At 69.3% G+C, this 55,499-nt stretch carries 54 protein-coding genes, 1 pseudogene and 1 riboswitch (1 of these 56 running past the window's edge); of the genes and pseudogenes, 37 read left to right on the plus strand and 18 right to left on the minus strand.

Annotated features, from left to right (window positions below; genetic code table 11):
* Together BUE42_RS33930 and fur are read right to left on the minus strand one after the other, a co-directional pair.
* Positions 1-251: helix-turn-helix domain-containing protein (locus BUE42_RS33930; RefSeq protein WP_369823003.1), on the minus strand; the 251-nt coding region annotated here is incomplete at its 3' end.
* A 455-nt stretch (positions 252-706) separates the two neighbouring features.
* A complete protein-coding gene (gene fur / locus BUE42_RS25570) occupies positions 707-1,132 on the minus strand; it encodes a ferric iron uptake transcriptional regulator (protein ID WP_073468120.1) in 426 nt (141 codons plus the stop codon).
* Positions 1,133-1,250: 118 nt separating this feature from the next.
* Between fur and BUE42_RS25575 the strand changes: the two genes are divergently transcribed.
* From BUE42_RS25575 to BUE42_RS25590, 4 genes are read left to right on the plus strand one after another with little or no spacing between them, the layout of a single operon-like run.
* The gene (locus BUE42_RS25575) at positions 1,251-1,787 is read left to right on the plus strand and encodes an outer membrane protein assembly factor BamE (protein WP_073468121.1); all 537 of its coding nucleotides are present in this window, start codon (positions 1,251-1,253) and stop codon (positions 1,785-1,787) included.
* Positions 1,784-2,599 carry a 4-hydroxy-tetrahydrodipicolinate reductase gene (gene dapB / locus BUE42_RS25580; RefSeq protein ID WP_073468122.1) on the plus strand — a complete coding sequence of 272 codons (816 nt, stop codon included), beginning with the start codon at positions 1,784-1,786 and terminating at the stop codon, positions 2,597-2,599. The genes BUE42_RS25575 and dapB overlap by 4 nt, the downstream gene beginning before the upstream one ends.
* Positions 2,600-2,623: 24 nt before the next feature.
* Positions 2,624-3,298, plus strand: coding sequence for a MotA/TolQ/ExbB proton channel family protein (locus BUE42_RS25585; protein WP_073468123.1), 675 nt, complete (start codon positions 2,624-2,626; stop codon positions 3,296-3,298).
* 13 nt (positions 3,299-3,311) lie between these two features.
* Positions 3,312-3,752, plus strand: coding sequence for an ExbD/TolR family protein (locus tag BUE42_RS25590; RefSeq protein WP_073468124.1), 441 nt, complete (start codon positions 3,312-3,314; stop codon positions 3,750-3,752).
* Here BUE42_RS25590 and BUE42_RS25595 read toward each other — a convergent pair.
* The 5 genes from BUE42_RS25595 to thiC are packed head-to-tail and all read right to left on the minus strand — an operon-like array spanning position 3,734 to position 9,116.
* Positions 3,734-5,146: a bifunctional hydroxymethylpyrimidine kinase/phosphomethylpyrimidine kinase gene (locus tag BUE42_RS25595; protein ID WP_073468125.1), complete on the minus strand. Its 1,413-nt coding sequence runs from the start codon at positions 5,144-5,146 to the stop codon at positions 3,734-3,736. The genes BUE42_RS25590 and BUE42_RS25595 overlap by 19 nt on opposite strands.
* A 13-nt stretch (positions 5,147-5,159) precedes the next feature.
* Entirely contained in the window at positions 5,160-5,951 is a 792-nt protein-coding gene (locus BUE42_RS25600; protein WP_073468126.1) for a thiazole synthase, read from the minus strand.
* Entirely contained in the window at positions 5,948-6,151 is a 204-nt protein-coding gene (gene thiS, locus BUE42_RS25605) for a sulfur carrier protein ThiS (RefSeq protein ID WP_073468127.1), read from the minus strand. Before thiS ends, BUE42_RS25600 begins: the two co-directional genes overlap by 4 nt.
* A complete protein-coding gene (locus BUE42_RS25610) occupies positions 6,151-7,212 on the minus strand; it encodes an FAD-dependent oxidoreductase (RefSeq protein WP_073468128.1) in 1,062 nt (353 codons plus the stop codon). The genes thiS and BUE42_RS25610 overlap by 1 nt, the downstream gene beginning before the upstream one ends.
* 11 nt (positions 7,213-7,223) lie before the next feature.
* Positions 7,224-9,116 (minus strand): phosphomethylpyrimidine synthase ThiC, encoded by a 1,893-nt coding sequence (gene thiC / locus BUE42_RS25615; RefSeq protein ID WP_073468129.1) that lies wholly within the window; start codon positions 9,114-9,116, stop codon positions 7,224-7,226.
* A gap of 60 nt (positions 9,117-9,176) precedes the next feature.
* Positions 9,177-9,289: riboswitch (TPP riboswitch) on the minus strand.
* Positions 9,290-9,444: 155 nt separating this feature from the next.
* On the opposite strand from thiC, the gene BUE42_RS25620 reads away from it, so the two are divergent.
* From BUE42_RS25620 to BUE42_RS25655, 8 genes are all read left to right on the plus strand, one after another.
* Positions 9,445-10,089 (plus strand): hypothetical protein, encoded by a 645-nt coding sequence (locus BUE42_RS25620; protein WP_143171760.1) that lies wholly within the window; start codon positions 9,445-9,447, stop codon positions 10,087-10,089.
* Positions 10,086-10,760 (plus strand): ABC transporter ATP-binding protein, encoded by a 675-nt coding sequence (locus tag BUE42_RS25625; RefSeq protein WP_073468131.1) that lies wholly within the window; start codon positions 10,086-10,088, stop codon positions 10,758-10,760. The genes BUE42_RS25620 and BUE42_RS25625 overlap by 4 nt, the downstream gene beginning before the upstream one ends.
* Entirely contained in the window at positions 10,757-11,965 is a 1,209-nt protein-coding gene (locus BUE42_RS25630) for an ABC transporter permease (RefSeq protein ID WP_073468132.1), read from the plus strand. The genes BUE42_RS25625 and BUE42_RS25630 overlap by 4 nt, the downstream gene beginning before the upstream one ends.
* Before the next feature lie 11 nt (positions 11,966-11,976).
* Complete coding sequence (locus tag BUE42_RS25635) at positions 11,977-12,708, plus strand: outer membrane lipoprotein-sorting protein (RefSeq protein ID WP_073468133.1); 732 nt, start codon at positions 11,977-11,979, stop codon at positions 12,706-12,708.
* 1 nt (position 12,709) lies between these two features.
* Positions 12,710-13,687, plus strand: a complete 978-nt coding sequence (locus tag BUE42_RS25640; RefSeq protein ID WP_073468134.1) for a hypothetical protein — start codon at positions 12,710-12,712, stop codon at positions 13,685-13,687.
* A 165-nt stretch (positions 13,688-13,852) separates the two neighbouring features.
* Positions 13,853-15,451: a chitinase gene (locus BUE42_RS33935; protein ID WP_073468135.1), complete on the plus strand. Its 1,599-nt coding sequence runs from the start codon at positions 13,853-13,855 to the stop codon at positions 15,449-15,451.
* A 93-nt stretch (positions 15,452-15,544) separates the two neighbouring features.
* On the plus strand, positions 15,545-16,639 hold the full coding sequence (locus BUE42_RS25650) for a phospholipase A (protein ID WP_073468136.1): 1,095 nt from the start codon (positions 15,545-15,547) through the stop codon (positions 16,637-16,639).
* Between the two features lie 28 nt (positions 16,640-16,667).
* A complete protein-coding gene (locus BUE42_RS25655) occupies positions 16,668-16,997 on the plus strand; it encodes a low molecular weight protein tyrosine phosphatase family protein (protein WP_073468137.1) in 330 nt (109 codons plus the stop codon).
* A gap of 25 nt (positions 16,998-17,022) precedes the next feature.
* Here BUE42_RS25655 and BUE42_RS25660 read toward each other — a convergent pair whose 3' ends face one another.
* The 3 genes from BUE42_RS25660 to BUE42_RS25670 all read right to left on the minus strand — a co-directional run bounded on the left by BUE42_RS25660 (position 17,023) and on the right by BUE42_RS25670 (position 22,648).
* A complete protein-coding gene (locus BUE42_RS25660) occupies positions 17,023-17,280 on the minus strand; it encodes a hypothetical protein (protein WP_047594895.1) in 258 nt (85 codons plus the stop codon).
* 8 nt (positions 17,281-17,288) lie between these two features.
* Entirely contained in the window at positions 17,289-18,791 is a 1,503-nt protein-coding gene (locus BUE42_RS25665) for a S8 family serine peptidase (protein ID WP_073468138.1), read from the minus strand.
* Between the two features lie 293 nt (positions 18,792-19,084).
* A complete protein-coding gene (locus tag BUE42_RS25670; RefSeq protein ID WP_073468139.1) occupies positions 19,085-22,648 on the minus strand; it encodes an indolepyruvate ferredoxin oxidoreductase family protein in 3,564 nt (1,187 codons plus the stop codon).
* 189 nt (positions 22,649-22,837) lie between these two features.
* On the opposite strand from BUE42_RS25670, the gene BUE42_RS25675 reads away from it, so the two are divergent.
* The 12 genes from BUE42_RS25675 (at position 22,838) to BUE42_RS25730 (ending at position 36,162) form a co-directional block, all read left to right on the plus strand.
* Entirely contained in the window at positions 22,838-23,392 is a 555-nt protein-coding gene (locus BUE42_RS25675) for an Lrp/AsnC family transcriptional regulator (protein ID WP_083614570.1), read from the plus strand.
* The gene (locus BUE42_RS25680; RefSeq protein ID WP_073468140.1) at positions 23,389-24,318 is read left to right on the plus strand and encodes a LysR substrate-binding domain-containing protein; all 930 of its coding nucleotides are present in this window, start codon (positions 23,389-23,391) and stop codon (positions 24,316-24,318) included. Before BUE42_RS25675 ends, BUE42_RS25680 begins: the two co-directional genes overlap by 4 nt.
* Positions 24,319-24,581: 263 nt before the next feature.
* Positions 24,582-26,681, plus strand: coding sequence for a bifunctional rhamnulose-1-phosphate aldolase/short-chain dehydrogenase (locus tag BUE42_RS25685; protein ID WP_073468141.1), 2,100 nt, complete (start codon positions 24,582-24,584; stop codon positions 26,679-26,681).
* Positions 26,682-26,698: 17 nt separating this feature from the next.
* The gene (gene rhaI, locus BUE42_RS25690; RefSeq protein WP_073468142.1) at positions 26,699-27,991 is read left to right on the plus strand and encodes an L-rhamnose catabolism isomerase; all 1,293 of its coding nucleotides are present in this window, start codon (positions 26,699-26,701) and stop codon (positions 27,989-27,991) included.
* 52 nt (positions 27,992-28,043) lie between these two features.
* Positions 28,044-29,036, plus strand: a complete 993-nt coding sequence (rhaS, locus tag BUE42_RS25695) for a rhamnose ABC transporter substrate-binding protein (RefSeq protein WP_235002607.1) — start codon at positions 28,044-28,046, stop codon at positions 29,034-29,036.
* 8 nt (positions 29,037-29,044) lie between these two features.
* Positions 29,045-30,580: a sugar ABC transporter ATP-binding protein gene (locus BUE42_RS25700; RefSeq protein WP_073468143.1), complete on the plus strand. Its 1,536-nt coding sequence runs from the start codon at positions 29,045-29,047 to the stop codon at positions 30,578-30,580.
* On the plus strand, positions 30,577-31,560 hold the full coding sequence (locus BUE42_RS25705) for an ABC transporter permease (protein WP_073468144.1): 984 nt from the start codon (positions 30,577-30,579) through the stop codon (positions 31,558-31,560). The genes BUE42_RS25700 and BUE42_RS25705 overlap by 4 nt, the downstream gene beginning before the upstream one ends.
* Positions 31,557-32,522 carry an ABC transporter permease gene (locus tag BUE42_RS25710; protein ID WP_073468145.1) on the plus strand — a complete coding sequence of 322 codons (966 nt, stop codon included), beginning with the start codon at positions 31,557-31,559 and terminating at the stop codon, positions 32,520-32,522. The genes BUE42_RS25705 and BUE42_RS25710 overlap by 4 nt, the downstream gene beginning before the upstream one ends.
* Positions 32,522-32,836: an L-rhamnose mutarotase gene (locus tag BUE42_RS25715; RefSeq protein ID WP_200799030.1), complete on the plus strand. Its 315-nt coding sequence runs from the start codon at positions 32,522-32,524 to the stop codon at positions 32,834-32,836. Before BUE42_RS25710 ends, BUE42_RS25715 begins: the two co-directional genes overlap by 1 nt.
* A gap of 3 nt (positions 32,837-32,839) precedes the next feature.
* On the plus strand, positions 32,840-34,126 hold the full coding sequence (locus tag BUE42_RS25720; protein ID WP_073468146.1) for an FGGY-family carbohydrate kinase: 1,287 nt from the start codon (positions 32,840-32,842) through the stop codon (positions 34,124-34,126).
* A 51-nt stretch (positions 34,127-34,177) separates the two neighbouring features.
* Complete coding sequence (locus tag BUE42_RS25725) at positions 34,178-35,284, plus strand: GGDEF domain-containing protein (RefSeq protein ID WP_073468147.1); 1,107 nt, start codon at positions 34,178-34,180, stop codon at positions 35,282-35,284.
* A gap of 8 nt (positions 35,285-35,292) precedes the next feature.
* Complete coding sequence (locus BUE42_RS25730) at positions 35,293-36,162, plus strand: EamA family transporter (protein WP_369823005.1); 870 nt, start codon at positions 35,293-35,295, stop codon at positions 36,160-36,162.
* A 144-nt stretch (positions 36,163-36,306) separates the two neighbouring features.
* On the opposite strand, the gene BUE42_RS25735 is transcribed toward BUE42_RS25730, so the two are convergent.
* From BUE42_RS25735 to BUE42_RS25755, 5 genes are all read right to left on the minus strand, one after another.
* Entirely contained in the window at positions 36,307-37,029 is a 723-nt protein-coding gene (locus BUE42_RS25735) for a DUF3800 domain-containing protein (RefSeq protein ID WP_235002609.1), read from the minus strand.
* 189 nt (positions 37,030-37,218) lie between these two features.
* Positions 37,219-38,421 (minus strand): 3-oxoadipyl-CoA thiolase, encoded by a 1,203-nt coding sequence (gene pcaF / locus BUE42_RS25740; protein WP_073468149.1) that lies wholly within the window; start codon positions 38,419-38,421, stop codon positions 37,219-37,221.
* A 9-nt stretch (positions 38,422-38,430) separates the two neighbouring features.
* Positions 38,431-39,066 (minus strand): 3-oxoacid CoA-transferase subunit B, encoded by a 636-nt coding sequence (locus BUE42_RS25745; protein WP_073468196.1) that lies wholly within the window; start codon positions 39,064-39,066, stop codon positions 38,431-38,433.
* A gap of 5 nt (positions 39,067-39,071) precedes the next feature.
* Positions 39,072-39,773 (minus strand): 3-oxoacid CoA-transferase subunit A, encoded by a 702-nt coding sequence (locus BUE42_RS25750; RefSeq protein ID WP_073468150.1) that lies wholly within the window; start codon positions 39,771-39,773, stop codon positions 39,072-39,074.
* Positions 39,774-39,968: 195 nt separating this feature from the next.
* Positions 39,969-41,087 (minus strand): saccharopine dehydrogenase family protein, encoded by a 1,119-nt coding sequence (locus tag BUE42_RS25755; RefSeq protein ID WP_073468151.1) that lies wholly within the window; start codon positions 41,085-41,087, stop codon positions 39,969-39,971.
* 120 nt (positions 41,088-41,207) lie between these two features.
* Here BUE42_RS25755 and BUE42_RS25760 point away from each other — a divergent pair, with 120 nt between their 5' ends.
* From BUE42_RS25760 to BUE42_RS25795, 8 genes are all read left to right on the plus strand, one after another.
* Complete coding sequence (locus BUE42_RS25760; protein ID WP_073468152.1) at positions 41,208-41,648, plus strand: Lrp/AsnC family transcriptional regulator; 441 nt, start codon at positions 41,208-41,210, stop codon at positions 41,646-41,648.
* A gap of 167 nt (positions 41,649-41,815) precedes the next feature.
* Entirely contained in the window at positions 41,816-43,117 is a 1,302-nt protein-coding gene (locus BUE42_RS25765; RefSeq protein WP_073468153.1) for an HD-GYP domain-containing protein, read from the plus strand.
* A complete protein-coding gene (locus tag BUE42_RS25770) occupies positions 43,114-45,186 on the plus strand; it encodes a putative bifunctional diguanylate cyclase/phosphodiesterase (RefSeq protein WP_073468154.1) in 2,073 nt (690 codons plus the stop codon). The genes BUE42_RS25765 and BUE42_RS25770 overlap by 4 nt, the downstream gene beginning before the upstream one ends.
* Before the next feature lie 126 nt (positions 45,187-45,312).
* Positions 45,313-46,566 carry an SAM-dependent methyltransferase gene (locus tag BUE42_RS25775; protein WP_073468155.1) on the plus strand — a complete coding sequence of 418 codons (1,254 nt, stop codon included), beginning with the start codon at positions 45,313-45,315 and terminating at the stop codon, positions 46,564-46,566.
* Positions 46,563-46,886, plus strand: coding sequence for a DUF1840 domain-containing protein (locus BUE42_RS25780; RefSeq protein ID WP_073468156.1), 324 nt, complete (start codon positions 46,563-46,565; stop codon positions 46,884-46,886). The genes BUE42_RS25775 and BUE42_RS25780 overlap by 4 nt, the downstream gene beginning before the upstream one ends.
* Before the next feature lie 9 nt (positions 46,887-46,895).
* Positions 46,896-47,522, plus strand: coding sequence for a YbhB/YbcL family Raf kinase inhibitor-like protein (locus BUE42_RS25785; RefSeq protein WP_073468157.1), 627 nt, complete (start codon positions 46,896-46,898; stop codon positions 47,520-47,522).
* A gap of 4 nt (positions 47,523-47,526) precedes the next feature.
* Complete coding sequence (locus BUE42_RS25790; RefSeq protein WP_073468158.1) at positions 47,527-48,216, plus strand: histidine phosphatase family protein; 690 nt, start codon at positions 47,527-47,529, stop codon at positions 48,214-48,216.
* On the plus strand, positions 48,216-49,331 hold the full coding sequence (locus BUE42_RS25795; protein WP_073468159.1) for a DSD1 family PLP-dependent enzyme: 1,116 nt from the start codon (positions 48,216-48,218) through the stop codon (positions 49,329-49,331). The genes BUE42_RS25790 and BUE42_RS25795 overlap by 1 nt, the downstream gene beginning before the upstream one ends.
* 40 nt (positions 49,332-49,371) lie before the next feature.
* Here BUE42_RS25795 and BUE42_RS25800 read toward each other — a convergent pair whose 3' ends face one another.
* Both BUE42_RS25800 and BUE42_RS25805 read right to left on the minus strand, forming a co-directional pair.
* Positions 49,372-50,079: an SDR family oxidoreductase gene (locus BUE42_RS25800; protein ID WP_073468160.1), complete on the minus strand. Its 708-nt coding sequence runs from the start codon at positions 50,077-50,079 to the stop codon at positions 49,372-49,374.
* The gene (locus BUE42_RS25805) at positions 50,076-50,420 is read right to left on the minus strand and encodes a dihydroneopterin aldolase (RefSeq protein ID WP_083614573.1); all 345 of its coding nucleotides are present in this window, start codon (positions 50,418-50,420) and stop codon (positions 50,076-50,078) included. Before BUE42_RS25805 ends, BUE42_RS25800 begins: the two co-directional genes overlap by 4 nt.
* Before the next feature lie 151 nt (positions 50,421-50,571).
* Between BUE42_RS25805 and BUE42_RS25810 the strand changes: the two genes are divergently transcribed.
* Positions 50,572-50,976 carry a putative pterin-binding protein gene (locus BUE42_RS25810; protein WP_083614575.1) on the plus strand — a complete coding sequence of 135 codons (405 nt, stop codon included), beginning with the start codon at positions 50,572-50,574 and terminating at the stop codon, positions 50,974-50,976.
* A complete protein-coding gene (locus tag BUE42_RS25815; protein ID WP_073468163.1) occupies positions 50,973-52,319 on the plus strand; it encodes a sensor histidine kinase in 1,347 nt (448 codons plus the stop codon). Before BUE42_RS25810 ends, BUE42_RS25815 begins: the two co-directional genes overlap by 4 nt.
* A 3-nt stretch (positions 52,320-52,322) precedes the next feature.
* Here BUE42_RS25815 and BUE42_RS25820 read toward each other — a convergent pair whose 3' ends face one another.
* The gene (locus tag BUE42_RS25820) at positions 52,323-53,183 is read right to left on the minus strand and encodes a helix-turn-helix domain-containing protein (RefSeq protein WP_159445498.1); all 861 of its coding nucleotides are present in this window, start codon (positions 53,181-53,183) and stop codon (positions 52,323-52,325) included.
* A gap of 282 nt (positions 53,184-53,465) precedes the next feature.
* On the opposite strand from BUE42_RS25820, the gene BUE42_RS25825 reads away from it, so the two are divergent.
* From BUE42_RS25825 to BUE42_RS25835, 3 genes and pseudogenes are all read left to right on the plus strand, one after another.
* Positions 53,466-53,732, plus strand: coding sequence for a hypothetical protein (locus tag BUE42_RS25825; protein ID WP_073468165.1), 267 nt, complete (start codon positions 53,466-53,468; stop codon positions 53,730-53,732).
* A gap of 90 nt (positions 53,733-53,822) precedes the next feature.
* A pseudogene (locus BUE42_RS25830) lies at positions 53,823-54,866 on the plus strand (sterol desaturase family protein); the annotation flags it as partial.
* Positions 54,867-54,995: 129 nt separating this feature from the next.
* Positions 54,996-55,499, plus strand: the 5' portion of a protein-coding gene (locus BUE42_RS25835) for an acetoacetate decarboxylase family protein (RefSeq protein ID WP_073468166.1). Its footprint extends 285 nt past the window's final position; 504 of the gene's 789 nt are visible here — the first part of the coding sequence; the start codon lies at positions 54,996-54,998; its stop codon lies off the right edge, out of view.

Raw genomic sequence — 55,499 nt, forward strand, 5'->3', positions numbered from 1 at the left:
CGACCAAGGCGTCGCACTCGCCGTGCCCGCTGACCTGCGTCTACCGCGTCATAACCAGGCCGCTTCCGTGGGCGTCCCATCAGGGCCCGCCCGCTTGAAGTGCGATGGCCATTGCGCCGCAGTTCGCGGGTGATGGTGCTTGGAGCTCGCTCAAGCGTCCTGGCAATGGCTCGGGCGCTGCTGCCCTGCGTGCTCAGCGCCATGATCACACCTCGCTCTTCGGCGCTCAATTGTTCGTAGGTTCTTGTCATGCAACGGCTCTCAGGGGGCTGGAGTGTTGCACTTCACCTTTGAAACCGCCAACCAAAGCAAAGGCGCTTGAATACAACACCATACGGTTCGTTCTGGCCCGCTGCGGACAACACGGCCACGCCGCTGTGCATCGGCCCTTGATTGGGATTGTTGCCCTCCCACTCCACTCGACTCGCTCGCTTCGCGTCGCACCGGCCGCCACCGCCGCGTCATGTTGGCGATGCGCAGCGAGCTGGGTGGAGAAGAACGGCCAACAATCCCAATCAAGGTGGAGCTGCCGCCGAAGCAGCCGTGTTGTCCGCAGCGGGCTGAACGAACCGTATGGTGTTCGGGTTAAGGCGCCTTTGCTTTGGTTACTTTCATTTGGCAAGGCAAATGAAAGTGACTCGCCCGCCGGGGCGAGACCCGGCAGCAGCCTCACGCAGTGAACAAGCCCCCCGCAAGGGAGGGGAAGCTACTTTTTGTTCTCGCAGTTCTTCTTCGTGCAGACCGCATACAAGGCCAGCGCATGATCCTGCAGCTCGAACCCCCGCGTGTGCGCGATGTTCTTCTGCCGCTTCTCGATCTCGGCGTCGTAGAACTCCTCGACCTTGCCGCAGTCGAGGCACACCAGGTGGTCGTGGTGCTTGCCCTCGTTGAGCTCGAACACCGCCTTGCCCGATTCGAAATGGTTGCGCGACAGGATGCCGGCCTGCTCGAACTGCATCAGCACGCGGTACACCGTGGCCAGGCCGATGTCGGCCCCTTCGAGCAGCAGGGCTTTGTAGACGTCCTCGGCGGTCATGTGCCGTTGCGTGGTGTTCTGGAACACGTCGAGGATCTTGATGCGGGGCAGCGTGGCCTTCAGGCCACTGCTCTTGAGTTCGTCGGCATTGGACATGGCAGATCTCGGTGACGCTTCTCGGTGGCACTGCAGGGCAGGGCGGCCGAGGCCACCCGCTAGAATCGTCGAATCATATCGAGGTTGATGCCGCCTCCCGGCGCGCACGCACATCACCATGCGTTCTTTCCCGTTCCTGGCGCCGGTCGCCGGCGTCGCGTCGCTGGCCGGCCTGCTCACCGGCTGCAGCTCGCTGCAATCCTCCGACAACTTCCTGGGCGTGATCACGCCCTACCGCGTCGAGGTCGTGCAGGGCAACGTGCTGACCAAGGAGCAGGTGGCCCTCGTGAAACCCGGCCTGACCCGCGCCCAGGTGCGCGACGTGCTCGGCTCGCCGCTGCTGACCGACACCTTCCACGCCAACCGCTGGGACTACGTCTTCACCATCAAGCGCCAGGGCGCCGAGCCGCAGCAGCGCAGCGTCGTCGTGCTGTTCGACGGCGACAAGATGGCCAGCATCCAGGCGCCCGAGCTGCCGGGCGAACGCGATTTCGTCGAATCGATCGACACCTTCAAGACCTCGCGCAATGCGCCGCCGCTCGCGCTGACCGAAGAGCAGCTGAAGGCGCTGCCGGTGCCGCCGAAGCCGCCCGAGCCCGCCGCGTCGGCGCCCGAAGGCCCGATCCGCACCTACCCGCCGCTCGAGCGTTCATGAGCGCCGGCGCTTCCCCGTTGCGCATTGCAGTGGCAGGCGCCAGCGGTCGCATGGGCCGCATGCTGATCGAAGCGGTCTCGGCCGCCGATGACTGTGTGCTGGCGGGCGCGCTCGATCGCCCCGAGGCTCCGGCCCTCGGCCACGACGCCACCGCCTGGCTCGGCCGCAGCAGTGGCGTCGCGATCACCGACGCCCTGCGCGCCGGCCTCGCCAATGCCCAGGTGCTGATCGACTTCACCCGCCCCGAAGGCACGCTCGCCCACCTGGCGGTGTGCCGCGAACTCGGCGTCAAGGCCGTGATCGGCACCACCGGCTTCAGCGATGCACAGAAGGCCGAGATCGCCGAGCACGCGAAGCACATCGCGATCATGATGTCGCCGAACATGAGCGTCGGCGTCAACGTCGTGTTCAAGCTGCTCGACCTGGCCGCCCGCGCGCTGAACGAGGGCTACGACATCGAGGTCATCGAGGCCCACCACCGCCACAAGGTCGATGCGCCGAGCGGCACGGCGCTCGCGATGGGCGAGGTGGTCGCGAAGGCGCTGGGCCGCAACCTGAAGGATTGCGCGGTCTACGGCCGCGAAGGCGTCACCGGCGAACGCGATCCGTCGACGATCGGTTTCGCGACGGTGCGCGGCGGCGACATCGTCGGCGACCACACCGTGCTGTTCGCCGGCACCGGCGAGCGCATCGAGATCACCCACAAGAGCTCGAGCCGCGTCACCTACGCGCAGGGCAGCCTGCGGGCGGCCCGCTTCCTGGCGTCGCGATCGAGCGGGCTGTTCTCGATGAACGACGTGCTGGGCCTCTGAGCCCACGCACGCATCTCTGTCCGCATGACGAGCGTCGAGCACTTCTGGCAGCAGGGCGACCTGATCACGCGCAGCGTCGCGGCCTTGCTGCTGCTGATGTCGGTCAGCGCCTGGGTGCTGATCTTCTGGAAGGGCTGGCTGCTGCGCCGCGCGCGACTCGACATCGCCCGTGCCGTGCCGGCGTTCTGGTCCGCGCCCACGCTCGACGGCGGGCGCGAGCAACTGGCCGCGTTCGACCGTGAAGCCGTGCTGCGCCCGCTGCTCGATGCCGCGATCGCCACGCCGCCGGCCGGCACGCTCGAAGGTCTCGGCCGGCTCGAATCGCAGCTCACGCGGCGCTTGCGCGATGCGCTGCACGCGGTGCTCGCGCAGCTGCAGTTCGGCCAGGTGCTGCTGGCGTCGATCGGCAGCACGGCTCCCTTCATCGGGCTGTTCGGCACGGTCTGGGGCATCTACCACGCGCTGCTGAGCATCTCGGCGGGTGGCTCGATCACGATCGAGAAGGTGTCGGGGCCGGTCGGCGAAGCGCTGGTGATGACCGCGGCCGGCCTGGCGGTCGCGATCCCCGCGGTGCTGGCCTACAACGTGTTCGGCAAGCGCGCCGGCGCCTGCGAGGCCGAGCTCGAAGGCTTCGCGCACGACCTGCGCGAGATGATGATCGACCACAGCCGCGACGCTGCCGTCGCCGCGCAGGCCTGACCGGTTCGCGGCCATGGCCTTCGGTCGCCTCGAACGCACGGCCGGGCCGACGCCGATGAGCGACATCAACATGACGCCGCTGATCGACGTGATGCTGGTGCTGCTGGTGATCTTCATGATCACCGCGCCGCTGATGAGCAGCAGCCTGAAGCTCGACCTGCCGCGTGCCGAGGCCGCGACGCCGAGCGAGACGCCGGATTTCATCGCGGTCGCGGTGGATGCGCAGGGGCGGCTGTTCGTCGGCGACAAGCCGGTTGATGCCGCCGCCTTCGCTGATCAGGTCGCGCAGGCTGCGCAGAAGAACCCGACCACCGAGGTGCAGCTGCGGGCCGACCGCACGGTGCCATACGGCCGCGTCGCCGAGTTGATCGGCGTCGTGCAGAAGGCGGGGTTGAACCGCATCGGCTTCGTCGCCGAGGCGCCTGCCGCGCCGGCTCAGCCTGCAAGCAACTGACGGAACGCCGCAGCTGCGGCACGCGGGTCGCCGGCCTGCGTCAGCGCGCTGACGACAGCGATCGAATCGACACCGGTGGCCACCACCCGCGGTGCGCGTTCCAGGCTGATGCCGCCGATCGCGACCACCGGATACGCCGGCTTCAGCCACGAGGCCCACAGCGCCAGCCGCTGCAGCCCGACCGGTTCATAGGCCATCGCCTTCAGCGTCGTCGGGTGGACCGGCCCGATCGCGATGTACGACGGCCGCAGCGCATGCGCGCGGCACATCTCCAGCGGCGTGTGCGAGCTGACGCCCAGGCGCAGGCCTGCTGACTGGATCGCGCCGAGATCGGCCGTGGCGATGTCTTCCTGGCCGAGGTGCACGCCGTACGCGCCCAGCTCCAGCGCCTCGCGCCAGTGGTCGTTGATGAAGAGCTGCGCGCCGGGCACCTCGCGCGCCGCTTGCACCGCCGCGCGCAACTGCGCGTGCAACTCGGCGGGTGGCAGGCCACCGGCCTTCAGGCGCAGTTGCAGCGTGCGCACGCCCATCGCCAGCGCGCGTGCTATCCAGTCGGCATCGGGCAGCACCGCGTAGAAGCCGAGCGGGCCGCTGACGGGCGCGAAGGGCGAAGCCGGCGCGGCGACGTCATCGGCCCAGCGGAACGCAGGCAGGTGCGTGCTGTCGACCACGGCGGCCGCGTTCATGTTCGGCCGACCCGGACCCACATCGCGCGCTTGCGCCAGCCCGGCCGTCACGTGCAGCTTCGCGACGCAGGCGGCATCGAACACGCCCCAGCCCTGCGCGAGCGCGCCAGCCAGCGCGGCCGAGAACACGCAGCCGCTGCCATGCGCCGAGCCGGCGAGGCGCGGCGTCGACAGCCATGCGCGCCGGGCACCATCGATCACCTCGTCGATGCTGCGGTCGCCGTCCGCGTGCCCACCCTTCAGCACGACCGCGGCGGGTCCGTCGAGCAGCCCGAGCCGCTGCGCCTCCGGCAGGTTCGGCGTGATCACATCGACCTCGCGCGCGAGCGCACGCAGCGCCTCGAGCCACGCACGTTCGTCCGCATCGTGGCTGCTGCGGCCGTTCGACGCGCCGAGCACCGGGTCGAGCACGACCGGGCAGCGCCGCGCCGCGACGAACTCATGCACCTCACGCAGCACTTCCAGCGAGCCCAGCATGCCCAGCTTGACGGCTGCTGGCTCGCCATCGCGCAGCAACGCCTGCAGCGCGTCGCGCACCAGTGCGGCCGGTGCCGGCTGCAGGGCGCTCAGGCCGCGGCTGTCCTGTACCGTCAGGGCCGTCACGACGCTGCTGCCGGGCAGCCCCATCGCCTGCCAGGTCGCGAGATCGGCGGTGATGCCGGCACCGTGCACCGGGTCGTGCCCGGCGATCGTCAACAAGGGTCGCATCTCGTGGCCTCCTTCAAGCCTGATGCCAGAACGGCATCCCCAGCGTCGGCGTCGACGCCTGCGCGGTCTGCCGCTCGCCCATCGGCGTCGCCTCAAACGCGAGCCGCCCCGCGTCGACCGCCTGCGCGAACGCGCGCGCCATGCGCACCGGGTCGCCCGCCTGCGCGACCGCGGTGTTCAACAGCACCGCATCGAAGCCCATCTCCATCACCTGCGCCGCGTGCGACGGCCGGCCGAGGCCGGCATCGACGATCAGCACCGCATCGGGCAGCCGCGCGCGCAGCGTCTGCAGCGCATACGGGTTCTGCGGGCCGCGGCCGGTGCCGATCGGCGCGGCCCACGGCATCACCGCGGCGCAGCCGGCCTCGTGCAGGCGCTGCGCGAGCACCAGGTCGTCGGTGGTGTACGCGAGCACCTGGAAGCCCTCGCGCACCAGCACGCGCGCCGCCTCCAGCGTGCCGAACGGATCCGGCTGCAGCGTGTAGTCGTCGCCGATGACCTCGAGCTTGATCCACGGCGTGTCGAACAGCTCGCGCGCCATCTGCGCGAGCGTGATCGCCTCCTGCGCGTCGTGGCAGCCGGCGGTGTTCGGCAGCACGTGGCAACCGAGTGCGCGCACCCGCTGCCAGAACGCGTTGCCGCCGCCGTGCTCCGGTTGCAGCCGGCGCAGGCCGACCGTCAGCACCTGCGTGCCGCTGGCCTGCACCGCGTCGGCCAGCACCTGCGGCGACGGGTAGTGCGCGGTGCCGAGCAGCAGGCGGCTGGTGAGCGGTGTGCCTGCCAATGTCCAGTGGGTCATGCTCATCCTCCCGTGACCGGGGCGATCACGTCGATGCGGTCGCCCGGCTGCAGCGCGTGCAGCGGCCACTGCGCCCGCGGCACGAACTGCCGGTTGATCGCGCACGCCATCGCGGCCTGCGCCTCGTAGCCTTGTTGCCGCAGCAGCTCGGCCAGCGTCGCTGCGGGCGTCTGCAGCAGGCGGCCATTCATCGACACCTCGGTCATCACGTCGTCTCCTGAAGCAGTTGGTCGACCAGCGCCGGCGCGCACAGGTAGCCGTGCCGGTACAGCCCGTTGAGTTGCCACACGCCGCCATGCCGGCGCAGCTGCGGCCGGTGGTCGTCGAGCGCCGGCCGCAGCGCCGCGTCGATGCGCAGCACCCGCGCCTCGGCGAAGGCCGGGTGCAGGCTGTACAGCGCGCTGCCCAGCTCCAGCACCGAGCGCAGGCTGGGCGGGCCGGCGTCTTCCGATTCGAGCTCGGTTGCGCCGACGACGAAGCGCTGCTTCGGCCGCGGCGCCACGTAGAGCTGGTAGCGCGGGTGCATCAGCCGCACCGGGCGCTGCAGCGCGATGCCTTCGCACTCGACCCGCAGGATCTCGCCGCGCACACCGCGCAGGCCCGGCCAGTCGGCGCGCCCCCCGAGGCCGCGCGTGTCGATCACCAGCGGCGCGCGGAACTCGCCCTGCGCGGTGCGCAGCCCGTCGGCATGCAGCTGCTGCACCGGCTCGTCCTCATGCCAGTGCACGCGGAAGCGATCGAGCGCACGCGCCAGCGCCACCAGCAGTTCGTCGTTGGCGAGCTGTCCCTCGCCGGCCAGCAGCAGCCCGCGGGCGAAGCGGCCGGCGAGCGCTGGCTCGTGCTCGGCGACGCCGGCCGAATCGAGCACGTGGATCGCAGCCTGCTCGGCGGGCGCCAGCTTGTGCCGCAGCACGCGCTCGAAATGGTCGAGGCTGCCGCCATCGGCCGCATGCGCCAGCACCAGCGTGCCGGCGCGGCGGAAGTACACCGGCCGGCCGCTGTCGGCCTGCAGCGCGAGCAGCCAGTCGGGCCACAGCGCCATCGCCTGCTGCGCGAGCGCATGCACCTGCGCATCAGCCACCGCCAGCTCGGCCAGCGGCGACAGCATCGCGGCCGCCACCGCGCTGGCCGAGCGCGCATCGTCGCGGCGCGCCGCATCGAACAGCCGCACCCGCCGGCCGGCACGCGCATAGCGCCACGCGCACAGCCGGCCGGCCAGGCCCGCGCCGGCGATCAGCACATCGCTGTCGCTGTTGTCCACGCGCATGGTTCGCGGGCTCAGAGGTAGAGCTCGCCGCCGTGCGCGCGGAACTCCTCGGCCTTGCCGTCCATCGCCTGCCGGATCTCGATCACCGGCTTGGACGCGGCGTCGCGCTGCGCGAAGGCCCGCACCTCCTGGCTGATCTTCATCGAGCAGAACTTCGGCCCGCACATCGAGCAGAAGTGCGCGACCTTCGCGTTCTCCTTCGGCAGCGTCTCGTCGTGGTACGCCATCGCGGTGTCGGGATCGATCGCGAGGCGGAACTGGTCTTCCCAGCGGAACTCGAAGCGTGCCTTCGACACCGCGTTGTCCCACATCTGCGCGCCGGCAAAGCCCTTCGCCAGGTCGGCCGCATGCGCGGCGATCTTGTAGGCGATCAAGCCCTGCTTCACATCGTCGCGGTTCGGCAGGCCGAGGTGCTCCTTCGGCGTCACGTAGCAGAGCATCGCGGTGCCGTACCAGCCGATGTTGGCCGCACCCATCGCCGACGCGATGTGGTCGTAGCCGGGCGAGATGTCGGTGATCAGCGGCCCAAGCGTGTAGAAAGGCGCTTCGGCGCAGGCGGCGAGCTGCTTGTCGACGTTCTCCTGCACCAGCTGCAGCGGCACGTGGCCGGGGCCTTCGATCATCACCTGCACGTCGTGCTGCCAGGCCACCTGGGTCAGCTCGCCCAGCGTGGTCAGCTCGGCGAACTGGGCCTCGTCGTTGGCATCGGCGATCGAGCCGGGGCGCAGGCCGTCGCCGAGCGAGAAGCAGACGTCGTACGCCTTCATGATTTCGCAGATCTCGTCGAAGCGTTCGTACAGGAAGCTCTCGCGGTGGTGCGACAGGCACCACTTGGCCATGATCGAGCCGCCGCGCGAGACGATGCCGGTCAGGCGGTTCGCGGTGAGCGGCACGTGCGCGAGTCGCACGCCGGCATGGACGGTGAAGTAGTCGACGCCCTGCTCGGCCTGCTCGATCAGCGTGTCGCGGAACAACTCCCAGGTGAGGTCTTCGGCGCGGCCGTTCACCTTCTCGAGCGCCTGGTAGATCGGCACCGTGCCGATGGGCACCGGCGAGTTGCGCAGGATCCACTCGCGGGTCTCGTGGATGTTCTCGCCGGTCGACAGGTCCATCACCGTGTCGGCGCCCCAGCGGATCGCCCACACCAGCTTGTCGACCTCTTCCTCGATGCCCGAGGTCACCGCCGAGTTGCCGATGTTGGCATTGACCTTCACCAGGAAATTGCGGCCGATCACCATCGGCTCGCTCTCGGGGTGGTTGATGTTGCAGGGGATCACCGCGCGGCCGCGCGCCACCTCGCTGCGCACGAACTCGGGCGTGATGTCGTGCACCAGCGCCGCGCCGAACGGGTGGCCGCGTTGCGGCAGGCGCTCGGTCGCGAGGCGCTCGCGCAGCTGGGCCTTCACCAGGTTCTCGCGCAGTGCGATGAACTCCATCTCGGGCGTGACGATGCCGCGGCGCGCGTAGTGCATCTGCGAGACGTTGGCGCCGGGCTTCGCGCGGCGCGGCAGCGGCGGGCTGGCCATGCGCAGCGCGGCGAGCGCCGGGTCGTCGAGCCGGGTGCGGCCGTAGGCGCTGCTGATGTGCGGCAGCGCGTCGGAATCGGCGCGGTCGGCGATCCACGCATGGCGCAACGGCGGCAGGCCGCGCGTGATGTCGATCGTGGCCTGCGGATCGGTATAGGGGCCCGAGGGGTCGTAGACGCGCAGGGGAGGATTGGGCTCGCGCAGCGGCTCGCCGTGTGGCTGCTGCACCAGCGTGTCGGAGAGCGTGATCTCGCGGAACGGCACGCGCAGGTCGGGGCGGCTGCCGTCAAGGTAGACCTTGCGCGAGCCGGCGAACGGCGTGCGGGTGATGCGGCGTGAGAGCTCGTCGGTGTCGACGGAGGATGCTTGCTTGGCCATGCGGTCTCCAGAGGTGGTGTGCCTGCCTGGGAGACCGTGCCCCGCGTGAGCGGATGGGACCGGTGGCCGAGTGCTGTTTCCTACGCGGGGATGACCCCGATCAGGTTCAACGGGTTAGGCAGTGAAGCCCTCTCAGCCTTGGATTCGCATCCTCGGCACCCCGACAAGCGGGTGGATTCTAGGGCACGAAGCGGCGTGTCGGGGCGGCTGCCGTTCGCGCCGCGGCTTCGACATCTGGCGCCAAGCGCCGCCGCTTCGTCGCAGCGCGGCTGCGCGGGGGCAGCAGCCCTCCGAGGATGCGGGCCATCGCCACCTTCCGGAGACTTCGATGAACGGTCCGCTCCTTTCACGTACGCTGGCTTTCGCCGTGCTCACGCTCGCGCTGTCCACCAGCCAGGCCGCGCCCGATGCGCAGTTCCGCCCCGCGTTCCAGCTCTTCAACCAGGCCTCGGCCGGCGACAAGGCGGCCGTCGATGCCGCGGCCGACGCCTTCGACACGCTGCTGCAGGCTGAGCCCACGAACCCGGTTCTGATGGCCTACGCCGGCGCCAGCACGGCCATGAAAGCGCGCACGACCATCCTGCCGTGGAAGAAGATGGGCTTCGCCGAAGACGGCCTGGCGATGCTCGACAAGGCACTCGCGCTGCTGACGCCGGCCCACGACGCGATCGGCCAGCACGGCACGCCCGCCAGCCTGGAGACGCGCTTCGTCGCTGCCAGCACCTTCCTCGCGGTGCCGGAGTTCATGCACCGCGGCGCCCGTGGCAACACGCTGCTGGCCGAGGTGCTGGCCAGCCCGCTGCTGGCGCAATCGCCGCTGCCGTTCCAGTCCGCGGTGTGGATGTGCGCCGGTGCGCAGGCCGCGAAGGAGAACCGCGTGGCCGATGCGCGCCGCTTCTTCGAGCAGGTCGTGCAGCGTGGTGCGCCGCAAGCCGAGCAGGCGCGCGTGGCGTTGCAAGGCCTGCCGTCGTGAGCACGAAGGCGGTCGAGCTGCGCGGCGTGTTCAAGACCTACCACCTCGGTCCGCACGTGATCCCGGCGCTGCAGGGCGTGGACCTCGCGGTCGCGCGCGGCGAGCTGCTCGCGCTGACCGGCCCGTCGGGCAGCGGCAAGAGCACGATCCTGAACCTGTGCGGACTGATCGACAGCGCCGATGCCGGCGAGATCGCGATCGACGGTCAACCCGTCGCCGGCCTGGACGAGGTGCAGCGCACGCTGCTGCGCCGCGATGCACTCGGCTTCGTGTTCCAGAGCTTCAACCTCGTGCCGGTGATGACGGTGGCCGAGAACGTCGACTACCCGCTGTTCCTCGCCGGTGTGCCGGCGGCCGAGCGGCGTGACCGTGTGGCCGCGCAACTGCTCGCGGTCGGCCTGCAGGACCATGCCGCGCATCGGCCCGATGCGCTGTCGGGCGGGCAGCGCCAGCGCGTCGCGATCGCGCGGGCGCTCGTCAAGCGCCCGAAGCTCGTGATCGCCGACGAGCCGACCGCGAGCCTCGACTCCGCCACCGCCGACCAGGTGCTCGCGCTGATGCGCGAACGCGGCCATGCCGAAGGCGCCGCCTTCGTGATCGCGACGCACGATGCGCGGCTCACGCGCCGCTGCGATCGCACCGTGGCGCTGCGCGACGGGAGGATCGAATGAAGTGGCTGTACTTCGCGTGGCTCAACACGCTGCGCAACCGGCGCCGCTCGCTCGTCACCGTCGGCATCGCGGCGCTCGGTACTGCCGCCATCCTGCTGGCCGGCGGCTTCGCGCTGTCGACCTACCACGCGCTGGCGCAGGCCGCGGCGCGCAGCACCGGGCACCTGGTGATCGGCCAGCCGGCGCAGTTCACGAGCGATGAAGACACCCCACTGCAGCACGGCCTCGACAACGTCGCCGCGCTGCGCAGGCAGCTGCTCGCCGACCGCGCGGTGCGCCAGGTGCTGCCGCGGGTCGAGTTCAGCGGCCTGATCAGCAACGGCGACAAGTCGACCGTGATGATGGCCAACGGCGTCGACCCCGACGGCGAGTTCTCGGTGAAGGGCCCGTTCCTCACGATGACGGCCGGCGACGTGCTGGCCGGCGCCGACCGCGCCGAGGTGATGCTCGGCGACGGCCTCGCGCGCAGCCTGAAGGCCGCCCCCGGCAGCAGCCTGACGCTGCTCGCCAGCACCACCGACGGCGCGCTGAATGCGCTGGACGTGCGCGTGAAGGGCGTGTTCTCGACCGGCGTGCCGGAGATCGACAAGCGCCTCGTCTACACCGACCTCGCGACGGCGCAGAAGCTGCTGAACACCACGCGGGTGTCGACGCTCGGCGTGTTCCTCGACCGCATGGAATCGACCGCGCCGGCACGCGAGCGCGTGGCTGCGTCGTTCCCGTCGCTGACGGTGCAGACCTGGCTCGACCAGGCCTTCTTCTACCGCTCGGTGCGCGACCTCTACAACCGCATCTTCGGCGCGCTCGGGCTGATCATCGGCGTGATCGTGATCTTCGTCGTCGCGAACGCGATGGCGATGGCCATCATCGAGCGCACGCGCGAGATCGGCACGCTGCGCGCACTCGGCACGCTGCCGTCGCAGTTGCTGCGCACGCTGGCGCTCGAGGGCATGCTGCTCGGCGGCGCCGGCGCGCTGCTCGGTGCGGGGCTGGCCGGTGCGGTCTCGCTGCTGCTGTATGTGGTGCCGGTGCAGATGCCGCCGCCGCCCGGCCGCTCCAGCGGCTACCCGCTGACCATCGAGGTCGACCCGCTGATGTTCGCCGCCACCGTGCTCGCGATGCTGCTGCTCGCGATGGCCGCGGCCGCGCTGGTCGCCCGCAAGACCGTCCACACGCCGGTGGTGGATGCGCTCGCCCACACCTGAAGGAATCCCCGATGAAACGCCTTCTCGCGATCGCGCTCGGCCTGCTCGCCGCGTCGGTTCACGCGCAAGACATCTCCTCGCTGCTGAAGGCCGCCGACCGCTTCCGCATGGGCAGCGACAACCTGCAGGTCGACACGCTGATCAGCGTCTTCAACACCGACGGTTCACCCGACAAGGAGCGCCGCTACACCGTCTTCGCGCAGGCCGGCCATCGCTCGCTGGTGCTGATGCAGAGCCCGGCCGAGAAGGGCCAGAAGGTGCTGATGCTGGGCGACGACTTCTGGCTGCTGATGCCCGGCAGCCAGCGGCCGCTGCGCATCACGCCGATGCAGAAGCTGCTGGGCGATGCGTCGACCGGCGACATCGCGACGCTGAGCTGGGCCGACGACTACGGCGGCCGCGTCGTCGGCGAGGAACGCTGCGGCGAGGTGCCGTGCCTGCACCTGAGCCTGGCGGCCGGCCGCAAGGGCGTCACCTACCAGCGCATCGAGCTGTGGCTGGGCGTGAAGCTGCACGAGCCGATCAAGGCCGAGCTGTACGTGCAGTCGGACAAGCTCGCGAAGCAGGCGGCGTTCGTGCTCGACAAGCCGGCCGCGCCGACGCAGGTGGCCGAGATGGTGCTGCGCGACCAGCTCAGCAACCACAAGGAGACGCGGGTGCGGTACCTCTCGCGTTTGCCGCGCAACGTACCCGACGCCTGGTTGAACCCGATGTTCCTCGCCCGCAACCCGACCCTGGATTGAAATGCGCCGCTTCCTGGGGATCGCGGCGCTCTGCGCGCTCGCGGGCAGCGCCGTGGCCGACGACGAGTTCAGCGGGCAGGTGCGTGCGCGCCGCGAGCAGGTGGAGGGCGCCGCACCGCCGAGCGCCACCACGCTCGACACCGAACTGCGCGGTCATTGGAAGGCGCTCAGCGGCAACGTCGTCTTCACGCAGCAGCGGCTGGACGGCGGGGCGTGGCACGACGATGCCGCCGTCAACGAGCTGTATGCGTCGGCCGAGGCGCTGGGCTGGCAGTGGAGCGGCGGCCGCAAGATCGTCGCGTGGGATGTCGGCTACGGCTTCCGTCCCAACGACGTGGTGCAGCAGGAGCAGCGCCGCATCTTGCTGCCGACCACGCCGCAGGGCCGCGGCATGGTGCAGGCCGAACACTTCGATGCCGACACCGCGTGGACGCTGGTCTGGGTCAACCCGCGCAGCGAGGCGCTCGCGGGCGGCGATGAAGAAGCCGTCGCTGCGCGCGTGTACCGGCGCGTTGGAGCGGCCGACTGGCACGGCTTCGCACGTGTCGGCGAGCACTCGCGCGGCAGCCTGGGCGCGGCCACCTCCTGGGTTGCGGCCGACAGCGTCGAGCTGCATGCCTCGGTGCGACGGGCCTGGCAGCAGCACGTCACGCAGGCGCTGGCTGGCGCCACCTGGACCGGCGAGAGCAAGCTCAGCCTGACGGCCGAGACCTGGTTCGACGGTCTCGCCGCGGCGCGCCAGCCCCGCAGAAATGTGTATCTGCGTGCAGCTTGGGAGCACGAAGGCTGGCAACCTGTGGTCGACTTGCTGCTGGTGCCGGCCGACCGTGGCCGCATCACCACCGCGGCGCTCGGCTGGCAGGGCGACCGCTGGCGATTCGATGCCGGCATGCGTTGGTACGGCGGGCCGCAGACGGCCGCCATCGCACACCTGCCGACCCGGCGGATCGCCTTTTTTGCGGCCACCTGGCCGTTTTGAAGGGCGTTGAACGGACTCACCGGGCGGGGATCTCCGCGCTTCACACCGCTCGTTACTGGTATTACGATGGTATTGCCTGGTAGCGTATTGGTTCCATGCGCCAATCGGGCAACGCCGTCCCGCCGAGCAGGTGGGGTTCATCGACTTGCCGAGGGGAGATCCACCATGTTCAACGCACCGCACAAGCTGCGCCTGCTCGCCGCGCTGGCGACGTCCGTCGCCGCCGTGTCCGCCTATGCCGCCTACCCGGCCTGGAAGGTCGACACCTTCTACGCTGCCGGCACCGTCGTGTCGTACAACGGGCACGACTACCGGGCGCTGGTCAGCCAGACCGACTACGCGAGCACCGGCTGGAACCCGACCACCGCGAGCCTGTGGACCGACCTGGGCGTGAGCAGCGGCACGCCGCCGCCGGCCCCCGCGCCGTCGCCGGCCCCGTCGCCTGCGCCAGCGCCCGCACCGTCTCCCTCGCCGTCCCCCAGCCCGGCCCCGGCACCGGCCGGTTGCAGCCCGCTGTGGCTCGCGGCCACGCAGTACAACGGCGGTGCGCTGGTCAGCGTGAACGGCACCAACTACAAGGCCAACTGGTGGACGCAGGGCCAGAACCCGGCATCCAACAACGGCCCGGTCGGCAGCGGCCAGCCGTGGACCGCGACCACCAACTGCAATGGCGCCCCCGCGCCTGCACCCGCCCCGGCGCCGGCGCCCGCACCGGCCCCCGCTCCCGCGCCTGCGCCTGCGCCGGCCCCTGCGCCCGCACCGGCTCCGGCTCCCGCGCCGGCCCCTGCACCGGCGCCCGCGCCGTCGAGCGACATCGCCAAGCACGCACTGGTCGGCTACTGGCACAACTTCACCAACCCGGCCGGCAACACCTACCCGCTGAGCCAGATCCCGGATGCGTGGGACGTGATCGTCGTCGCATTCGCCGACAACGCCGGTGGCGGCAACGTCAGCTTCACGGTCGACTCCAACGCCGGCAGCGATGCGCAGTTCATCGCCGACGTGCGGGCGCTGAAGGCCAAGGGCAAGAAGGTGGTGCTGTCGCTGGGCGGGCAGAACGGCTCGGTCAGCGTCGGCTCGCAGGCCGAGGCCACGAACTTCACGAACAGCCTGTACGCGATCATCCAGAAGTACGGCTTCGACGGCATCGACCTCGACCTGGAGAACGGCGTCGCGCAAGGCGCGCCGATCCAGCAGTACCTGGTCAGCTCGGTGAAGGCGCTGAAGGCCAAGGTCGGCTCGAAGTTCTACCTGTCGATGGCGCCGGAGTGGCCGTACGTGCAAGGCGGCTTCATCTCGTACGGCAGCATCTGGGGCGCCTACCTGCCGATCATCGACGGGCTGCGCAACGACCTGTCGATCATCCACGTGCAGTACTACAACAATGGCGGCCTCTACACGCCGTACCAGGGCAACCCGTATCCGGAAGGCTCGGTCGACATGCTGGTGGCCGGCAGCAAGATGCTGATCGAGGGCTTCGGGCTGTCGAACGGCTCGGCGGGCAACTTCGCCGGGCTGCGTCCGGACCAGGTCGCGTTCGGCGTGCCGTCGGGCCCGCGCTCGGCGAACTCCGGCTTCGTCACGTCGGCCACCGTCAACAACGCGGTGGATTGCATGGTGAAGCTCACCGGTTGCGGCAGCGTGCGCCCGAACCAGGCCTATCCGACCTTCCGCGGCGTGATGACCTGGTCGATCAACTGGGACCGCTTCGACGGCTACAACTTCTCGGCACCGGTCGGTTCGCACCTGAGGTCGCTGCCATAAGGCCAGCGAGGTTTGCGTGATACCCGAGCGGCGGGACGCCCATCCGGCGACCGCTGCTCGGGGATTCACCTGATGGCCCTACCATCCGGGCGCATGCGACTGACCACGCCGATCTCTTCGACGCTCCGCCAAGCCGCGGCCCTCACCAGCCTGATCGTTCCGATGTCGACTGCGTTCGCGCAGTCGGACGGCTTGGCCGCGTGCGCCGAGATCGGCGCGCCGGCCGATCGCCTGGCCTGCTACGACAAGCTCGCGGGTCGGGCTGTCGATGCGCCGGTCCCCGCCGGCCGCGAGGGTGCCAGCGATTCACTGCTGGCGCCGAAGTCCCAGCTGTTGCCGCCGGCCAAGCAGCCGATTGCCGGCAGCGGCAGCCTGGTCTCGCGCTACTGGGAGCTCGACCCCGAGGACAAGCGCGGCACCTTCAACTTCGTCGGCTACCGGCCCAACTACATCCTGCCGGTGCACCTGACGAGCCGCATCAACCGCGAGCCGAAGTCACCGAACCAGGCTGGCGTGCCGCTGCCCGACTACAAGCGCATCGAGGCGAAGTTCCAGCTGTCGCTGCGCACCAAGGCGCTGCAGGACGTCGGCTTCGAGGGCGGCGACGTGTGGCTGGGTTTCACGCAGCAGGCGCTGTGGCAGATCTGGAACGGCAAGGATTCGAAGCCGTTCCGCAACAGCGACTACGAGCCCGAGGTGCTGTACGTGGTGCCGACGCCGAAGGCCTGGCGCGGGTTGCCGTTCGGCTGGCAGTGGCGCTATGCGCAGCTGGGCATCGCGCACCAGTCGAACGGGCAGTCGGACCCGCTGTCGCGCAGCTGGAACCGGGCCTATGTCGGCGTCGGCTTCGAGCGCGAGAACCTGTCGCTGAGCACGCGGCTGATCCACCGTTTCAGCGAGAACGGCGACACCGACAACAACCCGGACCTGATCGACTACCGCGGCCGCAGCGAGACGCAGCTGAACTGGGCGAGCGGCACGTCGACTGCGTCGCTGCTGTACCGCAGCACGCTGCAGGGCGTGAAGTACGGTGCGCTGCAGCTCGAGTGGACGCACCCGGTGTTCAGCGACCAGCCGAACGGCCTGCGCTGGTACCTGCAGGCCTTCCGCGGCTACGGCGAGACGCTGACGGACTACAACTTCCGGCAGACGAGCTTCGGCGCAGGGGTGACGTTCCTGCAGTTCTGAGCCGAGGTTCCGAGCCAAGGTACCGACGATGCAACGCGTGCTCTTCCTCTGCAGCCAGAACCGCCTGCGCAGCCCGACGGCCGAGCAGGTGTTCGCGTCATGGCCGGACGTCGAATGCACCTCGGCCGGGCTCGACAGCTCGGCGCTGACGCCGCTGGACAGCGATACCGTGCAGTGGGCGCAGGTGATCTTCGTGATGGAGCGTTCGCACCGCAACAAGCTGTCCCGCAAGTTCAAGCCCTGGCTGAACGGCAAGCGGGTGATCGTGCTGGGCATTCCCGACGAATACGCCTTCATGGAGCCGGCGCTCGTCGACTTGCTGACGACGAAGGTGGGCCCGTACTTGCGGGTGCGGTGAAACGGGGGGAGCGAGGAGGAGGGTGTCAGCCCTTGGCGGCGGCCCGCTTGGCACGCTGCAAGGGCGTGTGCTCGGGGATGCGGGCTGTCTTGCGGTCTTGCGCGTAGTGCCAGCCCGGCAGGGCCTTGGCCACCTGCGCCGCCTTGGTGGGGGGCGCTTCGACGAGCATCGAGCCGGCAGCGCCGCCGACGACGATGCCGCCCAAGGCACGCACCGACTTCTTCGCCGCCGTGAGCGCCTTGGCGTCCACGTCGCTGGAGTTGAAGAAGACGAAGCGCGCCATGGCCTCGATTATCGCGCCAAGCCCTTGCCTTGCATACGGGCGGGGAATCCGAGGTCCTGGGCGTGCGCCGTGGCCAATCTCACGATGGCGGCCGAACGCCGGGCGTCGCGCGGCATGGCCAGCACGGCGCTTGCGGCCAGGCGGCGCGCCAGCACACCGGTGGCGATCGGCGTGGCCATCGAGGTGCCCGACATCACCCCCCAGCGGTTGCCGAACAGCGTCGACACGATGGCGACGCCCGGCGCGGTGAGCCCCAGCTTGCGGCCGCGGTTGGAGAACTGCGCGACGAACGGCACGTGCTTGCCGATCGGCTTGCCGCGCGGCTCCCCCAGCGTCCACTCCAGGTAGGCGCCAGCCGGCCACGCGTTGTCGAGGCCGATCGCCGAGACCGCGATCACCTTCGGGTAGCGCGCCGGGTAGTCGACCTCGTCGGCACCGTCGTTGCCTGCGGCCGCCACGCAGACGCAGCCGCGCGCCCACGCGAACTCCACCGCGTCGCGCACCGCCTCGTCCGCCAGGCTGTCGCCCAGGCTCAGGTTGACGAGGTCGCAGCCGTCGACGGCCGCCTGCTTGATGGCCGCCTGGATCGCGAAGGTCGAGGCGAACGGGTCGCCCGCCTCGAACACGCGGTACGCGTGCAGCGACACCGCGCTGGCCTCGCCGCGCCGCCAGCCACCGGCCGTCGCGGCGATCACGCCGGCCACGTGGCTGCCGTGGCCATCGGCGTCGCGCAGCAGGCGCGTCGCTTCCTTGGCCGTGGTGTTGCGCCCGCCGGAGAGCTTCAGGTGATCGTGCGGCCCGATGCCGGTGTCGACCACGCCGACCGAGACGCCCTTGCCGGAAGCGGCAGCGGGTTTGCCGTAGATCAATCCGCGCGCATCGGGCGTGCGTGAGGACAGCGCCGGCACGGCGATCTCGAGACCGCCGCGCAGCAGTTCCACATTCGACAACCGCACCGGCCAGCCACTGTGCAGCGGTGCCACCTCGACGGCATCCAGGCGCTTCGTGCCGCGGCCCAGGCGGAAGCTGACGCGCCCGCGGCTGTCGGTCATCGCCTCCAGGCCGGTGCCTTTCTCTTCGTCGAGCAGGATCGTCACCAGCGCGTGCGCGAGCCGCTGGCGCGCCGTGCCGTCCACGACGACCGTGACGGTCCAGGCCTGGTCGCGGCCGGCCGCGATGCGCGGTGCCTTCAGGTGCTCGCTGAGCTTGTGCCACGGCCGGGCCGGGCGCTCCAGGCGGTACCACTGCTCCTCGGCCAGCGTCGCACCGTCCGGCGCGCTCGCGCGCATCTCGTCGATGCTGCGGCGGCCGATGTCCAGCAGCACGGCGCCGTCGGCGGGCGAACTGGTGACGAGCTTCAGCGTCGACGGCGTCATCCGCGGGACGGTGGGGCGCTTCTCGGCGGCCGCGGCCTGCAGCCTGCGCATCGTGGCCGCGGGGGCCGGTGCGTTCTTGCCGGCACGCGCCGGCGGAATGACGATGAGGCGACGCGGTCGCCGGGTCGGATCCATCTTGTTCTTGCTCCCTTGGGTGCGGCAACGCCGGCCGACGTGGATGTCGGCCGGTCGTGCTGCCCGCCCCAAAGTGTCGCGCAGCCTGGCTCAAGCCGCTTCCGCGCCCCACCCACGCGCCACTGCGCCACTGCGCCACTGCGCCACTGCGCCACTGCGGCGCGGGCGACCGTGGCTGGATTCCGTGAATAGAAGTCGAATCAGAAAACCTGCCGGTAGATCAACAGGTTACCTTCATCTCGACGTGCTATCTGAATAGCAAATGAATAGAAAAGATGACCTGTGATCCCTGCTCAAGCCGCCTTCCGCTCCCCACCCGCGCGCCACTGCGCCATCAGCCCCGACCACTTCGGCATCGCCGTCGCCAGGTGCCGTTCCTTCACATGCCCATAGCCGCGGATGTCTTCCGGAATGCGCGCGATCTGCAGCGCGAGCGGCAGCGTCTGCGCGGTCAGCCCGCGCAGCACCTCGTCGAGCGATTCGCGGTACTGGCCGATCAGCGCGCGCTCGGTCTTGCGCTCTTCGGTGCGGCCGAACGGATCGAACGCGGTGCCGCGCAGCCCCTTGAACTTCGCGAGCACGCGGAACGCCGTCTGCATCCACGGGCCGAAGCGCTGCTTCACCAGTTCGCCCTTCTCGTTCTTCTTCGCGAGGGCCGGCGGCGCGAGATGGTAGTTCAGCGTGTAGTCGCCTTCGAACTGCGCCGCCACCTTGTCGAGGAAGCTCTTGTCGGTGTGCAGCCGCGCCACCTCGTACTCGTCCTTGTAGGCCATCAGCTTGAACAGGTAGCGCGCGACCTGCTCGGTCAGCTTGTGGCCGCCCAGCGGGCCCTCGGCCGCCCGCACCTTCTCGACGAAGGCCTTGTACTGCGCCGCATACGCCGCATCCTGGTAGCCGGTCAGGAACTCGACCCGCTTCGCGATCACGTCGTCGACGTTCACGCTCTTGCGCACGAACGCGATCACCTGCGCCGCCTTGAACAGCGCCTTCACCGCCGCCAGGTCGTGCGCCGCACGCCGGCCCCATTCGAAGGCCGCCTTGTTGTTGTCGACCTGCACGCCGTTCAGCTCGATCGCGCGCATCAGCGCCGCATGGCCCAGCGGCACGCGGCCCTTCTGCCACGCATAGCCGAGCATCAGCGGATTGGTGTACAGCGAATCGCCGACCAGCTGCACCGCGAGCTCCTCGGCATCGAGCATGCCGACCTGCGCCGCACCGGCCGCCGCGACGATCGCGCTCTCGCAATTCGCCCCCGGGAACTGCCAGTCCGGGTTGGTGACGAAGGCCGCGGTCGGCGAGCCGTGCGTGTTCAACGCGACGAAGCTGCGGCCTTCGCGCAGCGTCGCGAGCGTGGCCTTGTTGGCGCCGACGATCGGGTCGCAGGCGATCACCAGGTCGGCCTCCGCGGTGCCGACCTTCGTGGTGTGGATCGCCTCCATGCGGTTCGCGATCTGGATGTGGCTCCAGGTGCTGCCGCCCTTCTGCGCGAGGCCGGCCGAATCCTGCGTGACGATGCCCTTGCCCTCCAGGTGCGCGGCCATGCCGAGCAGCTGGCCGATCGTGATCACGCCGGTGCCGCCGACGCCGGCGACGACGATGCCCCACGCGGTTTCCGCCACCGGCAGCACTGGCTCCGGCACCGCGATCGATGACGGCTGCGGCCGTTCCTGCTTCGCCTTCTTCGCGCTCTTCAATTGCCCGCCTTCGACGGTGATGAAGCTCGGGCAGAAGCCCTTCACACAGGAGTAGTCCTTGTTGCAGGTGTTCTGGTTGATGCGGCGCTTGCGGCCGAACTCGGTCTCGACCGGCTCGACGCTCAGGCAGTTGCTCTGCACCGAGCAATCGCCGCAGCCCTCGCACACCAGCTCGTTGATCACCACCCGCTTCGCCGGCTCGACCATCGTGCCGCGCTTGCGGCGGCGGCGCTTCTCGGTCGCGCAGGTCTGGTCGTAGATGATGGCGGTGGTGCCCTTCAGCTCGCGGTACTCGCGCTGGATGCGGTCGAGCTCGTCGCGGTGGAACACCTGCACGCCGTCGGCAAGCGCGGCGCCGTCGTACTTCTCCGGTTCGTCGGTCACGATGCACAGCGCGGCCACGCCCTCGGCCTTCAGGCTGTTCATGATCTGCAGCACCGAGTGGCCCTCGGGCCGTTCGCCGACGCGCTGCCCGCCGGTCATCGCGACCGCGTCGTTGTAGAGCAGCTTGTAGGTGATGTTCACGCCGGCCGCGATGCTCTGGCGGATCGCGAGGCTGCCGCTGTGGAAGTAGGTGCCGTCGCCGAGGTTCGCGAAGATGTGCTCGTCGGTCGTGAACGGCGCCTGGCCGATCCAGGGCACGCCCTCGCCGCCCATCTGCGTGAAGGTGCTGGTGCTGCGGTCCATCCACACCACCATGTAGTGGCAGCCGATGCCGGCCACCGCGCGCGAGCCCTCGGGCACCTTGGTGCTGGTGTTGTGCGGGCAGCCGCTGCAGAAGAACGGCAGGCGATCGCCGCCCTCGTTCTTCACCTCGACCAGGCTGCGCTCCTTGGCCTCGATCAGCGCGAGGCGCGCATCGATGCGCGCGGCGGTGTCGGCATCGACGCCGAGCTTCTTCAGCCGCTTGCCGATCGCCTTCGCGATGATCGCCGGCGTCAGGTCGGCCTGCGCGCGCAGCAGCCAGTTGCTGCCCGGGTTCGGCTGCGACCACTCGCCGCCGCTCTGGTCGCCGGCCACCTCGTCGAACTTGCCGAGCACGGTCGGCCGCACGTCGGGGCGCCAGTTGTAGAGCTCTTCCTTCACCTGGTACTCGATGACCTGGCGCTTCTCCTCGACGACCAGGATCTCCTGCAGGCCCTTCGCGAATTCGCGCGTGATGGTGGCCTCGAGCGGCCACACCACATTGACCTTGTGCAGCCGGATGCCGAGGTGGCGGCAGGCGTCGTCGTCCAGGCCCAGGTCGTGCAGCGCCTGGCGGGTGTCGTTGTAGGCCTTGCCGCTCGCGATCAGGCCGAAGCGGTCGTTCGGGCCTTCGATGACGTTGTGGTTCAGCTTGTTGGCACGGATGTAGGCGAGGGCCGCGTACCACTTGTGGTCCATCAGCCGCGCCTCCTGCTCGAGCGGCGCGTCGGGCCAGCGGATGTGCAGGCCGCCGGCCGGCATCACGAAGTCTTCCGGCAGCACGATGTTCACGCGGTCCGGGTCGACGCTGATGCTGGCCGACGATTCGACGATCTCCTGGATCGTCTTCATGCCCGACCAGACGCCGGCGAAGCGGCTCATCGCGAACGCATGCAGCCCCATGTCGAGGATGTCCTGCACGCTCGACGGAAAGAACACCGGCAGCCCGCAGGCCTTGAAGATGTGGTCGCTCTGGTGCGCCGCGGTGCTGCTCTTGGCGATGTGGTCGTCACCGGCCAGCGCGATCACGCCGCCGTGCTTCGCGGTGCCGGCCATGTTGGCGTGCTTGAACACGTCGGAGCAGCGGTCCACGCCCGGGCCCTTGCCGTACCAGATGCCGAACACGCCGTCGAACTTCTTGCTCTGCGGGTACAGGTCGAGCTGCTGCGTGCCCCACACCGCGGTCGCGCCCAGCTCTTCGTTGACGCCGGGCTGGAACACGATGTTCTGCGCCTGCAGGTGCTTCTTGGCCTGCCACAGCGCCTGGTCGTAGCCGCCGAGCGGCGAGCCGCGGTAGCCGCTGATGAAGCCGCCGGTGTTCAGGCCGGCCATCGCATCGCGCGTGCGCTGCAGCATCGGCAGCCGCACCAGCGCCTGCACGCCGCTCATGAAGGCGCGGCCGGTCGCGAGGCTGTACTTGTCGTCGAGGGAGACGCTCTCGAGCGCCTTGCGGATGGATTCGGGTAGCGGGGCGTTCATCGGCCATGGCTCCTTGGGGGAGGGTTCGGTGAGGCGCGTCGACCGCTCGTGGCAGCGTCGGCGCCGGGCTGCGCTGGTGGGCAAGAGCAGTCAGTGTAGGGATTCACCCCCGGCAAGTCCTTTCTTTGTTTGCCGGCAAAGCGCGGTGCCGCGCAATAATCTTGCTGACATCTTCATGTGGTGACGCGAATGACGCTCAAAAAGGCCGTATCAGGGAAAACCAGCACGCCGGCCGCCGCAGCGCCCGTCGAGCCGCACGGCGCCACCCTCGACCGCTACGACGTGCTGATCCTGCGCGAGCTGCAGCAGGACGCGCGCCTGTCCAACACCGAACTCGCGGCGCGCATCGGCCTGTCGGCCGCACCCACCTGGCGGCGGGTGCGGTGGCTGGAGGAGCAGGGCTACATCACCGGCTACCGTGCCGAACTCGACCGGCGCAAGGTCGGCCTGGGCGTGCTGGCCTTCGTGCGAGTGGACGCGAACCGCAACACCGGCAGCGAGACCCGCCAGCTGGAAGACGCGATCCGGCAGCTGCCCGAGGTGATCGCCTGCCACTACATCTCGGGCGCCGGCACCTTCGAGCTGCAAGTGATGGCGACCGACCTCGATGCGTTCTCGCGCTTCTCGATCGAGACGCTCTTGAACCTGCCGAACGTGAAGGACATCCACACCAGCTTCTCGCTGGGCGAGGTGAAGGCGAGCGGGGCCTTGCCGCTCGGGCACCTGAAGGCGAGCGGCGCATGAAGAATCTGACGCTGCGCCAGCTGCGCGCCTTCGAGGCCGCCGCGACCACGCTGAGCCACTCGCGGGCCGCCGAGCAGCTGCACCTGACGCAGCCGGCGGTGTCGATGCAGATCCGGCTGCTCGAGGACGAACTCGGCCTGCCGCTGTTTCGCAAGCAGGGCCGCGGGCTGCAGCTCACCGAGGCGGGCGACGAGCTGCTGCGCCATGCGCGCGGCATCCTCGGCGCGATCCGCCACGCCGAGGAGGCGCTGACCTCGATGACGTCGGCGGAGGGCCGCACGCGCGGGCAGCTGCACCTGGGCGTGGTGCCGACGGCCAACTACTTCGCGCCGCTGCTGATGATGGCGTTTCGCGAGCGCTTCCCCGAGGTCAAGCTGAAGCTGTCGGTGGACCGGCGCGACACCATCCTCGCGCTGCTGAACGAGCACCAGATCGATGTCGCGATCGCCGGCTACCCGCCGTCCGAGGCCGATGTCGAGGCCGAGGCCTTCGCGCGCCACCCGCACTGCATCGTCGCCGCGCCCGGGCACCCGCTGGCCGGCAAGCGGCGCATCGCGTGGAGCGAGTTGAAGGGCGAGCCGTTCATCTTCCGCGAGCCGGGCTCGGCGACGCGACAGTTCCTGGAGCACCTGCTGCAGTCGCAAGCGCTGCAGGTCAACGTGACGATGGAGCTGTCGGGCAACGAGACCATCAAGCAGGCGGTGATGGCCGGCATGGGCATCAGCTTCATGTCGGCGCATGCGTTCCAGATCGAGCTCGCGGCAGGGCGCATGGCGGTGCTCGACCTGGTGGGCATGCCGAAGCTGCTCGACTGGTGCCTGCTGCACCGGCGCGACGGCGTGCTGGCAGGCGTGAACGCGGCGTTCCGGGAGTTCGTGCTGGAGCAGGGGGCGCGGCTGGCGCATTGCGAGTTGAAGGGCGGGTAGGGGCGCGGGGTTGCCCGGTGCTGGGGTGCGGCATGCGGGGACGCCGTCATCGGGCGACCGTCGGCGTTTTCCCGCACCCACGCCCGTTCGCCCTGAGCCTGTCGAAGGGCCTGCTCGCCTGTCAGCAGGCTTCGACAGGCTCAGCCCGAACGGAATGGGGGGCTCAGCTTGAACAGGCAGGGCGGTGTATCAGGAAAACCCATGCATCCGGATAAGAAACCATTGCTTGTCCTTATGCCTGGAGGCTCCTAGATTTCGTCTCCATGAACGATCCGACCCACCCCTTCCCGACCTGGGACGCCGCCCACGCAGAACGCCTCGATGAACCCGGCCGGCTGCTGTACCGCTCGAACCTGCTGGGCTCCGACCTGCGCATCACCAACTACGGCGGTGGCAACACCTCGGCCAAGCTGCTGCAGCGCGACCCGCTGACGCAGCAGGAGGTCGAGGTGCTGTGGGTCAAGGGCTCCGGCGGCGACCTCGGCTCGATGAAGCTCGACGGCTTCTCGACCCTCTACCTCGACAAGCTGCGCGCACTGCAGGCGATCTACCGCGGCCCCGAGCACGAAGACGAAATGGTCGGCTACCTGCCGCACTGCACCTTCAACCTGAACGCCCGCGCCGCCAGCATCGACACGCCGCTGCATGCCTACCTGCCGTTCAGGCACGTCGACCACATGCATCCCGACGCGGTGATCGCGATCGCGGCGATGGAGAACAGCCGCGCGCTGACGCAGACGATCTTCGGCGGCACGGTCGGCTGGTTGCCGTGGCGCCGCCCGGGCTTCGAGCTCGGCATGCAGCTGCAGCGCCACGTGGCCGAGCACCCCGGCCTGCGCGGCCTCGTGCTGGCCGGCCATGGCCTCTTCACCTGGGGCGACGACGCCCGCAGCTGCTACGAGAACACCGTCGGCGTGATCCGCGACGCGCAAGCCTGGCTGCAGGCCGAGCGGCGCGAACGCAAGCTGGTCAGCTTTGGCGGCACCGCCCGCGAGCCGCTGCCCGGCGACGAGCAGCAGTCGCTGCTGGCCCGGCTGCTGCCGGTGCTGCGTGGCGCAGTCTCGCGCAGCGGCCACAAGCTCGCGCACGTCGACCGTTCGGCGGTCGTGCAGGAGTTCGTCGACAGCCGCGACCTGGAGCGCCTGGCCGCGCTCGGCACCTCGTGCCCCGACCACTTCCTGCGCACCAAGATCCGCCCGCTGATCCTGCCGGCCTCGCTGTACGCGCTGCAAGGCCCTGCGCTTGCTGCCGCGATCGAGGAGCGCCTGGCCGCCTACCGCGCCGACTACAGCGCCTACTACGAGCGCTGCAAGCGGCCGAACAGCCCGGCGCTGCGCGACCCGAACCCGGTGATCGTGCTGCTGCCCGGCGTCGGCATGGTGTCGCTCGCGAAGGACAAGGCCACCGCGCGCATCGCCGGCGAGTTCTACGTCAACGCCATCAACGTGATGCGCGAGGCCGATGCGCTGGACCGCTACGTCGGCCTGCCCGAGCAGGAGGCCTTCGACATCGAGTACTGGCTGCTCGAAGAGGCCAAGCTGCAGCGCATGCCGAAGCCGAAGCCGCTGGTCGGCCAGGTCGCGCTGGTGACCGGCGGTGCCGGTGGCATCGGCCGCGCGATCGTCGAGCGGCTGCTGGGCGAGGGCGCCTGCGCGGTGCTGCTCGACATCGACACCGAAGCGCTGGCGCAGGTGGGCGACGGGCTGCGCGCCCGCTTCGGCCGCGACGTGGTGCGCACGCTGCGCTGCGACGTGACCGACGAGGCCGGCGTGCTGCGCGCCTATGCCGATGCGGTGACCGAGTACGGCGGCGTCGACATCCTGGTGTCGAACGCCGGCATCGCGTCGGCCGCGCCGATCGAGGACACGACGCTCGAGCTGTGGATGCGCAACCAATCGATCCTCAGCACCGGCTACTTCCTGGTCGGCCGCGAGGCCTTCCGCGTGATGAAGGCCCAGGGCATCGGCGGCGCCATCGTCTTCATCGCCAGCAAGAACGGCATGGTCGCGAGCAACCAGGCCTCGGCCTACTGCGCGGCCAAGGCCAGCGAGATCCAGCTGGCGCGCTGCTTTGCGCTGGAGGGCGCGCCGCTGGGCATCCGCGCCAACGTGGTGAACCCCGATGCGGTGATCCGCGGCAGCAAGATCTGGACGGGCACCTGGAGCCAGGAACGCGCCGCCGCGAACAAGATCAAGGAAGAGGAGCTGGAGGCTTTCTACCGCGACCGCTCGATGCTCAAGCGCAGCGTGCTGCCGCAGGACATCGCGGAAGCCACCTATTTCTTCGCGTCCGACTTGTCGGCCAAATCGACCGGCAACATCCTCAACGTGGATGCGGGCAACCTCGCTGCCTTTCCGCGTTGAATCCCGAGGAGCACGACATGGCCACCCCGCTGATCGCCAGGACCCTGATCGACGCGCAGAACGCCCCGCTGGCGCAGCGCGTGCGCGACGACTACGAGACGCTGGGCGAGCAGCTCGCGCGGCGCGACATCGACATCGAGACCGTGCGCCAGCAGGTCGCGGCCTTCACGGTGGCCGTGCCCTCGTGGGGCGTCGGCACCGGCGGCACGCGCTTCGCGCGCTTCCCCGGCGCCGGCGAGCCGCGCGACGTGTTCGACAAGATCGAGGACTGCAGCGTGATCCAGCAGCTCGCGCGCTGCACGCCGACCGTCTCGCCGCACTTCCCGTGGGACAAGTGCAGCGACTACAGCGAACTGCGCGAGCATGCGGCGATGCGCGGCCTCGCCTTCGACGCGGTCAACTCCAACACCTTCTCCGACCAGAAGGGCCAACCGCTGAGCTACAAGTTCGGCAGCCTGACGCACAGCGATGCCGCGGTGCGGTCGCAGGCGGTCGCGCACAACCTCGAGGTGATCGACATCGGCCGCCAGCTCGGCAGCCGCGCGATCACCGTGTGGATCGGCGACGGCGCGAACTTCCCCGGCCAGCAGCATTTCCGGCGCAGCTTCGAGCGCTACCTCGACAGCACGCGGCGCATCTACGCCGGGCTGCCGATCGACTGGCACATGTTCCTCGAGCACAAGATGTTCGAGCCGGCGTTCTACGCGACGGTGATCCAGGACTGGGGCTCGAGCCTGCTCGCCGCGCAGTCGCTGGGCGACCGGGCGCGCTGCCTGGTCGACCTGGGCCACCACGCGCCGAACGTCAACATCGAGATGATCGTCGCGCGGCTGGTGCATGCCCGCAAGCTGGCCGGCTTTCACTTCAACGACAGCAAGTACGGCGACGACGACCTCGACAGCGGCAGCATCAACCCGTTCCAGCTGTTCCTGGTGTTCAACGAGCTGGTCGATGCGGCGCAATCCGGCGCGCCCGATTTCGCGCCGGCCTACATGCTGGACCAGTCGCACAACGTCACCGACCCGATCGAGAGCCTGATGACCAGCGCCGGCACGGTGCAGCGCTGCTATGCGCAAGCGTTGATCGTCGACCGCAAGGCGTTGGCCGCCTACCAGGATGGCAATGACGCGCTGATGGCCGCGCAGGCGCTGAAGCAGGCCTATCAGACCGACGTGACGCCCATCCTGCAGCGCGTGCGGCTGGAGGCCGGCGGCGCGATCGAACCGGTGGTGGCCTACCGCGCGAGCGGCTACCGCGCCCGTGTCGCCGAGGCCCGGCCTGCGTCAGGTCCGAGCAGCGGCATCGTCTGATTCTTCCTTTCACGTTCCCCGTCAGTCCATAAAACCATCAGGAGACAAACCCGTGAAGAAACCTCTGCAAGTGTTGCTGGCCGCGCTGGTGTGCGCGGCTTTCGCCCCCGGCGCGATGGCCGCCGACAAGATCGCGCTGGTCGTCAAGAGCCTGGGCAACGGCTTCTTCGATGCCGCCAACCAGGGCGCGCAGGAAGCGGCCAAGGAGCTGAAGGACGTCGAGATCATCTACACCGGCCCGGCCAAGGCCACGGCCGAAGGGCAGATCGAGATCATCAACTCGCTGATCGCGCAGAACGTGAAGGCGATCGTGATCTCGGCCAACGACCCCGACGCGCTGGTGCCGGCGCTGAAGAAGGCGATGGCGCGCGGCATCAAGGTGGTGTCGTTCGATTCCGGCGTGCGCAAGGATGGCCGGCTGATGCACCTGAACCCGTCGTCGAACGCGCTGATCGGCGAGAAGCTCGTCAAGATGACGCAGGACGCGATCGGCGCCAGCGGCGAGATCGCGGTGCTGTCGGCGACCGCGCAGGCGACCAACCAGAACATCTGGATCGACGAGATGAAGAAGGTGCTCGCGAAGCCGCCGTACACCGGGCTGAAGCTGGTCAGCGTCGTCTACGGCGACGACCAGACCGACAAGAGCTACCGCGAGGCGCAAGGCCTGTTCAAGAGCTACCCGAACCTGAAGGCGATCGTCGCGCCGACCACCGTCGGCGTCGCGGCCGCGGCCAAGGCGGTGCAGGACGAGAAGAAGGTCGGCACGCTGTTCGTCACCGGGCTCGGGCTGCCGTCGGAGATGGCCGGCCATGTGAAGAGCGGCGCGGTGAAGTCGTTCGCGATCTGGAACCCGATCGACCTCGGCTACTCGGCGGTGTATGCCGCGCACCAGTTCGTGCACGGCAAGGCCAAGGGCACGCCGGGCGAGAAGGTGTCGCTGGGCCGGGTCGGCACGGTGGCGCTGGACGCCAACAACGAGGCGGCGATGGCCGAACCGTTCACCTATGACGCGGGCAACGTCGAGAAATTCGCGAAATTCTTCTGAACCGTCCGATGAGTGAACCCCTGCTGCGCCTGCGCGGCATCCACAAACGCTACGGGGCGACGCACGCATTGCGCGGCGTCGACCTCGAGCTGCAGCGCGGCGAGGTGCTCGCGCTGGTCGGCGAGAACGGCGCCGGCAAGTCGACGCTCGTGAAGATCCTGACCGGCGTGGTGCAGCCGGACGAGGGCACGATCGAGCTCGACGGCCGGCCGCTGCGTTTCGCGCATGCACAGGCCTCGCAGGCTGCCGGCATCGTCGCCGTCCACCAGGAGACGGTGATGTTCGACGAGCTGTCGGTGGCCGAGAACATCTTCATCGGCCGGCACCTGCAGCGCGGGCCGTTCATCGACTGGCCCGCGATGCACGCGCAGGCCGCGCAGGTGCTCGCGAAGATCGGCGCGCGTTTTGCGCCCGGTGCGCTCGTCAAGGACCTGAGCCTGGCCGAGCGGCACCTGGTGGAGATCGCGCGAGCGCTGTCGCAGCGGGCTTCGGTCGTGATCCTCGACGAGCCGACGGCCGCCCTGTCGCAGCAGGAGATCCGCGACTTCTACGGCCTGGTGCGCACGCTGCGCGAGCAGGGCGTCGGCGTGATCTTCATCACCCACAAGTTCGACGAGATCTTCGCGGTGGCCGACCGCTACCTGGTGCTGCGCGACGGCGCGTCGGTGGGCTGTGGCCCGATCGCGCAGGCCGAGGAGCGCGAGCTGGTGAAGCTGATGGCCGGCCGCGCGATCGAGCAGATCTACCCGGCCCCGGCTGCGCCGCCCGGCGAGGTGGTGCTGCGGGTGCGCGGGCTGTCGCACCCGAGCGAGTTCGACGGGCTGTCGTTCGAGCTGCGGCGCGGCGAGATCCTCGGCTTCTACGGGCTGGTCGGTTCGGGCCGCAGCGAGGCGATGCTCGCGCTGATGGGCCTGAATGCCGAGGCGCGCGGCGAGTTCGAGATCGACGGCAAGCGTTTCAAGCCGAGCCGGGCCGGCGACGCGATCGCGGCCGGCATCGCGTATGTGCCCGAAGAGCGGCAACGCCAGGGCGGCATCCTGAGCTTCTCGGTGCAGCACAACATCAGCCTCGCCGGGCTGTCGCGCTTTGCGCGCGGGCCGTGGCTGTCGGCGTTGCGCGAATCGGCGCTGTGCGGCCGCATGATCGAGCGGCTGCAGATCAAGACCGGTTCGCCGCACACGCCGATGGCCGGGCTGTCGGGCGGCAACCAGCAGAAGGTGGTGATCGCGAAGTGGCTCGGGCTGGACCCGCGCATCGTGATCCTCGACGAGCCGACCAAGGGCATCGACGTCGGCGCGAAGCAGGCGGTGTACCAGCTGATCGGCGAGATGGTCGCGCAGGGGCTGGCGGTGATCCTGGTGTCGTCCGAGCTACCGGAGGTGATGAACCTGGCGCACCGCGTGATCGTGATGCGGCGCGGCCGGCAGGTGGCGGAGTTCGCGCGTGAGGGTGCGGAAGCCGAGGCCGTCGTCGCGGCCGCGTCGGGCCTGGCCGCGCCGCCGCGGCCGCAGGCGCCGCTCGAACTGCGAGAGCTGGCGGCATGAAGGGCCTGAAGGATCGGTACCGCGAGATCGCGCTGCTGGCGATCATCGTCGCGATCGCGCTGGCGGTCGGTGCGCGCGCGCCGGTGTTCCTGACCTGGCACAACGCGCTCGACATCGCGAACGATTCGGCGATCCTCGCGATCCTGGTGATGGGGCAGATGCTGGTGCTGCTGACGCGCGGCGTCGACCTGTCGGCCGCGTCCAACCTGGCGCTGACCGGCATGCTGTGCGCGCTGGCCGGGCGCGCGCTGCCGCAGCTCGGGGTGGTGCCGCTGGTGCTGCTGGCGATCGCGATCGGCACGCTGCTCGGCCTCGTCAACGGCTGGCTGATCACCTTCTTCGAGCTGCCGCCGATCGTCGTGACGCTGGGTACCTTGTCGGCCTACCGCGGCGCGATCTTCGTCGCGAGCCAGGGCGCGTGGATCTCCGACCACCAGATCCATCCGGTGATCAAGGGCCTGCCGCGCGAGCAATGGCTCGGCCTGCCGGCGCTGGTGTGGATCGCCGCGGCGGTGGTGCTGGCGATGGCGGTGTTCCTGCGCTGGCGCCGCGAGGGGCGCGAGCTGTATGCGCTCGGCGGCAACCCGACCGCAGCGGCGTATGTCGGCATCCCGTTGCGGCGGCGATTGCTGCTGGTCTACGCGGTGTCCGGCGCGCTGGCCGGGCTGGCGGGGCTGTTGTGGGTGGGGCGTTACGCGATCGCGTTCACCGAGCTGGCGGCGGGCTATGAACTGACGGTGATCGCCGCCTGCGTGATCGGCGGCGTCAGCATCGGCGGCGGGGTCGGCAGCGTCGCGGGGGCGGTGCTCGGCGTGCTGTTCATCGGCGTCGTGAACGGGGCGTTGCCGGTGATCCAGGTGTCGCCGTTCTGGCAGCAGGCGATCGCCGGCCTGGTGATCCTGGTGTCGGTGGCGGTGAATGCCGGCGCGCAAAGGCGCAGCGGCCGGCAGATTCTGGAACGACGGGAGGTGCCGGCATGACCAAGGCTTTCGGGACGTGGGAGCGCATGCTGCTCGCGCTGCTGGTGCTGCTGCTGGCGGGCTTCGGACTCGGCATCGACGGCTTCATGTCGCCGTACGCGCTGGCCGACAGCACCTTCAACTTCAGCGAGAAGGGCTTGCTGGCGCTGGCGATGGCGCTGCTGATCATGGCCGGCGAGATCGACCTGTCGATCGCCGCGACGCTGTCGCTGTGCTCGCTGGCGATGGGCTTCGCGATGAAGGCCGGCGCGGGCTTGCCGCTGATGCTGCTGGCCGCGTTCGGCACCGGTGCGGCGGCCGGCGCGCTGAACGGCTGGCTCGTCACGGCTTACCGCTTGCCGGCTATCGTCGTCACCATCGGCAGCCTGTCGCTGTACCGCGGGATCGCGCTGGTGGTGCTGGGCGACCAGGCGATCACCGGCTACCCCGAAGCGCTGTCGGTGCTCGGCAACGGCTACCTCGGCGACCTGGTCGGCCTGCCCTGGCTGATCGTGCCGATCGAGTTCGCGATCCTGCTGTTGATGGCGGTGTTCGTGGGCGTGCTGCTGCACCGCACCGTGACCGGTCGACGGCTGGTGGCGATCGGCGCGAACCCGATCGCCTCGCGCTTCTCGGGCATCGAGGTCGACCGCCACCGCTTCGCGCTGTTCGTGTTCGCCGGGCTGATGGCGGCGTTGGCGGCGGTGCTGCTGACGGGCCGCATCGGCAGCACGCGGCCGAACATCGCGCTCGGCTGGGAGCTGGATGCCGTGACGATGGTGATCCTCGGCGGTGTCGCGATCGAGGGTGGACGCGGCAGCATCGTCGGCGTGTTGCTGGCGGCGCTGCTGCTGGGCCTGTTCACCTTCGCGCTCGGCATGGCCAACATCTCGGGCATCGTGATGGCGATGATCGTCGGCATCCTGCTGATCGTCTCGATGGTGTTGCCGCGGCTGGTGCGCGGCCCGCGGGTGCTGCTGTGATCGAGCAGGTCGCGTTCCGGATGCGATTGAAGCCGGGTTGCGCGGCCGAGTACAAGCGCCGGCACGATGCGTTGTGGCCGGAACTCGCGAGCCTGCTGCACGAGGCCGGCGTGCGGGACTACAGCATCTTTCTGGACGAGGAGAGCCTGGCCTTGTTCGCAGTGCTGCGTCGTCCGGTCGATCATCGGATGGATGAGTTGCCGTCGCATCCGGTGATGCAGCGGTGGTGGGCGGAGATGGCGGGGCTGATGGAGGTCGAGCCTTCGCTGGCGCCTCAGGTCGTGGCTTTGCAGCCGATGTTTCATCTCGATTGACAGATGAAGCAACAAGCGACCGTCGTGCTCGACATCGGCAAGACGCACGTCAAGCTGTGCGCGCTCGACGCGAGCGACCACGTCCTCGCCGTCCGGACACGCGACAACGCGAGCGTCCCAAGCCCCGCCGGCTACGCGGCCCTCGACACCTATGGCATCGAAGCCTGGCTGTGGGACAGCCTCGCGTCGCTGGCGGTGGAGTTCCACGTCGGCCGCATCATCGCCAGCACCCACGGTGCCGCCTTCGCCGCGATCGATGCGAATGGGCTCGTGCTACCGATCGTCGACTACGAATTCGATGCCTACGACGATCAGCGAGAGGCTTACGCCGATGCCGTCGGCGACCTGCGCGAGACGCTGTCGCCGCACCTGCCGATGGGCCTGAATGCGGCGCGGCCCTGGTACTGGCTGTCCCGCAAATTCCCGAATGAGTTTGCCCGCGCGAGCACGCTGCTGCCGTACCCGCAGTACTGGGCCTGGCGCTTGAGCGGCGTCGCGGCGAGCGAGGCGAGTTCGTTGGGGTGCCACACGCACCTGTGGGCGCCGGTCGCGCGCAGCTGGTCGCGCCTCGCGCGAGCCGAAGGCTGGGATCGGCGGTTTGCGCCGCTGCGGTCTGCATGGGACGTGCTCGGTCCGGTGCGCCCCGAGTTGGCGAAAAACCTCGGCCTGCCGGTCGATTGCCGCGTGCATGCCGGCGTGCACGACAGCAATGCCTGCCTCGCGCGCCACCTGCGGCGCTCGCCCGCGATGACGCTGGTGACCTCGGGCACCTGGACCGTGGTGATGGCCTGCGGCGGGCAGGTCGATCGCCTGGACCTGTCGGCCGACATGCTGGCCAATGTCTCGGTCGCGCAGGACCTGGTGCCGACGGCGCGTTTCATGGGCGGGCGGGACCATGCGGCGCTGTGTGCCGGCGCCGACCCCGATGCGGCCGACCTTGCGTGCCTGCCGGCGCTGGCCGAGGCCGGCATCCAGGCCGTGCCGTCGGCCGATGGCGGCGGGCCGCGCATCGTCCGCCACGGCGACGACATCACCGCGCAGGCTGCGCAGCGGCTCACGCCGTCGCAGCGTGCAACCCTCGCTGCCTGGTACTGCGCCACGATGACCGCCGAGCGCGTGCGGGCCCTGTCCGGCCCGTCGCCGGTCGTCATCGAAGGACCGCTCGCCTGCAATGCCGCCTACCTCGCGCTGCTCGCGCAATCGCTGCCCGGCCACCGCTGCGAGGTCGGCGATGCCGCGATCGATGGCACGGTGCTGGGTGCACTGGCGTTAACCCGTTGGAACGATTGAACCCCTGACATTGCGCGGCCAGGGTCCGCGGGGCTGCTAACCTCTCGCCCCGTGCGGACCGTCCTCGTTTCCCTTGCCGACCGTGTTTTCGGCACCGAACCCAAGCAGCGCTTGCGGCTCGTGCAATGCGGCGTCGCGATGCTGCTGGTGCTCGGCAGCGTGCTCAACATGCAGTACCTCGTGCTCGCCGGCCTCGCACCCGCCTGGCCGGTTGCGCTGTGGAGCGTGGTGCTCGCCGGCGGCTTCGCGGTCTTCTTCGGCGTGATCCGCAGCGGCCTGAACCTGAAGCTGCCCGATCCGGCGCTGACGCAGTCGCAGATGGTGTTCGCGATCGTGTGCGGCGCCGGCGGCTACGCGCTGGCCGGTGCGGGCCGCGGCGGGGCGTTTCCCATCCTGATGGTGATCTTCATGTTCAGCATGTACGCGTTGCCGCCGGCCCAGGTGATGCGCATCGCGCTGTTCGCGGTCGCGCTGTTCGGCGCGACGATGGCCGCGATGGCCTGGCACGACCCGGCCACCTACGAGCCGGCCGTCGAATGGGGGCACTTCATCATGATCGCGATCATGGTGCCGGCGATCGCCGTGCTGGCCGGGCAGCTCAGCCGCCTGCGCGAACGCATGCGGCGGCAGAAGAAGGAGTTGTCGACGGCGCTCGCGCGCATCCAGGACCTGGCCACCCGCGACGAGATGACCGGGCTGATCAACCGCCGCCACATGCAGGAGCTGATGGAGCAGGAACGCCAGCGCGGCGTGCGCTCCGGCTACACCTTCTGCCTCGCGATGATCGACCTCGACGGCTTTCGCAAGATCAACGACCAGCAAGGCCATGAGTTCGGCGACCGGTTGCTGAAGCGCTTCGCCCGCGAGGCGCTGAACGTGATCCGCATTTCCGACCTGCTCGGGCGCTGGCAGGGCGAGCAGTTCCTGCTGCTGCTGTCGGACACCCGGGCCTCGCTCGCGCGGCTCGGGCTCGAGCGGCTGCGCGAACGCATCTTCGCGATGCAGATCGATGCGCAAGGGCCGCCGATCCACGTCAGCTTCTCGGCCGGCGTCACCGAGCACCGGGCCGGTGAATCGGTGGCGGACACCATCGCGCGGGCCGACCAGGCCTTGCGTGCGGCCAAGGGAGCGGGACGCAACCGCGTGGTGCTCGCATGAGTGCGCCGTTGCCCGCGCGGCACTTCTTCCTCGCGGTGCTGGTCGTGGCCGTGTGGGGCACCAACTTCGTCGTCATCAAGCTCGGGCTCGCGCACCTGCCGCCGCTGCTGTTCGCCGCGCTGCGCTTCACGTTCGCCTTGCTGCCGGCGGTGTTCTTCCTGCCACGCCCGGCCGTGCCGTGGCACAACCTGGCGGCGTATGGATTGCTGATCGGCGTCGGCCAGTTCGGCGTGCTGTACCTCGCGATGCGCGGGCACATCACGCCGGGGCTCGCGTCGCTGGTCGTGCAGACGCAGGTGTTTTTCACGATCGGCCTCGCGATGCGCGGCAGCGGCGAAGTGGTGCGGCCGTTCCAGTGGGTCGCGCTGGGGCTGGCCGTGGCCGGCATCGTCGTGATCGGTTCGCACACCGGCGGCGACACCACGGTGGCCGGCGTGCTGATGGTGCTGTTCGCCGCGCTGTCGTGGGCCGGCGGCAACATCGTCAGCCGCGCCGCGGGCCGCGTGAACATGCTGGCCTACGTGGTGTGGACCAGCGCGTTCGCGGTGCCGCCGCTGTTCCTGCTGTCGTGGTGGTTCGAAGGCGGCGCGGCGATCGAGACCGGCCTGCGCCAGGCCGATGCGGTGACCTGGGCCTCGGTGCTGTGGCAGTCGGTCGGCAACACGCTGTTCGGCTACGCGGCCTGGGGCTGGCTGCTGGCGCGCCACCCGGCCGCGACCATCACGCCGATGGCACTGCTGGTGCCGGTGTTCGGCATGGCCGCGTCGTCGTGGTGGCTCGGTGAATCGCTGCCGGCGTGGAAGCTGGTTGCCGCCGGCTTGGTGATGGCGGGCTTGGCGCTGAACCTGCTGTGGCCGCGCCTGCGGCGCGCCGGATGAACTGCAGGCGCGGTGGGCCTCAACGCTTTTGGCAACGGCCCGCCCGGCCATGCGGGCTGGGCTTGTCCACCGGCGCCGCGCCAACGTAGAATCGCGCCCAAGTGGACTGGGAGTTCCCGGTCGGCGTCGCGGCCTCGGTGAGTTTCATCGGGGCCTTTCGCTTTCCGGGGTCGGGAAAATCTTCAACCCCCAGTTCTCAAAGCCTTCGCCGACGTTCTGGCGCCCTCCGCTGCAGAAGAACTTGCGCTTGAGCACGTCGAAGGCGCGATTCTCCTGACCGGGGCGCCGCACGTGCAGCCCAACGGGGCGGGCCACCAGATCAGCCAACTGCAAGCCTGGCGAGTCCACCTTCTTGTCGGCAAAGATGATGTCGAACGGCAAGAGCTTACCCAGGCGATTCGCACCATCGCAGATGCGGCGAAATTCGAGTTCCAGTTCGTTGTCTTCTTTCTTGCCGCGGCACTCGACGACCACATGGGTCAAGGCGCCATCCTGGTTTTTCTCCTGAAGCAACTCGTAGAGTGATTCCAGGCAAAAGCCGAGCGCCAGGTGGTACGGGTTCTTGTCCACTTCTCCGCGGTCGCGCAACGCAGCCTTGTCGATCACGCAACTGACCAGGATGAAGTTGCTGGCATCGATGATGTCGCTCAACTCGCTCTGGAATTGCTGCTTGTGCTGGCGGTTCGTGAAGCGGAAGCTGCCTTTTTCCTTGCGGATCTCGTGCTCGTGCAGCACGACGACATCGTGGCCGAAGTGATTGAATTTGAACTTGTGCAGCGCGGGCACCACCTTCTCGCTGTAGTGCCGCTTGTAGAACACGCAGAAGGCCAACACGAAGACCGGGTAGTGGGCATCCAGCGTCTGCATGCCGTGGTCGCCGCTTTTCGTCGACGTAGACCACGAAGTTGCTGAATTTGCCCTGCGGAGTGGTGGCACCGCCGTCCGGATCGGTCGTTCCACGGCCTTCGTCATCAAAGAGCGAGAACTGTTGTGACGGATCGGCCGTGTCCATGTTCATGGACGGGCAATGTAGCAGCGGGGGCAGGCCCTGCCGGCTCAGACCCGCTCGACCACCACCGCAATGCCCTGGCCGACGCCGATGCACATAGTGCACAGCGCGTAGCGCCCACCGCTGCGGTGCAGCTGGTTCACCGCGGTCGTCACCAGCCGCGCCCCGCTCGCGCCGAGCGGGTGGCCGAGCGCGATCGCGCCGCCGTTCGGGTTGACGCGCGCATCGTCGTCCTGCAGCCCGAGGTCGCGCAGCACCGCGAGGCCCTGCGCCGCGAACGCCTCGTTCAGCTCGATCACGTCGATCTGGTCGAGCCGCAGCCCGGTCAGCGCCAGCACGCGCCGCGTCGCCGGTGCCGGGCCCATGCCCATGATGCGCGGCGCCAAGCCGGCCGTCGCCATGCCGAGCACGCGGGCCCGCGGCGTCAGGCCATGGCGTGCCGCGGCGGCCTCGCTCGCCAGCAGCAGCGCGCAGGCCCCGTCGTTGACGCCCGAGGCATTGCCGGCCGTCACCGTGCCGTCCGGCCGCACCACGCCCTTCAGCTTCGCCAGCGCTTCGAGCGAGGTCTCGCGCGGGTGCTCGTCCTGCGTCACGACGAGCGCATCGCCCTTCTTCTGCGCGATCGTCACCGGCGTGATCTCGGCGTCGAAGAAGCCGGCCTTCTGCGCCGCGACGGCCTTCAGCTGCGACGCGAGCGCCATCCGGTCCTGCGCGTCGCGCGCGATGCCGAAATCGGCCGCGACGTTCTCCGCCGTTTCCGGCATCGAGTCGACGCCGTGCATCTCCTTCATCAGCTTGTTGACGAAGCGCCAGCCGATCGTCGTGTCGTGGATCGCGGTGCTGCGGCTGAACGCGCTCTCGGCCTTCGGCATCACGAACGGCGCGCGGCTCATGCTCTCGACACCGCCGGCGATCATCAGGCCGGCCTCGCCGCTGCGGATCGCGCGCGCCGCGCTGCCCACCGCATCCATGCCCGAGCCGCACAGCCGGTTGATCGTCATGCCCGGCACGCCGATCGGCAGGCCGGCCAGCAGCGCCGACATGCGCGCGACATTGCGGTTGTCTTCGCCGGCCTGGTTCGCGCAGCCGAACAGCACGTCGTCGACCGCGTCCCAGTCGACGCCGGCGTTGCGCGCCATCAGCGCCTTCAGCGGAATCGCGCCCAGGTCGTCGGTGCGCACCGACGAGAGCGCGCCGCCGTAGCGGCCGAAGGGCGTGCGGATTGCATCGCAGATGAAGGCTTGTGTCATTGGAATCTCTCAGGCGATCAGCGGCAGGCCGCTCAACCGCTGCAGTTCATCGAAGGGCAGGCCGTGGAAAGTCTCCACCACTTTCAGCCCGGCGGCCGTCACGTCGATGACAGCCAGGTCGGTGTAGATGCGGCTCACGCAGGCCACGCCGGTCAACGGGTAGCTGCACTCGGCGACGATCTTGCTCTCGCCGGCCTTGGTCAGGTGTTCCATCATCACGAAGGTCCGCTTCGCGCCGATCGCCAGGTCCATCGCGCCGCCGACCGCGGGGATCGCATCCGGCGCGCCGGTGTGCCAGTTCGCCAGGTCGCCGCGCGCCGACACCTGGAACGCGCCGAGCACGCAGATGTCGAGGTGGCCGCCGCGCATCATCGCGAAGCTGTCGGCATGGTGAAAGAACGCGCCGCCGGCCAGCAGCGTCACCGGCTGCTTGCCGGCATTGATCAGGTCGTAGTCTTCGTCGCCCGCGGCCGGTGCCGGGCCCATGCCGAGCAGGCCGTTCTCGCTGTGCAGGAAGATCTCGCGCTCGCGCGGCAGGTGGTTGGCCACGAGCGTCGGCAGGCCGATGCCGAGGTTCACGTACGCGCCCTCGGGAATGTCGCGCGCCACACGGGCCGCCATCTGGTCTCGGTTGAGTCCTTGCATCGCCATCACGCCGCCTGCTTGAAGCCGGCCGGGCCGGTGCTGCTGCGCGGCACCTGCACGACGCGCTGCACGAAGATGCCCGGCGTCACGATGTGCTCCGGGTCGAGCTCGCCGAGCGCCACCACCTCGTGCACCGACGCGATGCTCAGCTTCGCCGCCATCGCCATGATCGGCCCGAAGTTTCGCGCGGTCTTGCGGTAGACCAGGTTGCCCCAGCGGTCGCCGCGCTCGGCCTTGATCAGCGCCACGTCGGCATGGATCGGCGACTCGAGCACGTACATGCGGCCGTCGATCTCGCGCGTTTCCTTGCCGCGCGCGAGCTCGGTACCGTAGCCGGTGGGCGTGAAGAAGCCGCCGATGCCGGCACCCGCCGCGCGGATGCGCTCGGCCAGGTTGCCCTGCGGCACCAGTTCGAGCTCGATGCGGCCACTGCGGTACAGCCCGTCGAACACCTGCGAATCGACCTGGCGCGGAAAACTGCAGATGATCTTGCGCACGCGGCCGGTCGCGAGCAGCGCGGCCAGGCCGGTCTCGCCGTTGCCGGCGTTGTTGTTGACGATGGTCAGGTCACGCGCGCCCTGCGCGATCAGCGCGTCGATCAGCTCGCCCGGCTGGCCGGCACCGCCGAAGCCGCCGATCATCACCGTCGCGCCGTCGGGCACGCCGGCCAGCGCCTCCTGCACCGAATCGCAGAGCTTGTTGATCATTGCGTTCCCCATGAAGGCCGACGACGTCAAAAGTTCTTTTGACGAACGCCGGTTCTTTATTGGAACATTGTAGGGTTCAGTCTGAAGCCCGGCAACGCCCGGGCACCTTCAAGCGGCCGCCGTGGGACCGGCTTTGCCGGACCACTGGCGGCGCCCCCTTGAGGGGGAGGCGCGCAGCGCCTCGGGGGTGGGGCATCAAGCCGCTTTCGCCAACTCGTTCATCGCGTAGACGCGGCCGAAGCGGTTGGCCAGGAAGTCGGCCAGCAGCACGTCTTCCTGCCGCACGAAGCCCTTCTGCGGCAGCTGGCCGTTCGCCAGCATGTCGAGGATCGCGCACAGGCTGCTCGCGGTGGTGATCTGGATCGCGCTGCGCAGCCTGCCGGCCAGCACGTGCGCATAGGTCTTGCGCGCGTAGGTGTTCTGCACGAGGCGCCCGTCCTTCATGCCGGAGACGGTGACGAACACGATCACCACGTCCTGCATCGTCGTCGGCACGGCCTGTTCGAGGATGTCCTTCAGCACGTCGCGCCGGTCCTTCAGCCGCAGGTCGTGCAGCAGCGCCTTCATGATCGCGGCGTGGCCGGGATAGCGGATGGTGCGGTAGTTCAGCGTGCGCACCTTGCCGGCCAGCGTCTCGCACAGCGTGCCGAGGCCGCCGGAGGTGTTGAAGGCCTCGTACAGCACGCCGTCGAGCGAGAACTCCTCGCGCTCCTCGAGCGCCGGCACCTCGCGCTTCACGCCGTCGACGATCGCCTCGCAGGGCTCGCAGTACTCGTTGATGACGCCCTCGGTGCTCCAGGTCAGGTTGTAGTTCAGCGCATTGCTCGGGTAGGCCGGCAGCGCGCCGACGCGCATGCGCACGCTGTCGAGCGTGTCGAAGCCGCGCGCCAGGTCGGCCGCGACGATCGAGATGAAGCCGGGCGCCAGCCCGCATTGCGGGATGAAGGCGGTGCCGGCGCCCACTGCCAGCTCGCGGATGCGCCGGGTGCTGGCCACGTCTTCGGTCAGGTCGAGGTAGTGGACGCCGATGTCGCGCGCCGCCTGCGCCACCTTGGCCGTCAGGTGGTAGGGCGCCGCGCTCAGCACCGCAAAGCGGCCGCGCAGCGCGCTGCGCAGCTTCTCGGCATCGTTCACGTCGAGCACCAGCGTCGACAGGCCGGGGGTGCCGGCCATCTCGTTGGCGATGTCCGCGAGTTGGGCCGCCGAACGGTCGGCCACCGTCACGGTGTAGCGCTCGCCACCACTCGCCGAGGCCAGCAAGGCCCCCACCACGGAGCCGATCTTGCCGCCGCCGATCACCAGGATGTCTTTCATTGCCGCCTCGCATGCTGTGGGGAATGACGGCGATTGTCCGAAGCATCCGATCAAAAGGCAGCTTGAAATTCAACGAAACGACGGGCACATTCCGGCATATCGCCGACAAGCTCCGACGAAATGACCAAACCCATCCTCGACAAGACCGATCACACGCTGCTCGCGCTGCTGCGCGAGAACGCCCGCGCCTCCACCGCCGAGCTGGCGCGGCGCCTCGCGCTGTCGCGCACCACGGTGCAGAGCCGGCTCGAGCGGCTGGAGCGGCAGCGGGTGGTCGCCGGCTACACGATCGTCGTGCCGGACGAGCTCGAAGCCGCGCTGGTGCGCGCCCACGTGCTGATCACGGTGGCGCCGCGCCAGAGCGCCGCCATCGAGGCGGCGCTGCGCAAGATCGCCGAGGTGCGGGTGCTGCACTCGGTCAGCGGCCCGTTCGACCTCATTGCGATCGTCGCGGCGCAGTCGATCGGCGAGCTCGACGCGCTGATCGACCGCATCGGCGCGCTCGAAGGGGTCGAGCGCACGACCTCGGCGATCGTGCTGTCGACCCGAATAGAGCGGTAAAAGTCACGGACGGTGGTCCTGAATCGCGGTTTCCTGTCAGAGTTAGCAGGTGTGAGGACATGTGTCCCTCGGGATAATGAACTTCAAGTCAAGGCACCCAGCCGCCGAAAACCTTGCAAGCGTGCCCCGTGGCGCGCACCCCTGGTCCGAGGTTGCTCGCCATCCGCATGAAAGAAGCCATCTCCCCATTGGTCATCGAGGTCCAGGAACTGCGCGTCGGGATGTTCGTTCATCTCGACGTGGGTTGGATGGCGCACCCGTTTCCGCTCAGCAGCTTCAAGCTGACGACGGCCGACCAGATCGCGACCATCCGCAGCCTCGGGCTGCCGCGCGTGCGCTGGAGCCCGGACAAGAGCGACCCGCCGCCGGTGACCACGCCGGTGGTCGAAACTCCCGCCGCGCAGGCGCCGCTGGCTGCCCCGGCAGCGCCCGCCGAATCCCCTGAAGTCAGCGAACGCCGCCGCCTGCGCGAAGCCCTGGCGGCCGAGCGCGCGTCGCTCGCCGTCTGCGAGCGCCAGTTCGCCGAAGCCACCAAGGCCTGCAAGCAGTCGCTCGATCTGGTGACGGCCAAGCCGCAGCAGGCGCGCGAGAACACCGAGGCGCTGAGCCGGGCCTTCGTCGACAAGATGCTGGCGGCGCAAGACCTGTGCATCCGCCTGCTGAGCGACGGCATCGGCGACAAGGCGTCGATGCATTCGGTCAACGTCGCCGTGATCTCGCTGCTGATGGGCAAGACCTTCGGGCTGTCGTCGCCCGAGATGATGGACCTGGGCGTCGGCGCGCTGCTGCACGACATCGGCAAGATCGAGCTGCCCGACCGCGTGCGCCACCGCGAAGAGCATTTCACCAACGCCGAGACCCAGTTCTATCAGGAGCACGTGACGCACGGCGTGACGCTGGCCAAGAAGATGGACCTGCAACCGGGTGCCACGCTGGTCATCGCGCAGCACCACGAGCATGCCGACGGCAGCGGCTTTCCGCTCAAGCTCAACAGCGACCGCATGACGACGGCCGCGCGCATCGTCTCGCTGGTGAACCGCTACGACAACCTGTGCAACCCGCACGTGCCGTCGCGCGCGCTGACGCCGCACGAGGCGCTGTCGACGCTGTTCGCGCAGAGCAAGGCCAAGTTCGACACCGCGATCCTCGGCGCCTTCATCCGCATGATGGGCGTCTACCCGCCCGGCTCGACGGTGCAGCTCACCGACGACCGCTACGCGATGGTGGTGTCGGTCAACTCGACCCGGCCGCTGAAGCCGCGCGTGCTGGTGCACGACCCGAAGGTGCCGCGCGAGGAAGCGCTGATGCTCGACCTCGAGCTGACCCCGCGCCTGGGCATCCGCCGCAGCCTGAAGCCGCAGCAGCTGCCGACGGCCTCGCTGATCTACCTGTCGCCGCGCGCTCGCGTGGCCTACTTCTTCGAACCGGAGCAGGTGCCGGACACCGCGGACGCCGAGGCCGTTGCATGACCGTCCCCGACCCGATGCAGGGCCTGATCGATGGCCTGCTCGAGGCGGTGTGGCTGGTCGACGCCGGCAGCCTGAGGATCCGCGCGGCGAATGCCGCGGCCGGCGACCTGTTCGGCGTCGAGGCCGCCTCGCTGTGCGGCCGCGGCGCCACCGACCTGTGCGCGACGCCTGAAGACCTGGTGTTCTGGAGCGAGGCGTCGGCCGGGCTGGTCGACCAGATCGTCTCCGACACGCTGGTGCGCGATTTCTCCGGCCGCCTGCTGCCGGTGACGCGCCGCGTCAGCCGCATCGGCGACGGCCTGTTCCTGGTGACCTGCCGCGACCGCAGCGCGCAGCGCGCCGCCGAAGAAGAGCTCGAGACCCGCCTCGCCGAATTGCGCGCGACGCTCGAATCGACCGCCGACGGCATCCTGGTGACCGACCTGTCGGGCCACATCCGCAGCTTCAACCACCGCTTCGCCGGCCTGTGGGCCCTGCCCGAGGAGGTGCTGGCCCGGCGCGACGACGCAGCGGTGCGCGACTGGATGCGCGCGAGCGTCGTCGACGGTGCCGACTACGAGCGCCGCCTCGCCGCGATCCAGGAAGCGACGATGCTGCAGACCAGCGACGTCTTCACGCTGCACTCCGGCCGCGTGCTGGAGCGGCTGACGCTGCCGCAGTGCACCCGCGGCCACCCGATCGGCCGGGTGTTCTCGTTCCGCGACATCACCGAGAAGCTGGCCGCCAGCGCGCGCATCGAGGAGCTGTCGCACACCGACGCGCTGACCGGCCTGCCGAACCGGCGGCTGCTGGCCGACCGCATCGAGTTCGCGCTCGCGATGGCGCAGCGCGGCGGCAACCCGTTCGCGCTGATGGTGCTGAACATCGACCGCTTCAAGCAGATCAACGACACGCTCGGGCTGGGCGTCGGCGACCGCGTGCTGCTGGAGGTGACCGACCGCATCAAGGCCAGCCTGCGCAACGTCGACACGGTGGCGCGGCTGGGTGGCGACGAATTCGTGCTGCTGGTGCACCAGGCCGATGCCGTGGCGGCCGAGGCCACCGCGCGCCGCGTGATCGACGCGATGGCGCGGCCGTTCACGCTCGACACCGTCAGCTTCACCGTCACCTGCAGCATCGGCATCGCGCAGAGCCCGGCCGACGGCGACACGGCCGACGACCTGATGCGCCGCGCCGATGCCGCGATGCACCGCGTCAAGGAGGCGGGGCGCGCGAGCTTCCGCTTCCACCAGCCGCGCGGCGACGCCGGCCGGCGCGCCGACAACTCGCCGATGCAGATCGACCATGCGATGCGCCAGGCGCTCGCGAGCGGCCAGTTCCGCCTGCATTACCAGCCGCAGATCGACCTGAAGAGCGGCCAGGTGATCGGTGCCGAGGCGCTGATCCGCTGGCGCGACCCGGTGCTCGGCGAGGTCTCGCCCGCCGAGTTCATCCCGGTGGCCGAGGAGAGCGGCTTCATCATCGCGATCGGCGACTGGGTGCTGGCGCAGGCGGTCCGGCAGGCGGCCGCATGGCGCGCCAACGGACTGGAGATGCCGGTGTCGATCAACGTCTCGGCGCTGCAGTTCCAGCAGCCCGATTTCATCGACCACGTGGCCGATGCGCTGAAGGGCGCGAGCCTGCCGGCCCGGCTGCTCGAGCTGGAGCTGACCGAATCGATCCTGATCCACGACGCCGCCGGCGCGCTGCAGCGGTTGCAGGCGCTGGAGCAGCTGGGCGTGCAGATGGCGATCGACGACTTCGGCACCGGCTATTCGAGCCTGGGCTACCTGAAGCGCTTCCCGATCGCGCGGCTGAAGATCGACCGCAGCTTCATCAAGAACCTGCCGGACGACACCAGCGATGTCGCGATCGTCAACGCGATCATCCAGCTCGGCCGGGCGTTGAACCTGCGCGTGATCGCCGAGGGCGTCGAGACCGAGGCGCAGCGGCAGTTCCTGCACGACGCCGGCTGCGACGAATTCCAGGGCTTCCTGTTCGCGCCGGCCCTCGACCACGGCAGCTTCGAGGGCCGCGTCGGCCGTGGCGAGCCGATGCCGCGGAGCGTGCGCCTGGTCCATCCCGTCTGACCCATCCCGTTGACCGAGCGCGTTTGACATGAACTGACATCGATCCGGGTCGCCGGGTCGGAAAGCCCGCACGCCGCCGGGGCGTTTGCTTTTTTCCCTACATTTTGGGGATCCAGGAGGATCCCGATGAGTCCACTTGAGCGAACGCTGGAGCAGCGCGTTGAAGCGCTGGGTGTCCCGATGGCGGTGGTGCTGCCCGGCGGGCAGCGGCTCGGCCACTCACAGCCCACGGTGACGATCCGGCTCAACGAGCTGTCGCCGCTGGTGCACATCGCCGGCGGCCAGGTCGGCCGGGTCGCGCAGGACTATGTCGAGGGCCGGCTCGATTTCGACGGCTCGGTGCGCGACCTGATGGCCATCGCCGCGCAGCTGATCGACGACGACCCGACCAAGTCGGAGGCGAGCGGCGCACCGCTCGCCTGGTGGCGCAACATCACCCGGGCCGCGCGCTCGCGGGCGCGCCACAGCACCGAGTCGGACGCCCAGCAGATCCAGTTCCACTACGACGTCTCGGACGATTTCTACGCGCTGTGGCTGGACCCGCGCAAGGTCTACTCCTGCGCGTACTTTCGCGAAGGCAGCCTGTCGCTCGCGAAGGCGCAGGAGGCCAAGCTCGACCACATCTGCCGCAAGCTGATGCTGCGCGAGGGCGAGCGCTTCCTCGACATCGGCGCCGGCTGGGGCGGGCTGCTGATGTGGGCCGCGCAGCACTACGGCGTGCGGGCGCACGGCATCACGCTGTCGAAGAACCAGCATGCGCACGTCAACCAGCTGATCGAGCGCTGCGGGCTGCGCGGGCGCATCACGATGGAGTTGCGCGACTACCGCGAGCTGCCGGAAGACGAGCCGTTCGACAAGATCGCGTCGGTCGGCATGTTCGAGCACGTCGGCCACGCGCAGCTGCCGGCCTACTTCGACAAGATCCGCCGGCTGCTGAAGCCGGGCGGCCTGCTGATGAACCACGGCATCACCGCCGGCAGCACGCAACACGATCAGCTCGGTGCCGGCATGGGCGATTTCATCGAGCGCTACATCTTCCCCGGCGGCGAGCTGCTGCACGTCTCGCACGTGCTGAAGGTGATGAGCGAAGCGCAACTCGAACCGGTCGATGCCGAGAACCTGCGCCCGCACTACGCGCGCACGCTGTGGGCCTGGAGCGGGGCGCTCGAGAGCCAGCTCGACAAGGCGCGCGAACTCACCGGCGAATCGGTGGTGCGGGCCTACCGGCTGTACCTCGCGGGCTGCGCGATGTGCTTCGAGCAGGGCTGGATCTCGCTGTTCCAGATGCTGGCCGCGCGGCCGGATGGCGACCCGTCGCGCGGCCCGATGCGCGGCGCACAATCCGAGTTCCCGTTCAACCGCGAGTACATGTACCGATGATCTACAAGTTCAAATCGAAGGCGGCCGGCGACGTGATCATGATGGGACCGAACGGCGACCAGGTGCTGCGCCTGATCGGCAAGCAGCCCGGTGCGACGGGCATCATCGAGCCGGCGCAGATGCCGGCGGCCATCGCGGCGCTCGAAGCCGCGGTCGCGCAGGACGACGCGGCGCGCAAGCAGGCCGAGCAGGAGGCGGCGGCCGAGGGCAAGAAGCTGCCGCCGGTAGAAGGCGTGGGCCTGCGCCAGCGCGCTTGGCCGCTGGTCGAGATGATGAAGCGTGCGCAGCCGGCCGACGCCGGCATCACCTGGGGTGTCTGAGGAGCAGCGATGAAACTGTGGAGCGACAGCTGGATCAACGGCGACCGGATTCCGGCGCGATTCGCCGCCGGGCGGCTGGACGGCGGCAGCGGGGTCGGCTTCTCCGACAACCTGAACCCGCACCTCGCGTGGAGCGAGGTGCCGGCCGGCACGCAGTCGCTGGCCGTGATCTGCCATGACTTCGACGTGCCCAGCCGCGGCGACGATGTGAACCAGGCCGACCGCGAGGTGCCGAGCGACCTGCCGCGCGTCGACTTCTTCCATTGGGTGATGGTCGACCTGCCGGCCGGTCTCGGCGCGATCGCCGAGGGCGAGTTCAGCCGCAGCTTCAGCGCGCGCGGCAAGCCGGGTCCGCAGACGCTGCACGGCGCGCGCCATGGCCTGAACGACTACACCGGCTGGTTCGCCGGCAACCCCGAGATGGCCGGGCAGTACTTCGGCTACGACGGGCCGTTCCCGCCGTTCAACGATTCGCTGGTGCACCACTACGTGTTCACGCTGTATGCACTCGACGTGGCCCGCGCGCCGGTCGACGGCGTGTTCACCGGCGCGCAGGTGCGCGAGGCGATCGCCCGGCACGTGCTGGCCGAAGCCACGCACTCCGGCACCTACACGCTCAACCGACGACTGACCTGAACCGATGGAATTGACCCGCATCCTCGCGATCCGCCATGGCGAGACCGCGTGGAATGTCGATGGCCGCATCCAGGGCCACACCGACATTCCGCTGAACGACAAGGGCCGCTGGCAGGCCGGGCGCCTGGGCGCCGCGCTGGCGCACGAGCAGATCGACATCGTGTTCGCGAGCGACCTGCAGCGCGCCTTCGAGACCGCGCAGGCGGTCGCGCAGCCGCACGGGCTGCCGGTGCATGCCGACGCCGGGCTGCGCGAGCGCAGCTTCGGCATTTTCGAGGGCTGGACCTTCGCCGAGATCGAGGCGCGCTGGCCCGAGCAGAGCCTGCGCTGGCGCCAGCGCGATCCCGACTACGGCCCCGAAGGCGGCGAGAACCTGCAGCAGCTGTACGCCCGCTGCGTGGGCGCGGTGACGCGGCTGGCCGAGGCGCACCTGGGCAGCAGCATCGCGATCGTCGCGCACGGCGGCGTGATGGACTGCCTGTACCGCGCCGCGGCCCGCATCGACCTGCAGGCGCCGCGCTCGTGGCAGCTCGGCAATGCGAGCATCAACCGGCTGCTGTACACGCCCGAGGGCTTCACGCTGGTCGGCTGGAACGACACGCATCATTTCGACGGGCTGGACGGCCCGTCGCTCGACGACCCCGGCAACGCGACCGGCGTGGCAGCGACCGACCGCGTGGGACACGCGGCGTGATGCAGATGCAGCCGCAGCCGCGCGTCGGCGACCCGGTCGCGGCCGTGCCGTCGCCGGCGCTGGTGATCGACCTCGACGCGATGGAGCGCAACCTGGCGCGCATGGCCGCGTTCGCGCGCGATCACCGCCTGAGGCTGCGCCCGCACGCGAAGATGCACAAGAGCGCGCACATCGCGGCGCTGCAGGTCGCCGCCGGCGCGGTCGGCGTGTGCGTGCAGAAGCTGTCGGAGGCCGAGGCGCTGGCGGCCGGCGGCGTCGCCGACATCTACATCAGCAACGAGATCGTCGACGTGGCCAAGCTGGCGCGCGTGGCCGCGCTGGCCGGGCGGATCCGGCTCGCGATCGCGGTCGATTCGCCGCTCGGCATCGACCGCCTCGCGCTCGCGCTGAAGGCGGCCGGCACCTCGCTCGAGGTGTTCGTCGAGATCGACGTCGGCCAGGGGCGCTGCGGTGTCGCCGCCACCGCGGCCGGCGCGCTCGCGCACCAGGTGGTGTCGCACGGCCTGCGCTTCGCCGGGCTGCAGGCCTACCACGGCAAGGCCCAGCACCTGCGCTCGGCCGACGAGCGCGCGGCGGCGATCCGCCATGCGGTGGCGCTGGTGCGGGCCGCGCAGGCCTCGATCACCGGGGCCGGCATCGCGTGCCCGCTGGTGACCGGCGCCGGCACCGGCAGCTTCGCGTTCGAGGCGGCCAGCGGCGTGTACGGCGAGCTGCAGGCCGGCAGCTACCTGTTCATGGACCGCGACTACGCCGACAACCAGCCGGCGCCGGGCGCGCCGGTGTTCGAGCACGCGCTGTTCGTCAAGAGCCAGGTGGTCAGCCGCGGCGCGTCGCATGCGGTGGTCGACGCCGGCCACAAGTCGCACGCGATCGACAGCGGGTTGCCGAGCACCTGGCAGCGCGAACTGGTGTTCGCGAACGGCGGTGACGAGCACGGCATCCTGCACCCGGGGCGCGATGCGCTGCCGGCCTTGGGCGACACGGTGTGGCTGGTGCCGGGGCATTGCGATCCGACAGTCAACCTGCATGACCGGTATGTCGCGGTGCGGGGCGGGCTGGCCGACGGGGTCGTCGAGGGGGTGTGGCCGGTCGACGCGCGGGGCTGCCTGGTCTGACGGACGATTCCCGGATTGGCATCCGGGCTACAACGTGCATTCAATCGCACAGCACGCGGCTTCGCCCGCCATCGACGGCCAGGATCTGGCCGGTCACGTAGTGCGCGTCCAGGGCCAGCCAGCCGACGGCGGCGGCCAGTTCCTCGAAGCTGCCCTCGCGTGCCAACGGGATCCCGCGACGCACGGACTCCTGCCGGGCGCGATCGGACCATCCCTCCGGCCAGGTCAGCGTGCCCGGCTGGACGACGTTGCAGCGAACCCGCGGGGACCAGTCCGCGGCAAGCGCCATCGTCATGGCTTGCAGGGCCGCCTTCGTCGTCGTGTACCAGAGGTGACCCCGCGCGGGCCGGTCGGCATGCACGTCGGTGATCGTGACGATGGATCGCAGGCTCGCCTTCAGCGCCGCCAGCACCGCCGCGTGGGACGCCACGTGCACGTTCCAGTCGGTCGCTGCCCGGTCGCAGTCGGCGAGCGTGCTGGCTTCCCACACCGAGGCGTTGCACACGCACACCTCCACGGCGGCGTCGACGACCCATTCCGGCACACGAACGGCGGGGTCGCTGAAATCGGCGCACCACGTCGCGGCGCTTTCCGAGCGAGCTGCGTTCATCTCGCCGGCCAGTGCTTGTGCCTGCACGACGGAGCGTGGGGAATGGTGAAGCAGCAGCGTGAGTCCGCGACGGTGCAGTTCACGGGCGATGGCCGCACCGCCACGCGTGGCAGCGCCCGTGACGAGCGCTGCCTTCATGCAGTGAAGCGAACGCTGGGCACGTCCGGCCACGGATGGGCCTTCGCGAGGCTCACCACGACCGATCGCACATGTGGCAGTTCTTCGATCTGGCGCTTGATGAGAAGCGTGGGCTCTTCGAGCAGGTCGAAGCGGCAACCTTCGAAGACCTGCCGCACGATGTTGCGGCAGTGGCCGTAGTCGAGGGTGTCGCGGATATCGGCTGTCCGGGCGGCCTTGTTCGCTGCGTCAGCATCGATCTCGACCCCGACGCGAACGTTCAGCGACTGCTGGGTTCCGATCTCCGTCGGGGCAATTCCAATCTCGGTGATCACGACGACTTCCAGGTCGATTCTTGGCATGGGGTCCCTTTGTCTGTCTGTCGCTGCGACGCATCGGCGCCTAGCATCCGCGGCAGTCTAGTCGGGGACAAAGATGCGACGTAGAACACTTTTGTCAGGGTTGACGGCAGCAACAATTCCAGCCTGGGCGACGGACAGCCCACTGCTGACCGTGGGTGGCGAGATCGGGAAACGGAACGCTGGCAACGTTTTCGCCTTCACGGAAAACGAGTTCATGCGCTTGCCGCAATCGGTCATCGTCACCGGCACCACATGGACGCCGAAGTCTCGATGGGAAGGGCCTCGCGCGGATGCGGTGATGGCCCACGTCGGCGCATCGACGGGCACAGCACTGCGCATCACGGCGGTCGACGACTACAACGTCACCATTCCCTGGGGCGACATGGCGCGCTGGGGCATCGTGCTGGCCCACAGCCGCGACGGACATCGGTTGCAGCGTAGCCAGTGGGGGCCGCTGTTCGTCATCTACCCACGGGATGACAGCCCCCGAGAGCTGGGGACGCCGATGACGGAGGCGAAGTTCATCTGGCAGGTCAACCGGATCGACGTGCAATGAACGTCCGCGATGGCAAGGCACGGTCCCCCGGCTGGCACTTGCTGGCGAAGGTGGTGTTGCTCAGCGCGGTCTTCGTCGGCGGAACCTACGTGCTGTACCGGCCCGACGACTCCGCCTGGTCGCTGAACGGTCCGCGAGAGGGCTACTACTGGAGCGTTGCCCAGTACCAGTTGGCCTTCTACCGCATGCGCGAACTGGTGCGCGTGGAGGCGGCCGGCGAACCCGTCGATCAGGACCACCGCCATCTGCGCGCGGACATCCTGCAGTCCAAGGCGCGGATCCTGATCGTTCCGTCCGAACTGACTCGGTATTTCGCCGGGATCGAGGGCTATTCGGCGAATGTCGAGAAGCTGCAGGGCTTCCATCTGCGGGTGATGCATCGATTGACACGCCAGGACCTCGACCGCGAGAGTGCGATCGAGCTGTTGTCGCAGTTCGAGGACATCGAGCCCGTGCTCGTGCGACTTGCCAATGAGGTGAGGATCGAGGAAATGCGAAGCCGTGAAGCGGCCGCGGATGCGTTGCTGCAGCGGCGTACGCTGCTGTGGGGCGTGTTGACAGCTGCATGGCTTCTGATCACCGGTTGGCTGGTGACGCTGGCGAGATCAGAACGCAAACTCCGGGATGCCATCCGCTCGAAGTCCAACTTCCTCGCCATGGTCAGTCACGAGTTGCGGTCGCCGTTGCAGGACATCCTTTGCTCGCTCGATGTGATGGAGCGTCGCGCGGACGGTGCAGCGAACGAGGAATTCGTCAGTCGCATCCGGCGCGCTGCCAACGCGCTGAGCACGCAGTTGCGCGATCTGCTGACGCTGGCCACCGGCGAGGCGGGGCGCCTCGAGATCCGCCCGGAAGCCTTCGAGGCCGGGGCTCTCGTTCGCGATGTCGTCGACACCTTCAAGCCGCAGGCCTTTGCCAAGGGACTGGAACTTCGTGCCGACGTTCCTGACGATCCGGTCTTCGTCATCGCCGATCCGAAGCGCATCCTCCAGGTGCTGTCGAATCTCGTCAGCAATGCCGTGAAGTACACCGACGCAGGGCATGTTCACGTCACGCTGCACGCCATGCCCGCTGTACCGCGCGAACTGCACCTGACGGTGTCCGACTCCGGCCGAGGCATTGCGCCGGAGCAACTGCCGAGTCTCTTCACGGCCTGCACGCGGCTCGCCAGCCTGGAGCGGGGTGGCCGCGAGGGCGTGGGCATCGGCCTGGCCATCGTCCACACCGTCGCGGCGCACCTGGGCGGTACGGTCGATGTCGAGAGCAGCCTGGGCGTCGGCTCCTCTTTCGAGTTTCGTGTTCCGGTGACGATGGCCGACGAGAGAACGCCCGTGGCGTCGTGAGCCTCAGCGGGGACCGAAGGCCTGCGTCAATTGCGCGCTGATGATCGGCAACCGCAAGGGCTTCTCGAAGAACATCAGCTTGTAGCGCCGCACGGCGTCGGCCACCTCGTTCGCCTGGGCGCGCCCGGTGTCGAACTCGCCGGTGAGCAGGCCGATCGGGCACTGCAGGTCGCTCTCGCGGATGCCGGCGATCAGCTCGCGGCTGTCCTGGTTGCCGATGATCCAGTCGATGAGGTAGCCGTCGAAAGGGCGTGCCCGCACGGCGTCTGCCAGGTCCTGCGCCGCGTAGAACGGCGTCGCCTCGAATCCCGATGCCACGAGCGCCTCGACCAGGCTGTCGGTGGTGTCGCGCTTGTCGTCGAGCACGGCGATCCGCCTCGCGGTCTGCGCATCGCCTTGCAACACCAGCAGGCGGATGTCGAAGGCGTGCGGCGGCGCGTTGTCGCCGGCGGGCATCACGACCCATTCGCTGCCCACGGCGATCGCGACGAGCGATCCCGGCAGTGCCGACTTCGCTTCCTGCTCGAGCCAGATCCGACACGGCACGCGTGCCGATCCTGCGAGCAGGACCGCCGAGCGTGGTGCCTCGGCTTCGCCCAGGCTCACGAGTTGCGCCAGGGTTTCGCCAAAGAACTCCGCCATGCGCTTGAGCTCTTCGAGCGACCAGGTCGAATCCTTCTGGACCTTGCGATGCGCATGCGAGTAGGACAGGCCCAGGACGTCCGCGGTCAAGGTCGAGTGCTTGTGCCGGGGGACTTCATGACGATCGAGCAGCGCGCGAACGCAGATCGCGGCCAGTGATTGTTCGCCATCGTCCGCGCCGGGTTTGCTGCTTGTCATGTCGAAAGGGGAGTGGTCGTCCACGGCGGATTTTCGCATTGCGGCATGCACGCATCGCCTGAGAAAAATTCCTTGATAGAGGCGAAAACAGTCACTAGACTTCCGGATAAGGGAAGAAAGCTGTCTCCTGAAGCGAAAAGCGGAAGCCTTTCCAGCACCGGTCGGCCGGTGCTCCACAGCACAGGAGTTCATGTCATGAGGATGCCTCTCCCGGGCGCTCACGTCCGCGCCACATCGACACCGCAGGGATCCGGTCCGTGCCTCGATCGCCCGTTCGACCCACCGGTCTACTGCTCACTGGGCACCGTGGCGTTCGCCGGCGCGGTCGGGATGATCCTCCTCTCCAGAAGGCGCCGGCGATCCCGGGCCGGGATCGTCGGCGAGGACGCCATCGGCTCGTGCGTCTTCGTGCTGGCCATGCTGCTCCTGATCGGCGTGCTCTGCATTCTTCCGACGATGCTTCGGGATCCCGGGCAAGTGATACAGGTCTCGCATGAAGTCGCCAGGCCGTCGCCCGATTCCGTCTTCGCGTGCCGATGCGCAAAGACCGCACGCCTCGACAACCCCCGGTAGACACCGCGCGCTTTGTAGCCTGGATGGGGCGCAGCGCAATCCGGGACCGTCCGACTGTCCAATCGATGCGTGCAGCGCCACCATCGCCGCATGACGGATTCCCAGATCATCGTCCTCGCGACCCCGTTGTTCCTGCTGCTGATCGCGGTCGAATTCGCGGTCGGCCTCGCGCGGCGCCGCAACACCTACGTGACGGCCGACGCGCTGAACAGCATCGGCCTGGGCATCATGAGCCAGGTGCTGAACGTGTTCAGCAAGCTGCTGATGGTCGGCATCTACGCGCTCGCGTTCGAGACCCTCGCGGTGCACCCGCTGCCGCAGGATGCCGCCTGGGTCTGGCTCGTCGGCCTGCTGGTCTACGACTTCTGCTACTACTGGCACCACCGCCTCGGCCACACGGTGGCGGTGCTGTGGGCCGCGCATGCGGTGCACCACCAGAGCGAGGAATACAACCTGTCGACCGCGCTGCGCCAGACCAGCACCGGCTGGCTGTTCGGCTGGATCTTCTACCTGCCGATGGCGGTGGCCGGCTTTCCGCCGCTGGTGTTCGGCGTCGTCGCGCTGGTCGACCTGCTCTACCAGTACTGGGTGCACACGCAGCAGATCGGCCGGCTCGGATGGTTCGACCGCTGGTTCTGCGCGCCCAGCAACCACCGGGTGCACCACGCCGTCAACGACAGGTACCTCGACAGGAACTACGGCGGCATCCTGATCGTCTGGGACCGGCTGTTCGGCAGCTTCATCGAGGAAGACGATGCCGAGCCCTGCGTCTACGGCACGCGCACGCCGCTGGCGAGCTGGAACCCGCTGTGGGCCAACCTGCACGTCTACCGTGACATCGCCCAGGACGCCTGGCATGCGCGGCGCTGGCGCGACAAGCTGCGGGTGTGGATCAAGCCGCCGGGCTGGCGGCCGGCCGACGTGGCCGAGCGCTTCCCGAAGCCGGCCTTCGACATCGCGGCGCGCCGCAAGTACGACCCGCACCGCTCGCGCGCAGCGGCGCTGGTCGCCGGTGGGCTGTTCCTGGTGCTGCTGGCGGCCACCAGCGTCTTCCTGTGGAACGCGCACCGGATGTCGGGCGGCGCGCAGGCCGGCGCCGCAGCGGGGATCCTCGTGGGCCTGTGGGCGGTCGGGTGGGTGTCGGAGCACGGCGTGCGCTGGCCGGCATCGCGGCAGGTCGCCCAGCCGCGGTGATCACTGGCGTTCAAGACGCCGGCAGCCCGCATCGGCAGCATGGCGAACCCTGAACGCAGAATGCCGCCCATGTCCGCCAGCCTCAGCTCGCCGAGCTTCACGCCGCCCTACACCGTCTCCGGCCGCAGCGCACTGGTCGCGCCGCCGCCCTGGCACTACGCCGGCTGGCTGTTGAACGTCGCGTTCGGCTTCGATGCCGCGCGCGGTGCTGAGTTGGTGCTGCCTTCCATTGGCCGCACCACCGGCCAGGGCTGCGTGCACTTCGCCGACTGGCAGGCCACCACCGACGGCAGCGAGCTGCTCGACCCGGTGCAGGCGCAATACCGCGAGACCATCGTCGTGCTGGAGATCGAGCGCCCCGACGGCAGCCGCTGCGGCTTCTGCCCGGCGATCTGGGTCGACCAGGATGTCTCGATGCTGCGCGGCCTGCTGCAGGGCTGGCCGAAGAAGATGGGCAGCACCTGGCTCACGCGCAGCCTGCCGCTCGACCACCCGGCCGCCGCGCCGCTGCGTGCCGGCACCCGGCTGGGCGCCAGCCTGGCGGTGAAGGATCGCCGCGTGATCGAGGCCGAG

The organism is Rhizobacter sp. OV335 (assembly GCF_900142965.1).
Classification (GTDB): Bacteria; Pseudomonadota; Gammaproteobacteria; order Burkholderiales; family Burkholderiaceae_C; genus Rhizobacter.

What these genes read in the sequence shown, in the direction of transcription:
- BUE42_RS25775 (WP_073468155.1), top strand. Translation starts at nt 45,313, where the DNA reads ATGAGTCCACTTGAGCGAACGCTGGAGCAGCGCGTTGAAGCGCTGGGT.
- BUE42_RS25675 (WP_083614570.1), top strand. Translation starts at nt 22,838, where the DNA reads ATGACGCTCAAAAAGGCCGTATCAGGGAAAACCAGCACGCCGGCCGCC.
- BUE42_RS25735 (WP_235002609.1), bottom strand. Translation starts at nt 37,029, where the DNA reads ATGCAGACGCTGGATGCCCACTACCCGGTCTTCGTGTTGGCCTTCTGC.
- BUE42_RS25750 (WP_073468150.1), bottom strand. Translation starts at nt 39,773, where the DNA reads ATGATCAACAAGCTCTGCGATTCGGTGCAGGAGGCGCTGGCCGGCGTG.
- BUE42_RS25650 (WP_073468136.1), top strand. Translation starts at nt 15,545, where the DNA reads ATGCGACTGACCACGCCGATCTCTTCGACGCTCCGCCAAGCCGCGGCC.
- BUE42_RS25760 (WP_073468152.1), top strand. Translation starts at nt 41,208, where the DNA reads ATGACCAAACCCATCCTCGACAAGACCGATCACACGCTGCTCGCGCTG.
- fur (WP_073468120.1), bottom strand. Translation starts at nt 1,132, where the DNA reads ATGTCCAATGCCGACGAACTCAAGAGCAGTGGCCTGAAGGCCACGCTG.
- BUE42_RS25655 (WP_073468137.1), top strand. Translation starts at nt 16,668, where the DNA reads ATGCAACGCGTGCTCTTCCTCTGCAGCCAGAACCGCCTGCGCAGCCCG.
- BUE42_RS25600 (WP_073468126.1), bottom strand. Translation starts at nt 5,951, where the DNA reads ATGAGCATGACCCACTGGACATTGGCAGGCACACCGCTCACCAGCCGC.
- BUE42_RS25795 (WP_073468159.1), top strand. Translation starts at nt 48,216, where the DNA reads ATGCAGATGCAGCCGCAGCCGCGCGTCGGCGACCCGGTCGCGGCCGTG.
- BUE42_RS25685 (WP_073468141.1), top strand. Translation starts at nt 24,582, where the DNA reads ATGAACGATCCGACCCACCCCTTCCCGACCTGGGACGCCGCCCACGCA.
- BUE42_RS25780 (WP_073468156.1), top strand. Translation starts at nt 46,563, where the DNA reads ATGATCTACAAGTTCAAATCGAAGGCGGCCGGCGACGTGATCATGATG.
- thiS (WP_073468127.1), bottom strand. Translation starts at nt 6,151, where the DNA reads ATGACCGAGGTGTCGATGAATGGCCGCCTGCTGCAGACGCCCGCAGCG.
- pcaF (WP_073468149.1), bottom strand. Translation starts at nt 38,421, where the DNA reads ATGACACAAGCCTTCATCTGCGATGCAATCCGCACGCCCTTCGGCCGC.
- BUE42_RS25640 (WP_073468134.1), top strand. Translation starts at nt 12,710, where the DNA reads ATGCGCCGCTTCCTGGGGATCGCGGCGCTCTGCGCGCTCGCGGGCAGC.
- BUE42_RS25635 (WP_073468133.1), top strand. Translation starts at nt 11,977, where the DNA reads ATGAAACGCCTTCTCGCGATCGCGCTCGGCCTGCTCGCCGCGTCGGTT.
- rhaI (WP_073468142.1), top strand. Translation starts at nt 26,699, where the DNA reads ATGGCCACCCCGCTGATCGCCAGGACCCTGATCGACGCGCAGAACGCC.
- BUE42_RS25610 (WP_073468128.1), bottom strand. Translation starts at nt 7,212, where the DNA reads ATGCGCGTGGACAACAGCGACAGCGATGTGCTGATCGCCGGCGCGGGC.
- BUE42_RS25790 (WP_073468158.1), top strand. Translation starts at nt 47,527, where the DNA reads ATGGAATTGACCCGCATCCTCGCGATCCGCCATGGCGAGACCGCGTGG.
- BUE42_RS25665 (WP_073468138.1), bottom strand. Translation starts at nt 18,791, where the DNA reads ATGGATCCGACCCGGCGACCGCGTCGCCTCATCGTCATTCCGCCGGCG.
- BUE42_RS25710 (WP_073468145.1), top strand. Translation starts at nt 31,557, where the DNA reads ATGACCAAGGCTTTCGGGACGTGGGAGCGCATGCTGCTCGCGCTGCTG.
- BUE42_RS25595 (WP_073468125.1), bottom strand. Translation starts at nt 5,146, where the DNA reads ATGCGACCCTTGTTGACGATCGCCGGGCACGACCCGGTGCACGGTGCC.
- BUE42_RS25630 (WP_073468132.1), top strand. Translation starts at nt 10,757, where the DNA reads ATGAAGTGGCTGTACTTCGCGTGGCTCAACACGCTGCGCAACCGGCGC.
- BUE42_RS25800 (WP_073468160.1), bottom strand. Translation starts at nt 50,079, where the DNA reads ATGAAGGCAGCGCTCGTCACGGGCGCTGCCACGCGTGGCGGTGCGGCC.
- BUE42_RS25585 (WP_073468123.1), top strand. Translation starts at nt 2,624, where the DNA reads ATGACGAGCGTCGAGCACTTCTGGCAGCAGGGCGACCTGATCACGCGC.
- BUE42_RS25620 (WP_143171760.1), top strand. Translation starts at nt 9,445, where the DNA reads ATGAACGGTCCGCTCCTTTCACGTACGCTGGCTTTCGCCGTGCTCACG.
- BUE42_RS25755 (WP_073468151.1), bottom strand. Translation starts at nt 41,087, where the DNA reads ATGAAAGACATCCTGGTGATCGGCGGCGGCAAGATCGGCTCCGTGGTG.
- dapB (WP_073468122.1), top strand. Translation starts at nt 1,784, where the DNA reads ATGAGCGCCGGCGCTTCCCCGTTGCGCATTGCAGTGGCAGGCGCCAGC.
- BUE42_RS25745 (WP_073468196.1), bottom strand. Translation starts at nt 39,066, where the DNA reads ATGCAAGGACTCAACCGAGACCAGATGGCGGCCCGTGTGGCGCGCGAC.
- BUE42_RS25590 (WP_073468124.1), top strand. Translation starts at nt 3,312, where the DNA reads ATGGCCTTCGGTCGCCTCGAACGCACGGCCGGGCCGACGCCGATGAGC.
- BUE42_RS25765 (WP_073468153.1), top strand. Translation starts at nt 41,816, where the DNA reads ATGAAAGAAGCCATCTCCCCATTGGTCATCGAGGTCCAGGAACTGCGC.
- BUE42_RS25660 (WP_047594895.1), bottom strand. Translation starts at nt 17,280, where the DNA reads ATGGCGCGCTTCGTCTTCTTCAACTCCAGCGACGTGGACGCCAAGGCG.
- BUE42_RS25700 (WP_073468143.1), top strand. Translation starts at nt 29,045, where the DNA reads ATGAGTGAACCCCTGCTGCGCCTGCGCGGCATCCACAAACGCTACGGG.
- thiC (WP_073468129.1), bottom strand. Translation starts at nt 9,116, where the DNA reads ATGGCCAAGCAAGCATCCTCCGTCGACACCGACGAGCTCTCACGCCGC.
- BUE42_RS25770 (WP_073468154.1), top strand. Translation starts at nt 43,114, where the DNA reads ATGACCGTCCCCGACCCGATGCAGGGCCTGATCGATGGCCTGCTCGAG.
- BUE42_RS25805 (WP_083614573.1), bottom strand. Translation starts at nt 50,420, where the DNA reads ATGCCAAGAATCGACCTGGAAGTCGTCGTGATCACCGAGATTGGAATT.
- BUE42_RS25670 (WP_073468139.1), bottom strand. Translation starts at nt 22,648, where the DNA reads ATGAACGCCCCGCTACCCGAATCCATCCGCAAGGCGCTCGAGAGCGTC.
- BUE42_RS25575 (WP_073468121.1), top strand. Translation starts at nt 1,251, where the DNA reads ATGCGTTCTTTCCCGTTCCTGGCGCCGGTCGCCGGCGTCGCGTCGCTG.
- BUE42_RS25785 (WP_073468157.1), top strand. Translation starts at nt 46,896, where the DNA reads ATGAAACTGTGGAGCGACAGCTGGATCAACGGCGACCGGATTCCGGCG.
- BUE42_RS25705 (WP_073468144.1), top strand. Translation starts at nt 30,577, where the DNA reads ATGAAGGGCCTGAAGGATCGGTACCGCGAGATCGCGCTGCTGGCGATC.
- BUE42_RS25815 (WP_073468163.1), top strand. Translation starts at nt 50,973, where the DNA reads ATGAACGTCCGCGATGGCAAGGCACGGTCCCCCGGCTGGCACTTGCTG.
- BUE42_RS25680 (WP_073468140.1), top strand. Translation starts at nt 23,389, where the DNA reads ATGAAGAATCTGACGCTGCGCCAGCTGCGCGCCTTCGAGGCCGCCGCG.
- BUE42_RS33935 (WP_073468135.1), top strand. Translation starts at nt 13,853, where the DNA reads ATGTTCAACGCACCGCACAAGCTGCGCCTGCTCGCCGCGCTGGCGACG.
- BUE42_RS25720 (WP_073468146.1), top strand. Translation starts at nt 32,840, where the DNA reads ATGAAGCAACAAGCGACCGTCGTGCTCGACATCGGCAAGACGCACGTC.